Here is a 50,512-nt window from a genome sequence, read left to right on the forward strand (position 1 = left end):
GCGAGGAAGAGAAAGCGCCGCCAAACTCTTGACTCCCCGGCCCACGCGGGGCGAACAGGTCAACAGCACCAATAGCCCCGCTGTACGAACCAGCATACATGTACGCGTTCAGGCCCAGCGTGCCTATCGCCGTATCACCAGCCTTGTTCACGGCGTTGGCGGCGCTTCGGAGGGCGGCTTGGTCTGCCAATGTGAGCAGGTTGCGACCAAAGGTCGTGGTCGCGAGTGCCGCGATTGCGGTTAGATCACTGTCGGCAGGCTGATAGTCCCCGGCTGGCTGATAGTCCCCGGCTGGCTGCGCGCCCAACGTAATCAACATCGCTGGCGCATTGGCATCGTCGAGCAGGGCCCTTGCCGCCGCAGTCACCTTATAGCGGAACGCGGAATTCTCCCCATTAAGCCCAACGCCCCAATCACCGTCCGTGCCGTCCAAGGCATTTAAGGCGAGCAGAAGCTTCGCACCAATTGCCTCCGCAGAGCCAGCGCCCGTGAGCTTGACCAGCTTGTCCCCACCCGTGCCGTCGAGCCCGGCCAGAGCTGGCAAAATGCCGACACCATAAAGGCGGATCAGATCCTCAATTGCTGCAAGATAGCCAACGTCATAGGGCGTCCGCTGGATCTCATAGGCCGCGGCTGTCTGGTTCAATCCCGTAACGGCATAGGCCAGTGTCAGGCTGGTATTGCTGTTCACCGACGCAATACGCACGCCGCTGCCCCGGTGCGTGCCATAAAGGTCTCCCTTGCGCACCGCACCCAGCCAGGCCGTCCCCTGCCCTGTTACGGCAGTTCCTGCGACCGTCGCGGTTCCTGTGTTGTAGTGGCTCTGGTCGATATCGATGGCCATATTGTCTCCGTTCGACAGGCAAGAAAAAACCCGCTCAAGGCGGGTTGCTTAGGATGGGGTGCGGGGGGCTGGCTCGGGCAAGTCCACGGTCGCCGCGTCACCTGGCGAACATCGGTCAAATGCCTGCCCGTTTTTGCTCAACGCGTATGCGATATCCTCCGCCTGCTGCGCGCTCGATCGCTCGAGATCAGCGATCCTTGCAGTCGCCTCATCAAGCTCGTGCCTCAGCGCCTTGGCCTGCCCCTCCCAGAATTGCGCCGAGGTGGCGTAGTGCTGAGCCGCGGAAATGGGGGAGATTTGGATCATCGCGAAGCCTTGTACCGTCCAGGGTGGATTTCAAATTCGCAGGCGTAAACTGACGTGTAGTCGACGGGGTAGACCGCGCAGGAGCCAGCCGAGTTAGACGCCCAAGGCGCTCGGCGGTTGAGGTTGATATCGCCACCTAGAGACTGCATCAGGACTGCGGGTATCCCATAGCGGCCAGGGCTGTTTGAATATTGGTTGCCCCACGTCGGGGTGGAACTCGTGAACCATCCATACTGGTTGCCAGCGCTCTCGCCCCATCCAAACTTTTGACCGCCATTCGTCACGGACTGGAACCGCCGCAGATAAACAGAAGTCCCCCGCAGCACGATGTCGAAGTGCCGAGCCAGTGGCGGGAAGTATTCGCAGGGACATGAGCCTCCAGGAAGCCCGACCCAGTCGCCCTCTTTGAACATGACCAGCGGTGGAGACTGCTGCATGAATACTGGCGGCACCACTGTCCTTGTCATCTTGGCGCGGACGTCGACATAGTCGGTTCCAGCTGGGACGGTGCCTATCAGTTCTTCCGGCAGATTTCGCAGTATCGGACCAGAGAGAGCCCAGTTGTTGGCTGGATAGATTTCCGGGCTGGTGTTGACCTCATCTGGCCCCCACTCTTGCGGCATGAGCGCCGACCAGCTTTCGCAGTATGGGCCAGCGCTGCCGTAGGTGCGCTGCAGGTATGCCGGACTACTGAGCAGGTTCGGGAATGAGACGTTCCGCGAAATGGATAGCTTGGAGCTATCAGGCAGCAACTGGATGGACGGCCGATCGCTGTCAAACGAGATGTCATCATTTTTGATGACCTGGATACGGCCATTGTCGGCATAGAAGGCATCGACCATTACACACCTGCTGTTACGTTGATGAAGCTCGGCGTGGGCAGCGAACCGGTGAACGTCCCTAGGTCAACCGCTGCACCGTTCGGCGGGATGGCGCGGAACGCTCCGTTTCTGACGGCAGCCGTTCTATCTTTCGCCTGCGCGAACAAAACGTCGCCAGCACCAGTAGCCCGAAGGTGGGGATGCTCAGCCAAGAAGCTGCCCTGCCCAAAGACAGCCTTGCCCGGCTCGACTTCAAACATTGGCAGCGAGGGCGACGGCGCATTGTTCCGGAATGCCAGCACTTGATAGCTGCGAACTGCTGCCGGCAGATCGATTGCCGATGACGTCGCAAACTCGCGCAGCCTGATCTGCGTCGCGGTTGCATAGGCGCACACTAGACGCACGCCACCCCCGCTCGCCTGCACAGGCATGCCATGGGGGATCATCTTCCCGTCATAGGCCACGAAGAAGCGCGGGACATAGCCAAGGTTATGCTGGAGCAGCAGATGGTCGAAGACTTGCGACTGCCCGTAGTAGAGCTGCGAAAGGTAGGCATCGCTGCCTACCGTCACCGTACGCCCAGCCACGGCCACATGCGAGATTGCAGTGTTTCCATGGACAACGACCCCGTAGTAACCAAAGTCAGAATGGAAATAGATACTGTTGATCCAGGTTATGGGATCGAGAACGGGCCTGTTGGCGGGGGAGTTTGGGTTGTCGGCATCCCCCCCGCCCGGAGCTTCCTCAAAAATCGCACAGCGATACTCGTCGGCATAAAGGCGAACGCTCATGTCGTGATCGCGATGCGTTTGGCGTTGAGGTTGATGACCATCTTCCCATCAGGGCTTTGCAGCACCCCCGCAGTAATCGTCTGCACCCGAGTGGCGCGCATCGTTAGAACGCCGCCTTCGAACACGAAGGGGTTTTCAAGCGACGTGCCGTTGGTGAAGCCGATCTGGTCAGCGACCATCAGGATGCGTGATTTGCCGTCCGTCATTGCGTCGAGGTACATCGCGGCACTATTCGGTGCCGCGCCACCACTAGCCGCGACGCTTAGGGCTACGCGGGCACTGGCCCCTTCGGGAGTGGCTGCAGTGAAGATGCGGAATAGGCCCTCGGCGGATTGCCCGGCAACGCTTGATGTCAGCGAAAGGATCGAGTTCCCGATAGCCTCCAGACCTGTTGTGGGATGATGCACCTCAGCCGACAGCAAGTTGACGATTTCTGTGGTGGCCGGAAGGCCGGACACCGGGTCGAAGACCTCTGCCCGTAGTTCCTCTATGCGCGCGACGATGGCCGAGTTCGGCCCTGTGGCCGTTAGGATTTCCTCGCGGAACAGCGCGCGGTTATTGGCGGTCTCCGACGACGTCTCCCGGCGAATGATCTGCCGGTCGTTGAAGTCACCTACCGCGCCCTGTACGTTGAGCAGGATGGCTTTGCGCTTCTCCTCAATGGTCTCGCGCGTGTTGTGGCGAGCCCAGTCTTCGAGTTCAGCGACCTTGTCGCCGATCTCATTGGCCAGATCGTCCAGCTCTACGTCGAGTGCGTTGAGCTTAACGTCTGGGATAATGACCTCAAGCCATCCCGAAGCAAGCGTCCGCCGCCCAGAGTTCGTGACGTACTGGATCTGGACCTCGAAGACCTCACCCTGCAAAAGGCTGTCGAGCACTCGCGCCGAGCCGGTGAGGAGTTCCGGGCGCGGGATAAGCCCCACCCACCGGTTTGTGGTTTCGCCTTTAAGCCGGTGCGATATCCGAACGAAGTCGACATCGACTGCAACGGAGGTGCTTGACCAAAAAGCGTCATAGCCTGGACGACGCGGGCGCCCCTGGCTGTCGTTGCCGATAGCTGGAGCCACAGAAAACCCCACCACGGCTTGCGGTGCAGGACGGTTTGTCACCACAGGCGCAAAGGATAGCGGCCGCTGGTCAGTCGTTGGGTTCCAGTTGTGGTCAGCTGGGTCGATCTCGTGCAGACCGAAGACGACGTTGCCCCAAATGTCGCGGGTCCGAACCGTGATCAGGAACAGCTTGTTGACGTAGCCGAAGCGCTCCGACGTCCACGCTCCCACCATGAGGGGGCGGTATTGCCCAAATTCTGGAGGCAAAGCAGCAACGTGCGTCTTGAAGCGCCTGCTTTCCTCCACGATGGCCTTGAGCAAGCGCTGGGCCTGTGTGCCAGAGAAGGTGGTATCGAACGCAAAGCCGTCAGGCTGTGGTCTGCCATCATCTTCGGCTTCGAGGTCCGCGCGAATGTACGGGGCGGTCTCCTTGTCTTCCCAAGCCTGTGTGGGCTCGCGATAGGTCGCCGTGGCGCCATTGATGATGTCATCAAGGTTGGGAAACGGGATTGCGCCAAGCCGCTCCGTGGCCAACACGTCCGCATCGGAGAACGCGAAGTCAGCTACGGTAGGAACGCCGACCAGAATGTATTTCGTGCCATCGGCAGCGGGGCAATACCGGGCGTTGGCACCAACCAGCAGTTCGCGGATCACGTCAGCTGGGCGTTCGTTCAAGTTGATCTTGCGGCCGGCCCGGAAGCGCTTTTCTGTGCCGCCACTCACCAGCGAGACATTCTCGTTACAAGCGTTGATGGCCGCAGCCCACACCGCATAGGGCAGCTGCGCGGCAGTGGACGATCCGCCCCAGATCTTCTTGCCAAGCGTGGTGGCTGGCGAGCCATCCGGCTTTGGCGGATTGTAGTAGATGCCGCGTTCGATGTTGTAGATCATGACGGCGTTGTTGTCGGAGAACGCCCACGTGGATGGGTTCTCCCAGCGCTGTGGGCCAGAGCCGCCTGCGGTGCTGTCCTTGGTAATATCGTAGAGTTTGATGCCCTGAAACTCGCCTACGAATGACGGGAAGCCCGTCCAGAGCTTCTCGTCCCAAAGCGACGTTGTGATGAGCAACGGCAGGCCGCGACCGACCATATCCCCGGTCCAAGGCCGGTCGGGATCGGCGCCAAACTTGCTGGTCAGATAAGCATCGGATCCGATCTGGCTCCCGTTGAGAAACTTCCACCAGAGACGGCGCTGGCCACCATCGTCCTTGAGAGTGACGGGGTTACCCTGTTCAACAGCACCTGCCGTCGTGAGCGGAACGCGCGTTGCGTTGACGAACAGACCAACCATATCGTTGATGGCCAGATCGCCGAACGAGTAGACGTCGACGCTATAGGCATTGGGGACGCCATTAGCCTCACCCCAGCTGTTGCCATATTCGAACTTGCCGGGCTCGCCGACCGTGCCCATCAAGAAATACTGAGGGACCTTGCCACCAACCTGGGCAGAGCCCCGCGTGCCTGTTGCCTTCTGCTGCTTCTGCGCAGTTGCCTGCTGGAACAGGGACGACGCGAGCGACAGAACAATGCCGACGACAAACTGAATGATGAAGTTCATTTGCGGCCGCCTCGCGTCTGCTTGTCGGCACTGCCTTTGGCCTGACCCCACCAGCGATCGATCTGCGCAGCGGTGTCACCATAACGACGGATGCGGTCTCCCTCACGCAACCGTTGCTGCTCGTCGGATTCCATCGCGGGATTGGTGCGCGTGTTGTCGATCACGGCGTTGATGGCATCGAGCGATAGACCGCCCTGCCCGCCTGCTGCTGCGTCGTCCACGGCAGCGCCATCGACGCGGCCGGCGAACAGCAGATGCGGCGTAGCTGCGAGGTACCAAGATGCTGGATCAAAGATCGCCCGGTGCAGCTCGACGCGCGCCACGCGCACGTTGTTGCCAAACACCGTGTCCATGGGCGAGCCGACCGACTTGTCGATGTGGTCAAGGCCAAACGTTACCGAGCGCGCCTCCATACCAATGGCGTCAACAACCTGCGGCACCTCGAGCAGTGTGCCGCCACCGACCGCATTGCGGCTCACGGGAGACGTCGCGCCTGCAGGAATGACGTTGACGGCGATGCTGTCTTCGCCGGTCCAATAGACGAAGGACGCAGCCACGCCGGCATTTGTCTTGCCGTTGACCGTTAGAATGTCGCGCAGCACCAAGGCCCCGCTCTGGAGAGCGGCTATCGTTGCGGGATCGTACATGGGAGGTCCTAGCGGCTGTAGGTCTGTTCGGCGCTGAACTTAATCGAGGTGTGCAGCGCACCAGAGGTCGAAGGAAAGGCCGATCCCGGCTCAACGCGGAACTTGCCGCAAGGTTTGGAGACGATCACGTTTGGCGTCCCACTGATCGACGCAGGGAGCGGGGGCCAGATTTCGGTCGCGGCCACGGCGCCCGTGACGGGGTTGGCGGTTCGAGCCTCTACGAGCTGCCCGAGATAGTAGCGGCTCGTATCCCAGATGATTCCGAAATACGTCCCGAGCGGTAGGACATAACCGGGTCGAAAGCCTGTGAACGCGACGTGCAAGCGGTCGGTGACGACGCCAAGCTTTGGCGTGTAGCCGGCAATCCGCGCACCATCTGGGTCGGAGGAAGGGAACGGCAGCTTGTGGTTGAACAAGAGTGCGGTCTTGAGCCCACCTGCCCGCGAGTTGATGAGGGACATGAGCCCTTCTGCCTCGGCGTGAAGCGATGGGCCCGTGGTGACGCTCGCCTTCCAGAGCGACGGCGCCCGATCTGCATATCGCGTTTCTCCGCTTGCTGTGGCCGACCGCTGCTGTTGCCAGCCTTGGACGAAAGACACGTCGGTCACATTGAGCAGGTCGGCAAACGATGCGACGGGAAGGATTGACGGGAGGGCCATTAGGTGGTCCTCCGCAGGTTGTTCTTGTTGTAGGCGGCCAGTGCATCAGGCAACTGACGACGCAGCTCCTTGGTCACTCCACGGGCAAACGCTGCGCCGTCCTCTTCCGTCGCGCCGGGCATCACCTGCATATGGTTGGTGATGTGGATGACCGGCCCGTTGTCGTTGCTCTGGTTCTGGTTCGCGGCCATAGCAATAGACTGCTGATGCGGGATGACCTGAGAGCCGCGTGGCAGGTTCACCAATTCGGGCCCGCGCTCACCTACCCAGGCCATACCGCCGGGGGCGAAGTTGGTGCCGGTGGCAAAGCCAGGGAAGAAGCCGCCGGGCTTGAAGGCGATTGGGATATTCCACATACCCCCGACCATGCCGCCGCCGAGCCCGCCCATGAGACCACCGAAGACCATGTCCCAGATGCCATTTAGAGCCATATCCATGGCCTTCTGGGCGATCTTGTCGAGGGCGTTGACAGCAGCATTGCCAAGGCTTTCCCAGAGACCGTTGCCTTCCATGATCCCGGATCGAATATCGCCAAAGAAACCTTTGAACACGTCCTTGCCGAAGTTGTAGATCTCAGTCAGACGGCGCGTCGCTTCTTCAGCAGCAGCCATAGCGGCAGCGAGGCCGGAGATTTCCGCGCGCTGCGCAGGGCCGAGCTTGATGTTGTCGTTCGCCGCTTTGTTGAGCATGTCTTGCTCGTAGCGCATACGGCTCGCGGCCTCTTCCGTCATTCCCAAGGCGCGGGCTTCTAGTTCCTGGCTGGCGATGAACTCGCGGGAGCCGCGCACGAGATCAGCATATGCCTTGGCGGCCTTTTCAGCCCCCTTGTCAGGAGTTGATGGGAGTGTGAGGCTTCCCGGCTTGCCGAGCGTGCCAGAGAGTTCCCCAAACGACGGCATAGAGCCAATGTCGCTGCCGGTCGACATATCCCCGACCATGCGAGCGAAAGCGTCTCGGGCCGCAGCTGTAGCCGCGTCCGCCGCACCTTTCACAGCCAGGGCGCTTGCCTCTTGGCGCTTTAGAGAAGCGTCGAAGTTCGCTTGCAAATCGCCAGCACCGAGGAAATCAAGCACGCCGCCGGAGTGCTCGCGCAGGAAGCGCATCATGTCTGCAAAGCCGGCTTGAATTTTCTGCCATGCAAGCAAAAAACTGGCGGTTATGTTCAGCGCAGTTGCAGCTAACGACTGATACATAAACTCCCCACCAGCGACGAGGCGTTGCCATGTGTCGAGCCCAGACTTCTTGATCCGAGCGAATGCCTCGCTCACGCTGTTCGCCCCGTCGACAACCTTGAAAAGCTGATAGACCAGCTCACCCGCAATAACGACGAGCGCGCCAATGCCTGTACTGATCATTGCAGCGCGCAGAAGGCGAAGGCCTGCAGTGAGCGAGGCAACTGCGCCATGGGCAGCAACAAAGCTGAACACCCACTGGCCAGCCATAAACGCTGCATAGGACGCGGAGTACGACAGTATCCGTTCTATGGATATGGCGCCGGTGTTCATGGCGTCGGCCAGCCACAAGATCGCTTCAGCAACACGGGATGATCCGTCACGGGCTTGGTCGAACTTGCCAACCATGGCCATTATGCCATTCCCTAGCTGGCCAAACGCGTCCCCGATCGTTGCGGGCATGCTATCCGCCTCGGCGCGGAGCAGTTCCAGCTGGGACGTGATCCCGATGATATCTTTGCTCGTGATCTTGCCGGCAGCGCCCAAGGCGCGTAGCTCGAGCGTTGACACACCCATACTCGCGGCGAGAGCACTTGCTACTCGGTCGCCCGAGGCCAGCACCGTGTTGAGGTTTTCGCCACTCAGCTTGCCCAAGGCCATAGCCTTGCCAAGGGCATTCATCACACTCGCCGCGCGGTCTCCCTTGCTGCCACTGACTACCAGCGCATTGTTGATCGCTTCGACGTAGTTGAGCGTCTGGCCCGTACTGGCGCCCATCTCGCGCATCGCCGTCGCGTTGAGCAGGAAGCTCTCGGCGGTGAGGTCGAGCGAAGAATATGTGCGGCGAGCCATCTCTGATAGGCGCTGCATAGTTGCGGCGCCCATCCCAATCGAACCTGTCGCAATCTCAACTCGACTGGAGAGGTCCGTCCAGCGGTTCGTATAGTCGATGAGCTTAGACACGCTGAATGCCGCAGCTAACCCTGCGAAAGCCTTCGCAAGTAGTCCGGCCGATTTTTCGGTGCGACCAGCCTGAGCTTCTAGATCCTGAAGGCGATCCTTTGCGACAACAACCCCGTCCGAGCGGATTGCTAGACCAAGTTCTGCAATATCCATAGTTGCTCCTCTTGGGGGCGTGAGTTAGCGTCCCGCCAACATCTGTGAGGGGGAAGCAAATGAAGTTCGTTCGCGCGATTTTTCGGGTTCTGGTTGGACTGGTGTTCGGGGTAGTCAGCGGGGTAGCGCTGGCGCCGGCGTTTGCCGCATTCTCCGACAGCAGTGGGAGCAGCGCCTGGGTTATTTTCGTGGTTGTGATCGGCGGCGCGCTGCTCGGCTTTTTTGCTCCGACGCTGCGCCGTGCATTTGGGCGCGGCTTCTTGCTGGCCGGAGTGAGCGTTTTTGCACTGCCACTTTCCGTAATGCTGCTTTCTGGCCGCGTCGGGAGTGACATGATTGCAACCACAGATGCCAGTAGTCAGGCAGCTACCGCCGCAGGGGCTGGAATTGCTGGCGTTATGATGACTGGGGTTGCTGGGTTCGTCGGTTTCTTCTTCGGAGCAATCCTGATCATCATCGGCCTTGTTCTCGCACTTGGCGGTCGCCGAGAGGTTTACGTAGTTCAGCGATAGGCCGGTACAGTGTCGCAATAGCCGCTGAATCTTGCGCAAAGCCCTGACTGGACACAATTCCTAAGCTTCGCCACACTGCCCTTTGGGGGAGTTCATGGCGAAGCGTAAATCATCACTTGGTGGCTGGCTTATTGTTGGCCTGCTGGTCTTTGGAATTGCCCAGTGCATGAAGACGCCCACGCCATCGAATACAACGACTGCGGCCCGACCAACCGCACCGGCTGTCGTGGCGGCCCCTACTCCCAAATCACCCGTTCCGAAGGCCACCACACCAGCCAGCAATGAGCCTTCGACCTCGGCTCCCATCGAAATCCGTTACGTCTCAGCGTCGACCCTGAACATACGCGCAGAACCGTCGACCAACGCAGCGATAGTGAGCAAAATATCCAACGGCGAGCGGGTCACCGTCCTAGATAGGGCAAGCGGCTGGGTTCTGGTTCAGTCTTCCGCTGGTTACGGATGGATAAGCGAACGATACACGTCCTCGACCCGCCCAGCTCAGATTTACACTCCGCCCGCAACGTTGGTTCAGGCTCCCCCAAAGTCTTCTGGGCTTTCATGTTCACCGAGAAGAACTTGTTCCCAGATCGGAAGTTGTAGCGCCGCGAGGTGGTATCTCGCCAACTGTTCCTGGGGCGGGCGGCTTGATCGAGACAAAGATGGGCGCCCCTGCGAGGCGATGTGTTGAAGGTCAGGCCTGACCAGCGTGTTCAGCCTGCCTTCAGGTTCAAGCTGCCAGAAATGCGCATCAAACGAACACCCATGAGGAGATCGCGCATGGACCGCCGTCACTTTTTGTTGGGGCTAGCAGTGGTTGCAGCCTCCCCCGCCACAGCCTTTGCTCAGAGCACCTCAATCCCATCTTCGAATGAGATCATGCGCCAGTTGGACGCCGCTCCTTCCTTGGAAGTGGCTCCCGCAAATCGCGTCACCATTCAGGACTTCCGCAAGCGTCCCGACCTCCGCTGGGCGGCCCCATCGATCGATATTCAGGCCATCAACTTTGAGTTTGGTTCCGCCTCGATCCCGCGCTCTGAGTACCGCAAGGTTTTCGAGATCGCTGACGCCCTGAGCGATGTTTTGCAGCGCCGCCGCCGCGCCTTGTTCCTTATTGAGGGGCACACCGATGCTGTAGGCTCTCGTTCCTCGAACCAACTGCTTTCGGAGCGCCGTGCCGCGTCCCTGAAACGCGTCTTGGTGAACGAGTTCGGCATCCCTTCCCGCGTCCTCGAGACCGTTGGCTACGGAAAAGACTACCTTCTGATCAACACGTCCCGAGAAGACTGGCGTAACCGCCGAGTAACTCTCCGCAGGATTGACGACTTCGTTCGGTAACCACAACTTGCCCCGGCCTTGGTCGGGGCCCTACTCTATCTAAACACGGCGTCGAAAAGTTCAGGAGTCAGTGGTCGACCTTCTACCTGACCGTCGTGCCGTCGCGCTGACTTCAGCCATTCGTCATCCATCACCCGGACACAGCGCATCAGAGTGGCGAATTCATCGCCGCCGTCGACCCCTTGCCGTGCGGCCCATTGGTTGATGGCGGAGAATGGAATTGGCCCCTCGCTCATTGCAACCTGACGATCCGAACATAGTGCCCAGAACGCCGATAGAAGCTCGTCAGCGCCCGGTAATAACTCCGGGGGCCAGCTGACGGGGCGTTCGTCCGCACCCGCCACCCATGCGCGATAGACTGCGCCGTGCGCTATTTCCCACGCAACGGCGCTTCGTAGTTTCCCTCAAGCTGTTCCTGGGTATCTGCATTGCCCTTGTCCACGATCTGAGCCGCATAGACCACCGCATCCGCGAAGAACGCGAAGTCGGGGTCGGTGAGCCACGTCTTCGCCAGATCGGCGTCAAACGGAACTGGCTTGCCGCCGTCAGTAAGGCCCTGCCAGTCGAGCAACACCGCCTCGTGCAGCACCTCGCCAAAGACCACAAGGCCAACTTCAGCGGTCAGCGAGCCATCTCGCTCGCGCTGATCGCGTGGAACCTTACGCTCCCTACGGCTACGCACGGCCACCACGACCGGGCTGGACAGGCCGCGAACCCGGAGCCGGACATCACCAAGACCGGGAATGTCGCCAACCCACTGACCAGCTGCAATTGCGGCGCTGTCGCGCTTGAGGCCGCTGATTTCCATTATACACCACCTACCGGACCGCCGGTGGCCGCTGCTGGCACACGGACGGTGTTCTTGAACTTCACGAAATCGACGGTCATCAGGCCCATAGTATTGGCCTCACCGCCCTGCTCTGCCGGCTCCTTCACATAGGCTGCGAACAGCCGGACGGTGCCGTGCGCGGCAGAGCCGACCGGAGCATCAGGGAACTCAACGAGGAACGCGCGAAGGCGCTTGTCACCAGCAGCTGCGTAAAGCGCGATCTGGCCCGGATCTGCGGGAACCACGCCGAAGGTGTTCGACATGACACCGGGGTTCTTTGTGCCCATCTGCACGTCATCGTATTCTTCGTTGATGTAAGGGGTTGTGATCGTTGCCTGATCGCCGCCGAGGGAGCCCATCGTCTGCCACTTGCCGATGCCGCCCCAATCCTCATCAGTGATTGCGGGGAAGTCGGCAGCGGTCAGCAGCCCAGTCACGGGCGGCACCAGCACATCGGCGTGCATATAGATCTTCCGGCCAGCGACCGGGAACGACTGGGACATTGTGGTCTCCATGAAAAAGGCCCGCCGAAGCGAGCCGTTGCGAATGATGATGGGTGGCCAAATGGCCTGTGCGGCGGAAGGCTAGACTCTTCCCGGGGGCTCTGATCCAAATTGGAGTGGGCCGGGGGAGTATCGTATGCCTGAGAGATTTCCAGACAGCATTCTGTCCTTCGAAATAAACCTTAGTGATGCGGGCCATGATCGACCGGTTCTATCCGCAGAGGCCGGACGTCTCTTCGCTAAATGGGCGAATGTAGAGTACACCCTTAGCACCATGGCGTCCGTGCTCCTTGGCGACACCGCCGCTCTTGCGATCCTAGACAGTATCCGGGCGCGAAATAGCCAGACGGACGCGATAAAGGCCGCAGCTCAGGAGAAAATCGAGCACGAGGAAACGCGTGCTCTTTTGAACCCTCTGTTCAAGCTCATCGAGCGCGCTGCTCGCCCAAGAAACATGCTTGCTCATTGCATGTGGGGAACAATCCCTCAGCTGCCCGACGCGTTACTGCTATGCGACCCAAAAGCAATGCTGAAGGCATCCAGACTGCTGCTGCAAACAGAGGGCACACGATCTACAACGGCGCCGTCCTCAATCAAAACAGAATTCGAGCACGAGCTTACCGGCTCGGACGCGGTTCCGTTGGCAGTGACTAAGCTGGTGCGGGAGAATACCGAGGTCTGGCGCCAAGCGGATTTCCACCTCCCCAGGAAGCTGTTGGATAGGTCGATAATCGGACTCACCCAACTCACCATTGCTATTTCATCGGACCCGCATTCTGCCGGAGCCGCTCAAGCACGCTCTCAGCTGAAAGCACACCTCGCAGAGACCGAACTGCTTCGATGATTTGGGCGGGCGAATATAGCTCGATGCGAGATGAACTCCGCCGGCCGCTCAACACGAAACCCGCTCGATTGCCAATTTGGTCGTAAAACTTCACATCCATAGGAGAGACCTTCCCGCCCCGCTTCATTTACCGGGCTACCCGAAACAGTCGAAGGAAACGCTGATCGGCGTCATCCAGTACGCCCCATCGGCAAAGCCTTGGGCGATGTCTGGGGCTTTCGAGATGCGGACAGTCACGTCATGGGCCGACAGCTTGAGATCCATAGGGAAGTGCTCGGCAATGCGGCCCGCCTGCCCCAACGTCTGCTCATTGGTCCAAGATCCCGCGTTCGGCACATAGAGCGAGAGCTGAAGAATGCCGGGGCGACGGTGAGCGCCGTTGTTGATGAACAGCCGCTGCGCCTGGTTCGGCAGGTGTCGAACCTCGATGTACGGCGATGGCTTTCCGCCTATCGTTGGCTTGGTGAACGCCACCTTGGGATAGGCAATCGAACTCTGCGGCATGATGGCGGCCGGCAGTGTTTCAACTCGGGCTTTCAGCGCCGCCCAGATATCGGCTTCGACGGGAACGCTCATTGCTTGCTCAGCTCCCGACCTACGGCTTCGACAATGGGCTTCCAGCGTTGCACGGTGAGGCGGACCATTCCGCCCGGTGCCTGCTGTGACGATCCATATTCGAGGGCCTGCGCATACGGCAGGTTGTTGACGAGGAAGATCGTTTGCCCCGCCTTGAGCCCCAATGCCTCGGCCTGGGCCTTGGCGAGTGTGGCCGTCCCGGCCTTATCGTCAATTTCCAGCGTCCCAGATGGCGCCGAGCCGATAGCCACCTGCCAATTACCCCGGAACCGGCCCGTATCAACGGGGCTCATCATGATCACCTCGGCAAAGACGTCGAGCGCAATCTTGCGGATGGCAGTTTCGATCTTAGCTTCGGTCTTGCGGGTGAATGCGGAAACCTGATCAGCGAAGCCCATTCACACCTCCCTAAGACCCAGCCGGTAGCCTTCCCCACCGGAGGAAACATGCTGACAACTTAACAAACGATCGAGGCCGCGTCGAAGGCGATATTCGGTAAACCGCTGGTCACGAACGTCTACCGCTCGATCATCACTGAAGCGATTGTTGCCGCTGTGCTCCCGGATTGGGATTGGACCTCTGCTGACTATGCGGCATGCGATTTCATCCACCCCGGCGGTCTTCGGCTTGAGGTCAAGCAATCCGCGTTGAAGCAGTCGTGGGTCAGCAAGAGCCCTCCCAAACCATCATGGGACATCAAGCCACGAACCGGGGTCTGGGAAAACGGGACGGACTGGATAGCTCGACCTGGAAGGAATGCCGACATCTATGTTCTGGCGCTGCATCACGTTGAGGATGACAGCGCTGATCACCGAGACCCATCTCAGTGGATATTTTACGTCATCGCCGCGTCGGCCCTACCCAACACGCAGAGGCTTTCACGTGGCCCCGCCGAGAAGTTGTGCTCGCCGGTTCCTGTTACTGGATTAAGAGCGGCAGTCGAAGCCCTGCGCTTAGCGCATCAACGTGTACCAACGGCGTCGTAGAGAACGACCCGACCTGCGGGCGCTAGGGCGTTGCAACGCACGAGCGAATAAATGGTGCCACCGACATAAGACGCGCCAGCGAAAGCACCGTCGATCAGAACCAGATCGGTAGTTGTTGGCTTGAGCGCGGCTGCATCAGGAGAGATGAGCAATTGCTTGTCGTCGGCCTTGATCAGCGTGCCGTCCATGTCCCGGCCCACGTTCTGCAGGTCGATTGGCAGCACGGCCACGATGATCGGGTAATCCACTTCAACCTGAGTGCCTGGGGTGAACTCGTCGGGCCCCGGAACTTCGGTAAAGCGCCGGATCGCGCCAATCTGGCCGAACTCTTGGAGCAGCTCAGCGGCATCTCTTGCTGCCTCTGTGTAGTCGAATTTCTCAATGGCCATGTCAGACCCTCAGCAGCGGCGCTGAGCCGTAGGAGCCTGCCTTGGCACCGATCAATCCAGCCAGCAGTTTGCCGATGGCGTCGATGACGGGCTGGACCGATGCGGCACTGGTCGCCTCGGCGTACTGAAGCTCCTTCTCCAGCGGCCCTACCTTCTTCTTTTCGCGGGTGACGGCACGAGCGGCGACGAAATCAGGCGCCAAACTGCCAGGGGACACGAGCTCGCGTCGGGCCGCTTCGATGATGGCGAACTTCACCAGATCCGGCGCGTCGTTATTGTCCCAAACCGTCAGCCAACGGCCATTGTAGGTCTGGGCGATGAAATCCTGCCCACGACGCAGGCCGCCAACCTTCACGGCTTCATCACCGGTCCAGTCGGACCACAAGCGAGCTTCAGCGTATGCGTCAGCCTCGCTAGGGATGACAGCTGGATCGGTGAAGGACAGCATCAAGACCACGCCGTTAAATTATTGACGAACCAGCTCTTGGTCAGCTCGCAGACCGCGATATTTCCAAGATCACCGAGGTGGTCGCCCCAGCCAAACACCATTGGCCAGTCATTGTTCTGGGGCACAATGAAGAGGGCCGATGTCGCCAGGACTTCGCCGCGCTCGATCATTTCAGCCATTTGCCGCAACTGGCCGGGGATATCGGCAACGGCTGGCCCAGAGAATAGCGGAGTGACGTTGTCGGCCATTATGCGCGGCTCGCGCGGTCATCGACCGTTGCCTGAATGATGGATCGAGCCTTGTCGGCGGGACTGCCTTCGCTGCCAGCATTGACTGGCTCGCCCGCAAGCTTTCCGGCCAGCTCGACCAACTCGTCGTCGGTCATGGCTTCCCAAGCTTCGGGGATGGGTGTTGGCGTACCATCCGCTCCGCCGTCATACGCCTTCAGCGCGGCGATGATTTCGTCCTTGGTGCCGGGCAGAGCATCGCTAAGGATCTTCTTGGCAGCCGACTTGAAGGCCATGAAGTTGCCACCGGCTAAAGCGAGCGCGTCAGCAGCGGCGCCTGGAATTTCGTTGGGCTTCGCGGTCTTCACTGGACTTTTCGTCGGAGTTTTTGCGCCCTCAGACGCCGAGCCATCCAAGATCGTCTCGCCCTCAGGCGCGAAGGCGGCATCTACGATCTGATATCCCTCGCTGTTCAGCTTGCGCTTGAGTTCGGGCAATACCGGGTGGCGAACGAAGGCGGTCTTATCCAAGACGAGCTTTTTCATGACAAATTCCTTTCTGGCCTTGGTGATGGAGGCGAGCGAACCCGCCTCCACTTCCAAAACCAGTGCTAGGCCTGGCCGATAGCCAGCACGCCAGCAGTGTGCTTGGTGGAGCTCGCAACCTTGTCCCAGTTCGAGCCCGTCGCCAGCTCGGCGTCGGTGGGCGACTTGCCGCCGTTGGCTTCGTCCCAGGTGTAACCCTTGAGGCCCAGACCGAAGGTGTAATCGATCTGCAGCGTGGTCTCGATGCGCTCCTTGCCGTTGCTCGTCTCAATGTTCGAGATGATGTCGCGGCTGTCGTGAACCACAGCGGCATTGGCAGCCAGCGAGAGCACGCGGCGCTTGGCCGGAGTGGCAGGATCAGCCACAGCAGCGCTGTAGAGCGCCGGAGCATCGGTAACGACAACGGTACGGCCGAGAATGTCCACGACACGGACGTTGCCCGCCTGAAACAGCGTGGCGGTATTCCCGAGGTTTTGGCCGATGAAGCCGTGATAGCTCACGCCATCCATGACCTGCGCCACCAGCATGGGCGAGTGATCGCCGAATAGCGCGTGGCTGTCATTGACCGCCGTGTAGTCGACTTTCTTGGTGGCCGAGACATCGACCGTCGTTGCAGCGCCCTGGTTGGCGATTGCTGCCACCAGTGCCGCGATAGACGTGTTGAGCTGATCCTGCAGCAGCGCCTCGGCAAAGTTGCGCGATGCGACCTCGACGCCCTCGGCAGTCGGCTTGTTGAGCCAGGTCATCTGGGAAGGTTCAAAACGAACCGGGCCGAAGCCGCCAGCGACCTTCACGGTCGAGTGCTTGAGCTGAGTCAGATCAGTCGGGGTGGCCGCGTTATTGGCGGCATAGCGGTCAACGCGACGACGGGCCGAATGAATGGCGGCATAGAACGACTCCTGAAGGAAATCGCCTTCGAAGCCTTCCGTGGTCAGGCGGATTGCTCCGCCGGAAGCGCCGTTGAACTTGTCGACGAGCTGCGCCAGCGTCTCGATAGTCGCTGGCATGATGTACTTGTTGAAGACCTGCATTTGAGAAAGGGACATGGCTGAACCTCAATGTTCATGATTGTGGGAGTGGGGTGCCGTCAGACCGGCTGATTGGCGCATCGCGCCTGGCCGCACCCCATCGAGGGCAGCCAAAGAAAAGAGCCGGCTACTGAGCCAGCTCTGGGAATTTGCTTGCGATAGCCTTGGTGCGTTCGCCCTTGTCGCCGCCGAAGTTGCCAGACGGCAGTTTGGCACCTCGGCCACTGCCATTGTTTCCTTCGGCTGCGGGACCCGATGGCTTGGCAAGGAATGCCCTGCCCTTCGACTGCGCCCAGTCTTTCACGAAGTCGGGGACGGCGATCTCACCAAGATCAGTCTCGACAATAGCCTTTCGGTTGCCGTCGTCGGTGCGCTGAACCTTCACTGATGGCTTGAGGTACGCGAGCGCACCATCAAGCAGTTCGGGATCCACGCCGACCGCAAGGAGGGAGTCTTTTAGGCCCGCTTCCGCAACCGTGCGATCGATGTATCCGTCACGTTCGGCAATGGCCTGGTCGCGTGCCGAAAGCTCGTCGCCATGTTTCTTGGTGAGGTTGGCAATACGGGTTTCGTAAAGCGCCTTCTGAGACTGGATATGCTCGTCAGCGATCTTCTTCTTGTTGGGGTCGTCTGGGTCGCCCGCGGAGGCCTTCAGAGCCAAGTACTCGTCCGCATCGAACCCTTCCGGGATTTCGGCAATTCGAGCCTCGAGCTCTGCCGCCCTGGCCTTGTACTCGTCGCGCTTCTTGACGTTCTCACGATTGGCGGTGATGACACCGCGAACCTTAGGGTGAGAGTCGATGTCCTCAATCGAGAGCACGAACACGTCGCCCTGCTCTTCATAGAGGCCCTTGTGTTCCGCCGGGATGTCATCGCCGGACGTATAGACGGATTTCAAAGCCATCGGCTTTCCTTTCGGTGGAGCCCGACTCGCGGGCACAAAAAAGCCGCCCGGAGGCGGCAGAACGCAAACCGCTGCAATGCGGCCTGTGAATTTCAGGATGCGGAGAGAACAAATCCCAACCGATACCTACACACTCGTTGGACTAGGCGTGGCTGCCGTTGTGGTGCTGTGGTTGGTGTTCTCAGTGCTCAAAAAGGTCTTTGGCCTAGTGCTGCTCGCGGCCATCCTCGGCGCGGGCTTTATGCTGTGGCACAATCCTGAAATGTTGCACTGGGCAATGAGCCTAGTGGACGGGCGGCGGTAAAAAGCCCGGCTCGGAATGCCGAGCGGGCTGGAAATCTTGCGTCTCATGCGTGATGTTGTTGGCTAGATCGCAAGAGGGACCAAATTGGCAAAAGCGCAACAAGCCACAATTCAACCCGCCAACCTAAATAATGGTCAGGCCACTGAGGCAATTTCAAAACTAGAAAAGCGACTTAACGAGCTGAGTGACCTCGATCTCGACTCACTCGACAATCAAACGGGCAGCGATGTTCTTGCTAGTTTGGCTACCAAAATCAATTCAACGCTCAGGCAGGTTTTCGGCCCGAACACCTATGAATTCAGAGATCTCAATGTAGACAGCTTTGAGCCGCGGGTGTGGATCATGGGTTCAGACACGGACATATCAATTCGGGGAAATCTGGCAGAGATCCGCTCGAATGTGAACTCGTCTAAAGCTGCGCTCACTACCGCTATCGAATTGCTTAAAGAACAGGTCGGAGACACCGGCACCCCGGGCACGGGAAGAACGATAAAGGCCTATGAGGGCCTGTCCCTTCATCCTGAGATCGAGCGAGCCTCCTCAAGGCTATACCTCGACGGTCATTATGCGAACGCTGTCGAGGCATCCGTCAAGGCGTTGAATGGCTTGGTGCGACTTAGAAGCGAACTAGAATTCGATGGCTCAACTTTGATGGAGAGAGCGTTCAACCCATCCAATCCGACCTTGAAATTCAACTATCTCTTGGACCAGTCGGACAAGGATGAGCAAAAAGGCTTCATGATGATGTTCAGCGGCGCCGTCGCTGGACTTCGGAACCCGCGGGCCCACGGCTTCATTGAGGACGATCCAGAGCGCGCACTTGAATTCATCGCGTTTGTAAGCCTTCTTGCCAAACTTCTAGATGGGGCGGCCCGCAACCCATAAGCCTCGCAACTGTATCTGGCGCTATGCAATAGGCACAAACCCAAGCCTTGGTCCCGCCGATCTTTTTGACGGCGGGACTATGCGGTAGTAATGTCCCGTAACTGCTCAAGATTCAGTTCTCGCCCGTTCTGATCGAGCAGATCGCGATAGCTGATCTTTCCATCCCGCCACAAGTCCGCCCTGCCCTTGCCGAGCGCGTTGTCCTGTTCGACTCTGCTGCGCTTGGCCAGCCAATCTTCGAACTTCGAATCGCCCGCCACCTGCCCATCAATTGAAACCCGCGTGGCCAGGGACAGATCATCGATATCAAAGCCCATCTCGCGCCAGCTTTTGGTTTCGGGGCGCGAGGTGGAACGGCATCCCCAATGCAGGTTTCCTGGCCCCGGCCCCCACGGCACATCATGGCCGATGGGCTGGTGATCAAGCGTATAGCGAAGCCCATCCCGCACCTGGCACTGAACACTCGTTCGATTGTCCAAGGTGCTCGTCCAGACGATGGCATTCAGAATGTCAGCATTGGCTTGATAGGTTGCCTCGCGCGCGTCGTTGGCCACGGCCATCGTTGCGGACCGCACTAGGCTATCTGCGTGGCGTTTGCTGATGTCCATGAAGCCAGTAATCAGCTCGCCGTTGCGCGTGCCGCCCCTGATACGCTGGATCAATTGCTGGCTCGTTTCGCCCAGAGCCATACCCATTCGCATCTGATCGGTGAAGCGCTGCAGAGTGTCACCAGCCTGTCGGCTCCACCACTCCGCAACAGGCGCGCCGTGCACCAAGACACTGCCGACCAATGACACCAACTGTTGCCGCGTGAAATTGGCCGTAGCGAGGTGAAAGCCCACACCTTTGTTGATCGCGCCTGCAACAAAGGCGCCTTCGATCTCAGCAAGCTCTCGAAGCTCGCCAATCATCTCTGTGCTCGTGCGGCGGTAGGAGGCACGAATTGTTTCCTTCACCTGCTCCAGCAGCGTTTCTAGGCGCTTCTGGCGGTATGCGGCGCGCACGGGCTCTGTTGGGTCGATAGCAGCCAGTTGGGCAACAATATCGCGCTCCAGCTTAGCCAGGAACGTCCGAACCTTGCGCCGCTGCCCTGCCTCAACGCGAAGTAGATCGACCGCATGGCCAGTGAACAGGTCCGCGATGATGTCGTTGGCCTTGGCTCCACCGGAGCGCTCTGCAATGTCCGTGGGCGGGCGACGGATGGCCATTGCTATTGTACCCCATCGCTAGAAAGGTGCCGCCAAGTGCGCATCGTGACAATCATTGTGATGTTGCTTGGCGCCACACCAAACTCCAATCCCAACGCCACTCGGGATTCGCCAGCGGCAGATCGGCGCCGAATTTCAAGCACCTGGCCAGAGCGCAGTTTGGACGATGGGTGTGCATCGCCTTTGAGCCTTGGATAATCCGTGCGACCTCGTTCGGCCATATCTCTCATGTTATCGGCATGCGTTCCCAGCAACAAATGGGCAGGGTTGCAGCATGGAGGATTGTCACAGGTGTGTCGCACCTCAAGGCTTCGGTCGAATTCTCCATTTGCCAGCAAGAACGCAATGCGCTGTGCATGGTGCGTCTTTCCCTCATAGCCGAAGCAGCCGTAACCGTCCGGAAAACTAGATGCGGTCCATGGCCAGCATTCGTCCTCCCCTCGAACATCGACCTTCGACCAAAAGCGGTCGTGTACGGGCCTCATTTCTGTGCCGCGCTTCAGCTCTCCCCGGCAGGCGTTTGAGCAGCAAGCTATCGTAACTCCATTTGCTGCTGCTTGCCGGGCACGTCCTAGCGAGACATAGAACTCGGCCCCGCACTGCTTGCAGTTCTGATAGGTGCCAAGGCGTTTCTGACCCGCCTTGGCTACGGTTTCGCTCGTCAGGGCACGCTTTGCGCTCATGCCGCTTTCTGGCCCTGGTCGAAAATCTTCGCCAGCCTCGCCAAGCCCTTCGGCGTAATCCGAACCTGCGTTGCGCTCTTTTCAGTTCCATTGGGGCGCGGAACCAACGTCACTTTGTGCTCCAGATAGCCCGCTGCGATCTTGTCCTGATAGCCGATGTCCCCGGAAGTGCCGACGCGGCGATAGGTCCACGAGTTGCTGCGCAGGTAGCGGAACAAATGCTGCGGCGGGATTTGCAGAGTCTTTGCCGCATCGGTAACGCATAGGCTACCGTCCGAATGTTCGATGCGGTCGAGGGCTTCCTTGGAGGGCACAAGCTCGTTGACCTGTTCCTGCAATTCGATGGCCTTTTCACTGTAGGACAGCAGCAGGCCTCGAAGCGCACCGGGATCGTTCATGTCGATCATTGGCCCGGTCTGGGCCTGACGACGGATTTCGGCCTCCATGGCGTTGAAGGCCTCGATGTAGCGCAGTTTCCACTTGAGGGCCTTGGTACCGGTGAACCCCATAGCGAGCAGCGAGAAGCCGTCTCGGTTCATACGGAAGTGGCGATGTTGCTGATTGCCAGTGTCCGCTCGGGTATAGACCCCCTGCTCAAAATTGAGCAGGGCCAGCGACGGCTCAGCAGCAACAAGATTGTCAATGTCGCGCAGAACATTGCGATGCTCCTTGTCAAAGAAGGCTGCAACGTCACGGCTATCAGCAAAGGCCTCGCCTTCACGGACATTCACGATTGGCAGGCGAGAGGCGTTAAAATCGGAAGACATAGATAACCCTCCTTGGGGTTTCAGCACTCCGGCCCGCCAAGCCCGGAATGCACAGGGGTTCGCATTTACGAACGCCGGAGTGCTGAAACTCGGGTTCGCATTCATCCCCATTGGCGGCGGGGAAACTGGTGATGTTCAGAAAAGCGGGCGCGAACGCCCGATTGGTCAGGCGGCTTTTGCCGTTGGCGGTACAATCAGCCCGCGTCCGCTTTCGACTTCGGCCACAAGGGCCGCTACGCACACGAGCAAGATTTCGGCGCGCTTCGCAACGTTACGGCAAGCGAACTCCATGGTCTCGTGGTCATGCGTTGTGGCGATCATTCGCCCGCGATCATCTGGGCCAATGAACATTTCCTCGTGCTTGTCCTGAGTGAGTTGGGCCATTCGCAGGAGGTCATGAGCCTCCAGCTCTAGATTGGTCAGCTTGGACACCAAGTCGCTCATGCCGCCTTCCTCCCCTGCTCTGCATTCACCAGCAGCAGGCTGTAAGCAGCATCCACCTTCTCGTTTAGAATTGCAGAGTGAATAGAGACCTCAGAGGCCAGCCAGCAAATCTGTTCGACCTCTGAAGCAGACAGCAGAAGTTTGACGTAGCCGCGCCCAGCGTCTTCTTTGCCGTCCTTCTCGGAGAAGCGACCTTCCAGCTTGCCACAGAGCAGCGCCGACAGATGCCGCACTACATCCATCTTGGCGAGAATTTCATCCTGCCCTTCAAAAAGGCTCATGATTTCGCCCGCCGTCATGCCACGAACTCCAACTCAGCCTCGGCGCCGCCATCGAACACCGGGCTATCTGGTGTTGGGATCGTGAAGGCAAAGCCCTGGTCGCGCTCAGCATCGCGGAAAATGCTGCGCACTACAGGATCGGTGAAAAGTTCAGAAAGCGGCGTGAATGCCATGAAATCGCTATCGCCCGCGCCAGAGGCGGACGGTATAATGATGGTAGCCATGCGATGATCCTCTACGATCTCGGTTGGTAGGCCCTGCCCGATGCGTCAACATCGTGTGGGGCCGCTTGTTATGTAACGCCACTCACGTTACACTAGGCCAAACTCATGTCAAGCCAGTGGCGTTACATTTTATGACCGAGCAGCGAAAAAAGACCGCAACCCTAAATCTGCGCATCGCGCCGGAACTTAAAGAGACCGCCGAAAAAGCAGCATCCGACGATCACCGCTCGCTCACTTCTCTGGTGGAGAAGCTTCTAACCGACCATCTCAGGGATAAGGGTTATTTGCCCAATTAGACTGCTTGGGTTTCAACCGCACAACGGAAAAATCCAATCCAAGCGCATCTCTAAAGGCCCTCGCCACTCGCTCCTGCGAAGCATGAAATCGGTCTGCCGTCTTCACTTCCACAAATCGAAGCTCCGTTTCACTGACAGCAACAATATCCGGCCATCCGGCCCTATAGGCATATGGATCGGAGGCAAAAATGTCGAATATGCTGAGCAGCGTGGATCTGTGATGAGCCGCGAGTAGCAGGGCCAGATTGCGAGGCACGGCTTCCGGCCCAAGGTCGTGAACTGACATTATTGCATCGAAGTGCGAAGCAAACTCAGGCTCTTGGCATCGTGCCATAGAGCGCCGAATTTCAGTCGCTCGCCCCTCAAATGTTTTGCACATCCCCTCAAAATACCACCGTCGCATCCATGAATGATCGGCTTCGTAGTTCGTCAAAAACCAATCAAACGTGAGCGCCTTCATCGGCATTAAGAGCGCCGTCCCCTCACAATGCGCGACTTCAAACCCTGCCCGCCGAATTGATGCCGCAACCAGTGGCTCTGGCCGCCGGTACGAAGCGCCTCCCTCATCATACCACCGGCGGGAAGCCTTATCGTATCGGGCGTCCATCTCTGTCAGTGGGATAGCAAGTTCTTCGCATTGCAAACGCAAGCTTAACCGCTCGAACGCCGAGCGCGCCACTTTTGGCGGCATTCCGAATCTCCCGCAAAACGGGAGTGTCTGGCCTTATGCGGCGTTGCGCAAATCGGCCCAGCTTTTAGGTACTAAGCCTCGTCCGTCGTCTTGGTGATATCAAGCGCCTCACCCGTCAGGTGCTGATCCTCCATTTCTGTGTCCAGCATGGCGGCATAGTCCTCATAGGATGTATCCTCGCCAATCAACTGGCCTTGCTTGAGCCTGTCGAACATGGTGCGGCGCGGATAGGCTTTTGCCTGCCAACCGGCCACGATGGCAGTAATGTCTTGCGCTGAGAGGTCGTGTGCGAAGAAATCCAGATTGGGCTTCACGGAGACCGCATCAGGGTTTTCACCCATCCACACAGCAACATTCTTCAAAGCCCGCTCCAGCCCTGCGGCTGAGGTCATGGCAATAGTCTTAAGCGTCGAGGTCTGATTGCCCAAACGAAGCCGGATGGCCTCGCCTGATTCCGCGGTGCGCTTGTTCTCGGTCAGCAGCTGCGCGCCAAACATTGTCGCGTCTGCCTTGGCGTTGTCGATTGCCTTTTCCTGGGCCTGAATGCCTGCCCCGGTGAATTCCACCATGCCGGCCGAGCCGCCTTCTGGGATCACCCAGATATTTGCGGCGCCGATGGTGCTCGGCGCCTGGTTCTGTTCATCGAACACGCCAACGACGTAGGGCGTGGGCTCGCTCGTCATGTAGAGCGAGGTCTGGTAGTTCGCGTCCATCCGGTAGATCCGGCGGGCGATCTTTGCGAGGCCATAGAGTGGCACGTCGTCCGGCGCCGGGGTCAGGTCGCTCACACCGAAGAACACGAATGGCAAGAAGTCGATTGGCTTGCGCTTACGGTCGACGGCTTCAACCGGCTCGCCAGCCTCCCAGCCCGAAGCGCCCTTCACCCAAACTCGCGCGGCGTATCGCCCCTCCAGCACGAAGCATTCTCGGTATTGAACCGTCTGCTCCCATTCGCCGGTCTCGGGATTGCGGGTGAGACCACTCTCATCGAGCACGAGGAAATCCGGTCGCTGGTCTTCGTCTGTGTCCCAGCTTGTGATGCTCTCCGCGACATAGCCAGCCAGATACGGCGCGCCATCGGGTCCAATGCCCGGCAGGACGCCATAGCGGCCCACCAGCATGATTTCGGTGGCGATGCGGCGGTGCAGTGCCTCAAGCGTCAGGCCGTCGCGTGTGGCCCGTTCGCGCAATGGCTCCAGTGCCGAAGGCAGCTCAATCTCAGCCGAGCTATCGAGCATCGTGCCCACAGCGCCGCGAACGGTCAGCGCCAGAAGGTCGGGAAACTCGGCAAGCTCCTTGTAGAACTCATAGGCCGCAGCGCGGGTCGCTGGGTCCGAGATTGCCCGAGTGCCAGGCTTCATCGGTAGATAGGTTTCTCCTTTGGCCTTTATGTCGTCCTCTCCCGAGAACGCATCGCGCATCAAGGTCCACGCTGCTTCAAACTCTTTGTAGGCGGGATGCTTCGCCGTGATATCGAATGCCATCAGACAAGACCCCGGATTTCTCTCTGCCCCGAGATGCCGCGAGCGCGGATCGGGAACTTGTAGGCGATAAAATATCCCGCCGCGTCGATGACGTGATCCAGCCCGCCCGACTTATCGGGCTCGCCGTTCTTGTCGTAGGCCTGCTTTTCGAGCGCTTCGACCAGTGTTGGGCAGGTATCGGTGTTGATGCCAACCCCGTCAGCTTTGAGCAGGCCGTTGACCGCTAGCACACGATCTTTAACCGCCGGGTTGGATGGGTTCACGCAAACCCGGAACCCAGCCTGCTTCAGCAAGGCAATATCGCTGTCACTAGCCTTGTTGGATTTCCGGTTCTGCCCCGAGGCGTCGGGATAGACGAAGATCGGATGACCGGCGTGCCGCTCTTTCAGCAGCGTGATCGTTGCCGGGGTGTCCAGCATGTCGGTGTATTCCTGCGCCGCATATGGCTTGCCATCGCGCAGCACGAAGATGACCGCCGCCATATGCTGAACGTTGAAGTCCATACCGACATGCAACGTCTCGCCCGGCTGAATCGTGGCCGCTGTGTGGTGCCGCTTGCGATCGAACTCGGTGTAAACGGAGCCGCTGGTTAGATTGACGAACTCGCCATCCAGGTACGCCGCCAGCAGGTTCGTGGAATAGCTGTCGCGCAAGCTTTCGATATAGCCAGCAGGCAGGTTCTTCGAGTTGCTGTAGGTTGAGGCCTTGATGATCCGGTAGCCGTTGGCCGGCGACTTCTGCCATCGCTCGTAGACGAACCGAAAGCCTTCAGGTGTGGTCGCTACTGCAACCGTGTTGAGGGATCCATCCGGCTTCTTTTGCCGATTGCGGCCGATGATCTTGTTCCAGGCGCCCCGCGCCTTTTCGAGAGGCAGCGTGTCCAGCTCGTCAACGATGCTGTCTGCGACCTCATAGCCGATGATGCGCTCTGGCGAATCCATCGTGCGGAAGATGATCTGCCCGAAAGCGCCGAGGTCAATAACCTTGGCGTTCTTGTTGACCCTGAAGGGGATCAGCATGTCGTCCAGCGTTTCCGCGAACCGCGGGAAGCCGATGGTACTGACCAGATCATAGGTCGGTAGGTAGTAGGCGATGTTCTGACCGGGATACTGCAGCTTGAGAGCCAGAGCCCGCGCGATGGCCGCATGGGTCTTGCCACTACCGAATCCGCCGACGAAAGCCGGAAACTGATCCTTTGCCGATGCGAACTGGAGTTGCGGCCGACTAAGCGGGATCTTCATCGAGAACGAAGGTGATGGACGGCGGCATTAGTGGCGCCCCGTCTTTCCCGCTGTGTTCCAGCGATTGAGGCGGCTTGCCATAGGCCCGATCAAGGATCGCCGTGGCCGCTGAAACTCGCGCCGCTGCCGGGGCGTCTTTGTCGGCATGAACGGCCGCGAGCGTATCGAGCGCGGCTTGCGCATGATCCTTTGCCATGTCGGACAGTTCGCGCTTTGCCGCTGATACCTTGCCCGGCTTTCTGCCCGCACCGGGGCGCGCACCGCCACGTGGAGCCATGATTGAATTCCTTGAATGTATTTCGAAATGTCCGGATTGTTTCGCATGGACCCGATTCGGAGGGTATTACGTGGCCCAGACTTCGTCGTTTACGCACCTACAAGCCGGTGGCTATGGCCCAGGCGCGAAGCTCCTGGACATAGGGAGGTGCCCGCACTGCTCCGTTGCGAGCCCCAACCTGAACTTAGTCTGGGCAGATAAGTGGCATCAACACGGTTCTGGTTGGGCTGCGTACCGCTGCACCAGTTGCACCAGTGTTGTTGCGACCAAACTGCAGTGGGACGGCAACACTACCATGCAAGTCCTTAGACTTTTCCCAGATGCCAAAGCCGCTCACGAAGATATCCCCGATCAAGCCAGGACTTTTCTTCAACAGGCGTTTGAGACATTACACGCGCCAGATGCTGCCGCCGTGATGGCAGGAAGTGCGGTTGATGCAATGCTAAAGGCAAAGGGGCTGCTCGAAGGAAGTCTGTACCACCGGATCGACGCAGCACTTGCCGCCAACCTGCTGACGCAAGGGATGGCAGATTGGGCTCACTCGGTACGATTAGGGTCGAACCGGCCACGTCATGCAGACGCGGAGAGGCCCCACGTTTCGCCTGAGGAAGCAAAGCAGTCAGTTGAATTTGCTGAAGCGCTAGGAACTTTCCTATTCGTACTAACTGCGAAGATTCAACGCGGGATTGAAGCGTCGGCAGCGGCAGAAGCGGAATAACCGACACCCCCCTGGCTGTTATGCCAAGGGCTGGGGAATGGGGTGGCGAGGCGGGGTCAGCTATCGCCACCTTTTAGGAACCTTTTCTATCTTAACGCCCCGACACTTGCCGAACCGGTAGAATTTTCTGCATTTCAGTTTGCCCACCAAATTTGCGCCACTTAGTTTGATCGCGAGGGGGAGCAATGAAGATAGTCGAAACACAAGATCTTTGGGTCGTGAGCCAAAGCCGACGCCTAACGATACCGCAGGTGAAAGGTGCAGCATCCGAGGTATGCCCGCAGATCGATGCTGACCTCAAAAGGTCAGGAATAGCTGCGAATGACCCTTGGATCTTTGTCTCGTACAATCTTCCGAAGAACGGCAAGACGTTCTTTAATTGGCGGTGCTGCCGCCCGATTCCAACGCCTTCTGCATACGATGGTCCGTTCGACCTACTGCATCTAGAGCCCATCATAGCGGCGACACACATGCACCTTGGACCTATGCGCACGCTATTTTCACAGGGCTACGCGCCCCTTGTTAAGGCGATAGATGAATCTCGCCATGAGTTCTCGGGAGAAAGCCGAGAACTCTATCACCATTACGATGGGCCCAAGGCGGGCTATCACAAAATCGAAATCCAGTTCGGGCTGGCGTACTAAGGGTCGCCAGGCCCGCCGGCGCAGGACCCGGAACGGTCACTTCTTGAGGCATAACGATAGACGAGGTCGGTGGGGTCAGGCGCGACCGCTGCGTGGTCCTGAGTCCCACCTAACCGCCTGGCGACCGCTAATGATTTCTCATTGTCGGGCGCAAAGTAACTGACAAGCGTTGAGAGGCCATGCTCGTTCAACGCCCAGTCGCGTAGCGCTACAGCTGCCTCAGTAGCATAGCCGTGCCCCTCGAAGCCGTCGAACAGGTACCATCCAAGCTCGGGCTCGGTGAAAAGTGGACCGCCATTGACGCTCACCATGCCAATGACGGCACCCGTTGCTCGTGAAACGATCACTAGTGCCCCGTAGCCGAACATCGTCCAGGAGCCGACGCAATGGCAGAACATGCCCCAAGTTTCGCGATCCGTTAGCGGACCACCCATGGGGATGGCACGGGGCGATTGCATGATGGCGGCATAACCACCGTAGTCGTCATATGTCGGCCTGCGCAGGATGAGGCGAGGCGTGTTGAGAGCAAAATCTTCAGATTGGGTTGTTCGCATAGTCAAACGGAGCACCGGCGCCAGAAAAAACAGAGTGAACGGATCTGGCTAGCAGAAGCATGGGCAACCTCACCCTCCCGCTAACACGATCGACACTATAGGCATCAAGTTCCGGATGAGAAACCTTCTCGGCCTAGGGCCCTAATCAGCTCAGAACTGTGCTGATTGAACTGATGCATTTTCCGCATGAGTTGAAACGGGTTCGAGCGGGCGATCATTGGCTACGGGACCGGGAATTGTTCGCCGCGCTCGATGGGGTTGAGCCATAATGAAAGCCTGACACTAATGTCGAGGCAGATAAACAGCGAATAGTGTCTCAAACCTTCTTTAACAACTTAAAAGAAATCCTTGATACCCGAACAAATAGCGACACGGTACAAGTTGAAATCAGCACCCAAACCACATTGTAAATCCAAGGAGTTCCAGAATTACTCACCACAAAAAATCCAATAATTGAGTAACATAGCAGTGTTACACCAATAATTGTGGCTTCGTGGACATATCTGAGCAGGTCTTCCTGATACCCCGCACTCCGTATTGTTTGAAAAATGGGCGACCCCGACACGCTGAGGATGATTGCATTCATCGTCGCGAGAAATCCAACAAACACCGCGGCGGCCGTGCCGGTGGCAGCTAACAGGCTGCTAGGGTCCCCAGGGAATTTTGCGCCCCCAACGAACTGCCATGCCAACGTCGCAACGATTGCGATGCCATACGGCAGGTAGCGCTCCACACTGAGACTATTCATGGGGCGACGGGCAGTGCGCCGGTCGTCAGCCATCCGTCCAATATTCTTTCCATTGCTCCCCACCTGTCCGTTCTTGTGTACCGACGTCCCCGTCCCGTGGTCACCAGAGCTTCCGACGACAGACGCTCCTGAACCAGATCTACTGCCTCCAGTCTTGTACCTTCATCCTGTTTGCCTTTGACGTACCCGCCCTGAACCATGGCCCCTAAACCATGGAGATCATCTATTATTTGCATAGCGCCAGAGCGCCCAAGCTGCCCACCGGCCTCCCTAGAAGCTCTCATCGAGATTTTGATGGTATCTATCCCCGATGGCAAGGGTGCGTCCAAGATGTCAGAAAGGCTGCGCCCCATGGCCCGATCTGATGCACGGGCGCCGGGTACACTAACCTCAAATTCCAGCTCTTTGATAATCCCAAACCGAGCCAAGCGACTGTATGCATCCGGCTTCAGCACCGCACCGAATGAAAAGCCCGCACGATCTATAGTAGCCTCCCCGGGAAGGGCTTGTCGTACCCCGCCTAAACTAAGATCGGCTGCAATCAGATACTGGGCAACTCGTGCAACGCGAGGCCCAGCATGATTATATTGAAGCGCTAGATAGCCGGAAGGAGGGTGATAGACAAAACCGGTATCTTCACCAAATGCCTCCCCATCCTCGAGTTCGATTTCCGTCAATGGTCCATTAGCGGACATTTTACCTGGGCCGTGCCCCACACGAGCCGCTGCAAAATCCGCAAAAACGAAAGCCCCGTCTGACGTTGTGTGTTCGAGTCTGAGACCCACCGAACTTGCGTCGAATACCCTTTGCTCCAAAGGACGCAGGTTCAATTCTGCGAGCATTTGCTCAAGCGAGCGTGGGCCGCGTTGAACAACGCGATAGGCGTAAACCTTCAAAATCTTCCCCCTTTTTTTGGGGGACAATAGATTTGTTCTAGTATTTTCGCCAGCCCGCGGATTCGTCCCATTCTATAGGGGGGAAAAACAACAAAGAGAGAGAGATCGAGCTCCCTTAGCCTGCAAACAACTGGCGTCCTGACGAGCTTGGGCAAGGTCTCGCCGCCCCCCCCAACAATGCATGCCCCTATTGGGGGAATTGGCCTGCTTGCCGAGGATGTGCGCTGTATGCACGCCCTTGGGAAACAGGCCGAGCGCCGTAGCGCCCGACCATTTTAACGTGTCAGCCCAGATGTCGGCCCGGGTCGAAGTGCAGGCGTGGGCCAGCAAAGTCGAGCGCAATCAAAAGGCGGCTGCGGGAAGGACCAGCGGCTTCGTCCTCGTCGCCGCCGGTAATCTGCGCATAGAACGCAGCATCAACGGCGATGACAGCGCAGGTCAGATCGGCAGTGGCCAGGGCGTGATCAAGGCTGGCAGGCTGGGTGAACTCGAGAGCACAGATGTCCGGCGCCGGATCGGCCATGGCCACTGGCGCCATGGCCAGCGAACAGAGCGCGATCAGAGCAGCACCAATGAACGCAGTGATGCGCATGGGCAGTCCTTTCGATGTTGGAATTTAGTGCACAAAAAAGCCCGCTCGTGGCGGGCCTGAATTTCGCGCGATATGCGCTAGCATATCGATTAGTGCCTGCTTCGTGCCCCGCTGTCAAGCAGCCCGCTTCATAGACAACTGGAAGTGGACTGCCAAATCATCGAGCGCCGCAAACAGCTCATCCTTGGCCCTGCCCCGAGCGCGCGCGCCCATTCCGCGATGCGTCAGACTTTGGTCATGGCAGACAACGCGCTCCACAAGCGCAGAGCGAAGCATGCCCAGGCATCGCACCGCTTGCTTGTAGGCTTCGAGCGCGTCGGCTGTACGTCCGGCCAGCGGGTCGCCGGACGGCCCCGACGTGTCCACCTTCACCGCCGCATAGTCGACAGCCCTTGCCCCGCCGATTTGCGCTCGTTCATATGTGTTGCGATACTTCGCGGCCGCCATGATCTGCATTTCACTGGCGCCCTTGAGCCTCGCCAGACCACCGATCAGCTCCGCCATGTTCATCTGGACATAAACCTTGCCGACATTCGGACCCGATTTGACCTGCCGCTGGTGAAAATACTCGGCATCCGACATGGACGGATCCTGCACCAACCGATGCTCAACTATTCGCCTTCCCATCTGTCTGCCCCTTCTGGTCTATCTGTATTAGTCGGTGGTGGTGGTTAGGCGAGGAGGGATGAAGTCAGGGCCGACGAACTCAACCAACCGCTGGTGGTCGCCTGACCAAGACATTGCCTCCCCATTCTTCAGGCGGTGTTGCACCAGTTGGTAAAGTCTCAGCGCCGAGCGCATCACGGCGGTCTTGCTCATCCCAAACTCTTCGGCAAAACCCTCAAGTACAGCCATCTCAGCGTTGGTCAGATTGAGGGTCATGGTCTTGTCGCTCACCCTTCCCTATCCTTCTTGGCTGGGGAGTGGGGAGCCGGCTGCCACTCTTTGAGCCGCCGTCGGAAATCCTTGTCATCCTTGGATTCCGCGACGATCCGCCGGTATTCATCGATTGGGATTTCCTGCCAGCTCCCCTTCATTTTCTTGAGGCTCCTGTGGTCTGCGCCTTGATTTGCCTGCCACTTTTCAGGCGCGGGCCGAACGGGCTTCCGTACTTCAGCCCCGCGTGTGGGATTTTGCTGGTCAGGGTCTTTTCACTCATCTCGTGTTCCTTTCCTGCTCCTGCTGGCGGTCGTTTGCGACGAATTCTTGGTAGGCTGTGAGGGTCAGAATGATGCCATCGGCTATATCGACGGCGGCTTGTGTCTCTGGCTTGGTCTTGAGGAGTTCCCTGCCCTTGTCCCGGTGGCGCTCCATGTAGGAAATCTGGGAGGAGAGAGGGACGATCATGCGGCTGCCCCGAATAGGTCGAGCTGGTCAGGAACGAGGCCTCCAATCGCCAACTGCATTTCCATCGGCTGTTTGGAAAGCCAGCGTTCCCAGCTAATGCCGGCGTGGTCGAAACATACGCCCAAGGCCCAATCCCTGTGTCCCGCGGCTTTGGCGCTTCGGCGACCCGCCTCGCACGCCGCACAGGCCTGATAGACGCCATACTCGTTGCAGATCGGGCTCATGCCGCATGCTCCCCAAGAGCAGCCTGAGCCTTCTCAAGCTCGGCGGGCGTGACGGTGGTGGTTCCCTTGGTGCCGAAATAGATCGGCTTACCGCGCAGCTTCTCGATGAACGGGATGAGCGGATCGCCATCGCGCAGAACCGGCAGACTTACGGCTGGGTTTGCCGCTGCGGACGCATCGAACGAGCGCCAAGCGCCTTCGCCAATCCACTTGTCGAGCGGCGGGGCAAACCGAAGGCTGTCCGACATCGATCGGTTGCGCTTGGCCTGCTCCGCTGTCCACCACACGCCGAAGGCAAGGGCTTTGGAATGAAGGGCCTGCTGGTCGGCTGGCGACAGTCGGCGCCAGGCGCGTTCGGCCTTGGCCTGGTTGTAGGTCGGGGAGCGCGGCATTGCTGCTTCGACCTGATCGAACAAATCGCCCGCCTCGCCCCCTTGGGGGTTAGGGGGGGCTTTCTTTCTATCTGTTTCTAGATATGTATCTGTCTCTTGGGCCGTCACATCGGCGTCACGTGACGGTCGCGTTACGTCACTGTCACGCTGATTGTCACGGTCATCCGGTGAAACCGCAGCGTTAGCTGACTTTCGCTCGCGGTAACGGCGCTGTCTTTCGGCGGCGCTGTCACTCGAATACTGGCGGTCGCTCCACCGGACCACCACCCCGTTAGACAGGCGACCGAGGCTTTCCAGGCAAGCGAGTATGCCGACCAGATCAGCGTCATCGCACCGGAGAAAGTAAGCGGCTTCTCCGGCGTCGAATTCATATCGTCCATTGTCATTGATCTCCGATGCGCTTTCGAGAATGGCGCCCCAAACCCACACGACGCGCTCAACGGGCTGCTTGGCCTTTACGGCTACAGACACGAGCTTTTCGTCGCGCATCATGCCAGCGTAGTGGCGGAACCAGCGGCTCATATGCTGTGCCCTTCCAAATCAAAGCCCATAAACTCGGCAGCAGTCAGCGCTCCCTTGCTCCTATTGCAGGACGCGCAAGCGACCAGAAGATTGCGCAGTTCATGCTTGCCGCCTCTCGACCACGGCATGTCGTGATCGATGTCGAACGGGCCTTCGGTGCGTCCGCAATATCGGCACTTTTCCCCGTCGCGTGCTCTGACCTGTCGCTTTAATTCCATAGGAATTGCTGGGCGGAACTGCGTAGTTGCCTTGCTGGTAGCGCGCTTGGCGCCCGCCCGACCCAGCAGATCAAGGATCACATCGCGGCTTTCGGCCCACTCTTCCTTCGAAAGGCGGGACATGCGCTGGATGAGCTTTTCGTCGGACGGCAGGCATCCTTCCCGCCAGTACGACATGATCAGGAGCATGTACGCGCCGTGCTCTGCAGCGGTAAGGTGCCCGGTGTCAGCAAGGTAGTTCTCAATATGAAGTGGCATCCATGCGCGGTTGCTGCTCATTGGAAATACCCCATGCGCTCGGCGTGCTTACGAATGCTGTGCAGCACTGTTGTGTGGTCGCGGCCGCCCATGCGCCTACCAATTCCGCCCAAGGTCAGAAGCGTTTCTTTGCTCATGCGGTACATCGCCTCCTGACGGGCCAGAACGAGTGGCGGCGACCGTCTGGCGCTCAGCATCTCGACCGGCGTCAGGCTGTGCTTCGACGCGACCTGATGGATAATCTCTTGGGCATGGCCCGGCTCTGGCTGGTCGGGGCGCTCCACGGACATGATGTCCAGCACATCGCGAACCCGCTGCTGGCTTTCCTGAGTGACCGGCACCATCGGCAGCGGCGGCTCTGGTTTCTTGAACAGCGGATGGCCCGGCAGGATGCGAACGGCAATCACCTGTCGTGGTGTTCTGCAGGAGAAGCTGGCCGCAGCGCGTAGGCGCGATCGAACAGCCGCATAGTGCTGGCGCTGACCGGCGAGCGATGAAAGGTCGGGCGTGGTGATGAGCATATTCATGCCGCCACCCGCCACACGATGATCTGCGTGCCAGTGTCCTCGATGCCAGACACGGAGCCAGATGCGCGGACCTGATTGGCCACGCTCTCTTTGACGCTGGCGCCGGTCAGCCGCATGTTCCAGCGGGCGCGGCCATCGCTGATGGGCGTGCGCACCAAGGCATCACGCATGTACTCAAGGGCGTAGAGAACGTCTTTGACGGTGAGATCCTTAGCCATTGGCGGCCGCCTTTGGCTTCTTTGGTGCCATTCCCTTCTTAGCCTCGTAGCCAGCCGCCCTGAGGGCGACCTTGGCGTCATCGAAGCCGTGGGCAGGGATTGAGCAGAAAGGCACGCAGTCGCGCGTCATTGTGACAATCCCGAGGATGCCAGCGACCGCATCAACCTCGGGGCCGGTCAGCTCCAGATAGTCGCCTGTCGGGATGAACTGCACATGCTTGCGCATGTTGCTTGGGGTGTAGTCTGGGAAGCGGATACCGAACTCGCGGCACCGGCCTTCGAGTGTGCTACGGGAACGTGCAAGCATGCGGCGGTCTGCGCACTGCTCAAGCGTCAAACCCTTCTCGGAAAGGCGGCGCAACAGGTCAGCGGTCAGCCCCTGGAATGATCCGACTCGCGGACCATTGGCGATGTCGTTGACGACGCCGGCGAACATGTCGAGCGTTTGAGGGTTCATGCGCGAATTCCCTTCAGTTCCTTGGCCTTGTTGACCCCGGCCACGAGAGCGGCAGTTGTCCGGGCCTTCTGGTTTCTGGCGTAGATGTGCTCCTCGGTGTCGCCCTTGCGATGCACCGGAGAGGTGACCTTCTGGAGAACAGTTTCGGAGACAGCCACGGCCCTACTCCTGCGCTGGCAGGCCGTTGAGCCCGCCTTCGTAGAGACGCATGGTCGCTTCGATGTCCTCGATGTGCATGTTCAAGCCGGCCTCGACGGCCTCCGCTTGTCGGCGCAGCAGATCGCGGCGGGAAATGAGGTCGAACCGCTCGCTCTCCAGCTCCTTGAGGGCGAGGTCGATGCGGTCACGATGGGAGGCAAGGCGCTGCACTATGGGCGCGGACTGCTTGGATGCCTCGGCAATAGCGGCTTCGCTGGCCTCGATTTCGTCAGGTACGACTTTCAGAGATGCGGCCTTACGGTTGGTCATTCGTCGTCTCCCTATGGGTTAGTGTCCCCAGTCTCTCGACTGGTCTGCTGTTTCGTCGGCGTCGGTGAAGCCGCCTACTTTCGCTCCCGGGTGGAGCGGCGCTCTTTTCGTCGCCACTTCCGCCAGGATGCCTGTAAGGCGATCCACCAGATCCTGATCATGAGCATCCGCGCCCGATGCCTCCTCGATTTCGAGAGTGTGTAGGAGCCGCGCAGCCACCTTTGCGCAGCGGTCTAGGTATGCGGCCTTGACGCGAGCGTAGAGGCTCACATCGCAAGTCTTCGCTTTGGCCTTGTGGAGATGGGTGAGTTGCGAGACCGTCAGCCCGTAGTCGCGCGATAGCTTTCGCATCGCGGCTTCCTTGGTGCCGGAACTCATCGTTTCCAGCTTGACCATTTCCCGCACATATTCTGTTGCAGTCGTGGCGCTCACTTTGGGCACCTCATTACCGAAATTTGGTAACGCCATCCCTTTTCACTCCGTACATGATGACCAGGACGAGGCGAACATTTGGAAAGGCGATTGGTTTGTTGGAAGAGATCGGACAGAGCGAACTTGTGAAGCGGCTCATCCGAGACGGACTGCGCGGCAAAGGGGCGGGAACCCCTGAGCAGCGCGTGAATGAAAAGGCCGGGAGCGCGAACGATGGCGCTCACCGGCAAGGGACGCAGGGAGAGAGGGAGGAGAAGCCGCTCCATGCGGACGAACCCAGCCCGGCGCGTCAGAACCGGCCTGCCTTGCGCGTAGTCAACGGCAAGTGCGAGCCGACACGTCCCCAAAGCGAGCGTCTGCCCCCGCTCGGTGTCGGTTCCCATTTGACGTTGATCATCGGCGGCAAGCTTTGAGCCCGCCACCAATCCAGCCCGATATGCCGTGGAAGCGCCTGACAAAGCGCGGGCACCGATGGGCGATGAAGCAAAAGCCAGGGCCATCAGAACGGCCCCCAGCTCAAGATGATCCCGACCACAGCGCAGCCGGAGACACACAATGCGAGCGCACTGGTCACATGACGGACTGTGGAAGGGAGTGAGAGGCGGGTCATTCGACGGCCCTGCCCTCTGCTTCGGCCAAATACAGCTCCAGCATCGCCTCTTGTTCGAGGCGTTCAGCGATAGGGATTTTGCGCAGGCGAACGGCGCGCTTCATGATCTTGGTGTCATAGCCACCGGACTTCGCCTCGGCGTAAATCTGCTTGATGTCCTCGCCGATGGCCGCTTTCTCTTCTTCCATCCGCTCGACGCGTTCGAAGAATGCGCGCAGTTGTCCGTTCCCCTCGGCCATGGGCTATTCCTCCGATTTGAATTTGTGAGTGGTGTTTACATTGCCGCTGCGCGCACGAATGGCGGCGGCGATAAACGCGCCGAGAGCGGGCTCAGAAACATATTTGCCGCGATCCGTAGCCAGGGCCGCGCACCCTTCTCGCTCAGCAGCAGTTGCTCGTTCCTCTCCGCGCTTTTCTGCGGAGAGAATGGCGCGGGCTATGGCTTCGACAGCGCCAAGCGCATTCGGTGCGCTTTCGTAAAACGCGCGCTCAGCAGCGTCCCAAGCGTCCTGCGGGATATCCTCTGGCTTGCTCATTGGATCACCATGTCTGGCTGGGGAATGGAGAGGACCTTGCGGATTACGCAGCCAGCAGCAGCCTTGTGCTTGCGGCGGCAGGCGCGGGCTTGGTCAGCACGGCCTACCCATGCCTCTGCGCGCTGGGCGGTCATCATCGTGGCCGACCAATGCAGATACAGCCCGTCACGCTTGAGGTGGACCTTTGGAGCCTTCCCCGCATGATTGGCCAAGGCTTCGGATTTGATGCTGCGAACGGCTTGGGCCGCACCAAACAGGACGGTCATGCAGCAGCTCCCTCTTTCGAAGGAGTTCGAGCGCGCAGCTTATCAAGGGCCAAGGAAACCAGCCCCCGCGTCGGCGGGCCCTTTTTCTCCCAAAGCGCAACAGCGCTTTGCTTCACGCCAAAGCGGCTGCCAAATTTCTCTTGGCTTTCACCAAGGTCGTTGCGGAGAACAATGATGTCGTGTTTTGTGAGCATGGTCACATTTTATGACTTACTCATAACTCAACGTCAATGAGTTTCTCATAATGTTTTCTGGCAAACTCATAACCATGAGTGACCTAGCCGACAGATTGATGAAGGCCCGCAAACACGCAGGCTTCGATAGTGTGCAGCAAGCTGTTGATGCGTGCGGGTTCAAGTACCCGACATACGCTGGTCATGAGAACGGATCGTCGGGCTTCCGCGCGCCCACCGGGGCGATCTACGCAAAGCGCTACAAGGTCAGCTTCGACTGGTTGATGAATGGTCGCGGCCCAATGATCCCGGAGGGTGAGCGCCAGGTTCGCCTGTCCGGGTACGTGGGCGCCGGCCAAGAAGTTTACCAGTTTGACGACGGCAACGCAGGTTGGGTTGAGGCGCCGCCAGACGCAACCGATGCCACACATGCGGTAGAAGTCCAGGGCAACTCCATGCTCCCGCTCTATGAGACAGGCACCGTCCTTTACTATTCGAAGCTGCTCGCCCCCGAGAACATGACCGGCAAACGCTGCATCGTGAAACTCGAAGACGAGCGGATTCTGGTAAAGACGCTGCGGCGGGGCTCGCAGGCAGGACTATGGACTCTGGTCAGCCTAAACGCCGATGACATCGAGGACGTGGCGATTCAGTGGGCGGCTCCGATCGATTGGATCAAGCCCAGATGACCTCTGCCCGCGCACCAAAGCCAGCCCGAGAGTTGCGCCCGGCGCAACGCAGAGTTGATCATCTCGCGGGAACCATTCAGCCGTTCATCCCTTGTTAAGCCGTAGTGCATAGGCTACATATGACCTCGCCAGACGAAGAGATCGAAGTTTACAGAACCGACGTTTTTGACGTTTGGCTGGGAGGACTACGCGACCACAAAGCGGTTGCAAAGATCACGACGCGGATTGACCGGCTTCAGCTTGGAAATCCCGGAGATACTGAGCCTGTAGGCGAAGGTGTTTCCGAGATGCGGATAGACTATGGCCCAGGGTACCGGGTGTATTTCATCCAAAGAGGCAAGTTGGTCGTGATCCTGCTTTGTGGTGGCGATAAGTCCTCTCAAAAAGGCGACATAAAGAGCGCCAAGGCGTTAGCCGCAGAGATAAAGGACGCGTCAAATGGTTAATCTGCAGAAGTACGATAGTGCTGCCTACCTCAAGAACGACGAGGCTATTCTCATCTACCTTCAGGAAGCCATCGACAGCAATGATCCGAAAATGGTCTCCCATGCACTTGGTGTAGTCGCTCGAGCGCGTGGTATGTCACAGATCGCCCGCGAAGCTGGCGTTTCCCGCGAAAGCCTTTATCGCACCCTAAGCGATGAGGGGAATCCCGAATTCGGCACAGTCATGAAAATCGTGCGCGCGCTGGGAATGAAGCTGGCGGTAGCCCCGGCCAATAATGACAATAGTTGCCACGCGATGGCGTAGCGAGAAGAGCTGAGACCCACCGGGCCCGCCCTAGCCGGCGGGCTTTTTGTTGGCAAAAATACCGAGTTGCGCCGAGCCGCCCGAAAAGACACCATGAGCCGTCGCGAGGGGCCTGGGTGTATATGATCCCCCCAAGGCCTCAGCGCACCGAGGCTCTTCGCGACACCCTCCAAGTCTCAGCCTTCGCTGCTCCGGCGACTCTTTTCGTTGGAACCGATATCAACGAACGGCGTTTCACCGAACGGTGACCGACATCACCACAGGAGGTCTACCTGACGAGTGGTAGGCTTGTTGCAGCCCTAACTGCCCCGCTTAGGCGGGGCTTTTCTTTGGCTAATTCACCGCTGCGCCTACCCCCTCGTACAACTGAAGCGTGCTCACGAGATCCTGGATCACTTCAGGGGCGACAGGGTCGCAAATGTAGACGTGCTCGGGATCATCATTAATCCCATCACCCACCACCCCCATCATTGGAATGACGCGGAATTCGTCATTGTGGGCGAACTCGCGTAGCGGGTACCTCTCGAACTTGTAGCCCGGATATTCGCGGCCCAGCGCCGCCATCAGTAGGTCACGATCTTCGGGCGAGGCTGAGAATAGACGCCGAGGAAAGATCACCACAAACTCGCTGACTTCACGCATTTCGTTCTCCATTTGTTCTAATCATGAAGCATGGCACGGGCTGCCCTGTCGAGTCGGAAATCATTATGTCCAACACCCGCAATTATGATTTTCTCATAATTTTGCTTGCCAATGTATTATGAGTTTGTCATAACTCAGGCATCGAAACGGCTACGGCCTAGATGGAGGCAGCAATGACAAAGGCCCAATTCAGCAAGAATTCCGATCAGGCAGAGAAAGCCGCCAAGCGTTTCGAGACGATCGTCCCGAAGGCAAACCGCAAGGGCTATGCCCGGATCAATCTGGTGATGGACCTGACCGCCGCTGACGGCGTGAACGGGAACGCTGCTCTGGATTGGGACCGGCTGCTCGACGCCGACGACTTCAACTTCATGCACGATCTGGGCGGCATCTCGCGCCACATCGACCGCGCCACGGGCCGCATCGGTGGCCACTTCCTCCCCCGCTTCACCCTCAAGCAGGCCGCCTGACCGCAGCCATGCCCGCATAGGAGGCTACCGTGACCAAACCCGCAGCTACCTACACCCACTGGTTCATCTTCGACGGCGTCGGCGCGGTCGATGGAGAGATGTTCACCGACTACCAGAGACTGCTTATGGCTGTCGGCTGGCAGGACGCGGCTGACTACGTGGTGTGCGCCTTCGATCTCGGCCTTCCCGGCCAGCTCGGCAACTGGACCCACAAGGGCGAAACCCAGCTTGTCGATGTGACCAAGGAAGTCGCTGCTGACTGGTGGGAAAGCCGCTGGAACGACAGCTTCGAAAAGGTGCGGGCTGGCCAAGCTGACTTCTGCTTCCTCGCTCAGCATCACCGCAAAGAGCTGGACGCATTCATTGCCGATCACTTCGCCGTCGAGAACGCGGCAGATGCTTGGCGCGATGAACGCGTGGCTGCGGAGTGATGGCCATGGCAACCGTTCGCGAAAACCTGATCGCTGCACGAGCGCTGATCGATACGCCTGAGAAGTGGCGACACGGCTCTGAGCTTGCCACAACCCGGCGCCGGACCATCTTGTCCGCTCTCGACGAGGTTACAAGCGACCAAGCGACTTTCGAAGCGCTGACAGCGCAATCGCCACGCGGCGGCTTGGTGTTTTTCAACAAAGCCCCCGGCACCACCCACTCCGACATCATGGCCCTATTCGACCGGGCCATAGGTGCACAGGGCGATCCAGCATGACCACCACCCCCGTTGGCTCCGGCCGCACCCTGTTCCCCATCATCACCGATTTTCGCGCTCTCTGGCCTGTCTTGGCTCCGGCGCAACAGAAACCAGCAAAGGAAGTAGCCAGATGAGCGACTGCCGCACTTGCAAGCACAACACCTACGCTGGGAGCCCGGCGATCACTGCTTGGGTCGATTGCTCACACCCCATCACCATCGCAAAGACGCCAAAGCCTGAAGCTGGAGATCCAGCGTGGGTCAACTTCATGACTGCTGATCGGCCTACTTCGGAAATGGTGAAACTCATGAACGGCCCCAACTGCGCGGCTTGGGAGAAATCAAATGCTTGAGAAGAATGCAGCTTGGGAAGGCGGGAAATGCGGCGTTCCTATGTGGATGGGCGGCAGTCCAGCAGGGCACTGTGACAACGCAGCGTTTGGTCCACAGTACCCACGTGAAGTCATGGCCGACCACAACCCGCGCTATATCCTTGACCGCCCGCCGCATTGCCCTCCCGGCCCATGTTGCCCGATGCACGGCGGACCTGCCGAAGGCCAGCCCATCGTATTCCAGGACGGCTACACCGAGAAGGGCCGCCCAATGTACTGCGCCGTCATGCCGGGGTTCATCAACCTTCAGGAGAGCCCTGCCGGTTTCAGCGGCGACGGTCGAACAGCGATAGCCAATCTTCGCGCAGCCATCGCCAAAGCCGAGGGCCGCTCATGACCCCGCAAAACCCCATTCCCCTCACCTTCTCCGAGCAGGTGAACGAAGGGCTGTGGCTGCTGCTGACCTTTGTGGTGTCAGCGCCGGTCATCTTCACAATCGGCGATTGGTGGGCGCTATGAGCGCGGCGGAAACCGAATACACGCTCCGCCGTCAGACCGAAGCCGCCAAGTCGCTGCTCTCTGGGCTGCGTGCAGATGGCGAGGATGATGCCGAGCTGGTCGCTGATGCCATCGAGGGCGAAACCGATTTGCTGGAAGCCATCAGCGAGGCGCTTGCCGCCAACGATGATGACGAAGCGTTGGTGATCGGCCTCAAGGCCAAAGAGGGCCAGTTTGAGGCCCGTCGCAACGCCATCCAGAAGCGCATTGAGCGCCGCACGGCCCTGATTGAGCAGGCGATGGTTGCCACTGAGCAAACCACGTTCCGCCTGCCTACGGCTACGCTGACGCTTGCCAAGCGCGCTCCCGGCGTCGTCATCGCAAACGAAGCGGACATTCCGGCCCGCTTCTGGATCGCGCAGGAGCGCCCTGCCCCAAAACTAGACAAAGCGGCGCTCAAGGAAGCGCTGAAAGCCAAAGAGGCGGTGCCAGGCGCATCGCTCGACAATGGCTCAGTGTCGCTCACAGTTCGGAGGAAATAGCCATGAACGCTATCACCGCATTTGACCTTTCGCCGCGCCAGATCACCCTCGTTCAGCACACCGTCGCCAAGGATTGCAACGCGGACGAATTCAACCTCTTCATGGAAGCGGCTCGATCTTACGGGCTCGATCCATTCCGCAAACAAATCCTGCCCCTGGTGTTCGGTAAGAACGCGAAGGACCAGTCCAAGCGCCGCATGTCCATTGTGGTCAGCCGCGACGGCCTGCGCGTCATTGCCCAGCGCTGCAAGAACTACCGCCCCGCGTCCGAGAAGGCCGAGTGGGAGACCGACCCCGATCTCGTCGGCCCGTTGAACCCAAAGGGCCTGATCTCCTGCACCGTTTACCTCTGGCAGCAGGACAGTCGCGGTGAATGGTTCAAGGTCAAGGGCGAAGCCGAGTGGGACGAGTTCGCGCCCGTCACCGACGAATGGGGCGAGAACGAGCAAGGGCAGCGCAAGCCGACCGGCCGCAAGACAATCGATGCCTCCGGCAACTGGGTGAAGATGCCCAAGGTCATGCTCGAAAAGTGCGCCGAGGCCCAAGCCCTGCGCGCGGGTTGGCCCGATGCATTCGGCGGCGTCTATGTCGAGGAAGAGCTAGACCGCGCCAAGGTGATCGACGCCACGGCGACCGAGATTGTCGCGCAGGAAGCCGAGGAACAGCGCATGCGCCGGATCGGCGCCGCCGATGCCATCACCATCACGTGGGGCAATGGCTGGGCGCTCGAAAACGTGCCGCTCGGTGAGTTCGCCGACCGCTGCCTCGATTTCATCACCAACACGCCAAAGCCCGACGTGGCCCTTTGGGCTCAGGCCAACCGCGTCGGTCTCCAGCAATTTTGGGCGAAGCAGCCGGGTGACAGCCTTGCGATCAAGCAGGCCATCGAAGCCAAGGCCAAAGAGCCCGATCCAAAACCAGAGCCCGCGAAAGAGACGCAGGCCGCTTAATCCCCATGCAAGGGAGGCGGGGTCGAGCCTAACAAGCGCCCGCCGAAATTCGATGACCAAAGCAGCACTAGACGCCAAGGCCGCACTCGTCACGCAGATCCAGACCGTATTGCGGGCGGCGCGTGATGATCGCAACGGCGCAAAGCTCCGCGAGGGCAATGTTCTGATGCTGTCGGATGCGTTCATGCGGCTGCCGCTGGAGAGCCAGGCTGACTTGCAAGCGCTCTACCGAGAGGCGTTTCGAGCTGTGTCGGGGGCATTCGCATGAGCCGCGCAACCGTCATCCTCAACGGCAAAGCCGACCGTGAAAAGGTCTGCCGCTGGGCCATGGGCGTTCCTGCCGGCACTCGCGTCGAGTTCAAGGAGGTTAAGCGCACCCTGCCCCAGAACGATCGCATGTGGGCCATGCTCACCGATCTATCCCAGCAGGCAACCCTTGGCGGCAAGCAGTTCGCGCCCGATCAGTGGAAGGTCATCTTCCTTCACGCGCTCGGTCAGGAAATCCAGCTTCTCCCAAGCCTGGATGGCCGCACCTTCGTGCCATGGGGCCAGTCGTCATCCGATCTGACCAAGGACGAAATGACGGGGCTGATCGAGCTGATGTTCAAGTTCGGCGCCGAGCATGGCGTTCAGTTCCAAGATGATCGGGTGGCAGCATAATGGCCCGTTCAGTCCCCGAATGGATCGGCAAGACCGACGACGCCAAGGTGCCACCCCGCGTGCGCCTCAGCATCTTCGAGCGCGAAGGCGGCAAGTGCTGGATCAGTGGCCGCAAGATCCGCCCCGGTGAGCCTTGGGACTTGGACCACAAGATCGCCCTCATCAACGGCGGGGAGCATCGGGAAAGCAACCTGTTCCCGGCCCTGCGCGACAAGCACCGCGAAAAGACCCGCGAGGACGTCGCTGAGAAGGCTCAGGTCGCCGCCGTCCGCAAGAAGCACCTTGGTATTCGCAAGCCGTCTCAAATGCGCTCAGCGGGCTTCCCTGCCCGTCCCAAGCAAAACACCGCAACCGCCCCGCTCAAGAAGCGTGTGGGCTATTTCGAGGACGCCCAATGACCTCTGATCGAGTATCTGACGAACGGCCCGAGGGGCACTACTGGACGCGCTGGGGCAGCAACCCGAATTGGGACGTCATGTTCTGGCGTGAAGGCTATTTCTGGGACCAGCAGGATTGTGGCTACCTTCCCGAGAATTTCGGCGAGATTGGCCCCCAAGTGCTCCCACCAGGCGATCTCCGCTCCCCTGTGACGGGAAGCGATGAGATGGTGGAGCGGGTATATCAAGCGGCGCTCAATAGCTCGCATAGCATCAGCCATGAGAAGGTCATCCTCTTTTATGAAGCGGCCAAGCCGGGGAAGAACGCTCTGAACCAGCTCCATCTTCGCCTCACCGCCGCCCTCGTTCCTGCTGAACAGGAGGGGCATCAGCGGCGCGTTGCGGCGTGGATGCAGGAGTGCTTTGGGGCCGAAATCACGGCCGACAAGGTGGAGCGTGTGGACCGCTTCATTGAGGAAGCCCTTGAGCTTGCCCAGGCAACCGGATGGACGGCTGACCGCGCACATGCCTTGGTGGATTACGTGTTCGGTCGGCCTGTTGGCGAGATTGGGCAGGAAGTCGGCGGCGTGATGGTCACACTCGCCGCCCTTTGCAACGTGTTCGACATAGACATGAACGCCGAGGCCAAGCCCGAAGTTGATCGCATCACTCAGCCTGAAATCGTGCTGAAAATCAGAGCCAAGCAAGCAGCGAAGCCAACAGGGTCGGCTCTGCCTATCGCCCCCACCCCAGGCGGGGATAACCGGGTCGTGGCTTGGTGCCCAGACGTTTGCCCGCTCACGCAGCGCCCGTTCTTCATGTGGATCGACGGCGAGCCGACATACGGCGGACCATTCGACAGCTACACCATCCCAACGCGCGATGCCGAGGGCGAGTTTTCCTGCCGACGCTATGACCATGACGAAGGCGGCTGGAAGGATTGGAGCGAAGGTCTGTCGATCAAGGTCGTGGACGAAAGCGACTGGCTAGGCCTTGAGGATCGCGCCGAAACCGCCGAAGCCAGTCTTGCCGCCGACCGTGAGGCATTGAAGCCGTTCGCTTCCTATATCGAAGTGCGGGATAAAAACGATCCCGACATGCCCGACGACTTGGTGGTCTCCGCTTACGTTGCCGAGTTTCGCGGCTCAGCCGTTCGGATCACGCTTGGAGATTTCCGCCGCGTCCGCGCCGCCCTTGCTGGGAGTAACGGGGAATGAGACCGTTTTTCAGCTACTACGGCGCGAAGTGGACGGGAGCCAAGCACTATGGCCCGCCTCGGCACGATCTCGTAATTGAGCCATTTGCTGGGTCTGCCAGCTACGCGACCCGATGGAATTGCAGGCGGGTCAAACTCTACGATGTCTCGCCGGACATTTGCGATCTGTGGTCTTGGCTGATCGGGTGCAGCGCCGAAGACATTGCCAACATACCAGATGCCTTTGAGGACTACTCTGAGGTGCTTGCTCTCCCGCGCGGACCCCAGCTACTTGTGCGGTTCTGGATCTCGAAGGGGCGCGCCGAGCCATCAAGGACGATTTCGCCGTGGTACTTTCAGTGGCGCAGTTCGTCCGATTGTCGCGTTTGGGGCCCCGCCGTCAAGCGTCGGATCATCGAGCAAAAACCGCTGATCGAGCATTGGACGATTGACCGCAAAGCGTGGTGGGAGATCGAAGTAGAGACTGCCCACTGGCACATCGACCCGCCGTACAACAACGACGCAGGCCGTCGCTACCCACACTCGTCTCTTAGCTTCTCTTCATTGGCGTCGTGGTGCCGGGGTCTGCCTGGTCCGGTCGATGTTTGCGAGAACGTCGGAGCCGACTGGCTCCCATTCGAGCCGCTCTACGACGTCGTGACCTCCCGCGGGCGTCGAAGCGGCGCTGTCTCCAAAGAAGCCGTGTGGAGGAATGCAGCATGACTAGCCCCATGACTGAAACAGCCAAGCTAGAGGCGCTGATCACAGACATTCGCGAGCTGATCCGGGCCGCGTGGACGCTCTGTGACAACACTGGCAACGAGAACCCGCCCGAAGTGGATCAGGGCGATTGGAACAAGCTATCGGCAGCGCTTGACAAGCTCGACCAGTTGCCAGAAGTGCCGGACCTTGTTGCTGGCCCGGCAACCAAGGCCGAGTATGTGCTCACCCGCGCCCTCTCTGTCTCCCGTCCAGTAGTGGAGGGGCTGGAGGATGTGAAGGCCGCACTGATTGAGCGTGTGAAGAAGGACGGCCCTCTCGTGGCTTGGGAGATTGAAGAAGTTCTCTCCTCGCTCTCCCCACCAACGGGAGGGGTTTCAATCGATCAGCTGCAGGCCGCGCACATCGAGCGCCAGGAAGAATGGTGTCCTGATCAGAAGCCCGACCTGTCGTTTCGCGGCAACGAGATGGGCGGGGAATGCGGCGAGGCCCAGAACGTCATCAAGAAGCTGGAGCGTGAGCGTCACGGCTGGCGCGGATCGCGGGACACCGTGGAGCACCTAGGCCAAGAACTGGCCGATGTCGTCCACACCGCTGTCCTCTGCGCGATCACGGCGGGCATAGAGCTGGGGCCGTATGTCGTCGCCAAGTTCAATGAGACCAGCGAGAAAAACGGCCTCTCGACGTTTCTCCCCTCACCCCCGGAGGCAGAATAATGGCGAAGCTGACGAAGGCGCAGGTGAAAGCTCTAACTGAACTGCGAGACGACACCCGATTTGGGTTCAGGAACGCCAACCTTGGCAACAGGACCGCCGTGGCTTTAGAAAAAATCGGCCTTGTAGAGTGGCGTTCGGGCCGATTTTTCGGTGGTCGTTACTACATCACCCCTGCCGGTCGCTCTGCCCTCACCAAGGAGAAGCAGGATGGGTAAGGCATCGGACACCTGCATAACGCAGAAGTACCTGCGCCGCTGGCCGACCAGCAAGCGCGCCCGTTCCTGGGCTGGACGAATGGTTCATATTCGAACGGAGAACGGCGTCTGGCGCACTGGCGGATCGGGCTACACCTATCCCCACACGCCTGAGGCTTGGGTTCTGCCATTTGAGGAAGCGCAGCGACAGGTCAACCACTGCGGGCCGGAGAAACAGGCCTCATTCATCCTCGCCAAGGAGCTCACCCCATGAGAACGAACTGGAAGCACGCCCTCGCCGTCCTCACCACCCTGCTCCTAGCCACGCCCGTCTTGGCGCAGCCACTCCAGCTCTGCGGCAATCAGCGGAACACGCCAACCAAGACCTGCGTCGTGGATGGCGACACGCTCTGGCTGCAAGGCGAGAAGATCAGGCTCAAGAGCTTCGACACGCCGGAGACCCAAGGCAGCCAGTGCGGCGGAAAGGCCGAGGTCGCGCTTGGCAACCGTGCCGCTGCGCGCCTGCTTGACCTGCTGAACAACAACAGGTGGACCATCGAGCGCTTCGGCAAGGATCGCTACCGGCGGACGCTGGCCACTATCCGGATCAATGGTGCCGATGTGGGCGACATCCTGATCAGCGAGCGCCTGGCGCGCCGCTGGCCCAATGGTGATGAATGGTGGTGCCGATGAACCACGATTCTGGGATTAGATATTGGGCTCGGGAGGTGCGGGGATGAAGCTTGCAACCTCGTCATTGCCGGATTGGCCGGCAGCGATGAACCAGCAGATGGCCGCAGCTTACTGCGGCATATCTGTCGACACCTTCGTTTCCGCCTGCCCCGTCACGCCGGTGGTCATCACCAAGTCGAACGCAGGAAAACGGTACCTCCGGGTCCGGCTGGACGAATGGCTGGTCTCTCTAGACAATCCCGCCCCAGCGAAACGCCAGGGAATGGGAGCACACAGGCTTGCCAACCGTGAAGCTCAAAGGGCTTAATATCCGCAAGAACCGGGTGGGGAAGTGGTATGTGTCCCTGCGCGCCACTGGTGTGCAGCTGGGCAGTGCTCCCGATCGCCGAGCGCTTGATGCGCTTATGGCCTCCCCTGCCTTTCTGGCCGAGTACTCACGTGCGAGTAAGAGCGGCGTGAGGCTTTCCTATGCAACTGGCTCGCTCGGCGCGCTGATCGCTTGGTACAAAACGAAGACTCGATACACGTCCCTCGCTGATCGCACGAAGGCCGACTACGCCAAGGCCGAAAAGTTCCTCGATGGGTCGCTGGACTATGCTGTCAGCGCCATCGAAAAAGCCGATGTCGTCGAGCTACGTGACCAAGCGGCGAACGAACACAACGACAAGTTTTCCGACCACGTGCTGGCGTTCATGTCCGCTGTGTTCAGCGAAGCGTGTGAGCGTGGTGAGATGAAGGACAATCCCGTTCTTGGCGTGCGGCGGCTCTACAAGGCCAATGCGGGCGCCAACAGACGTTGGAGCGATCCTGAATGGCGCGCAGCTTTAGCGGCGGCCCCTGCTCACCTGCGGGCCGTTCTGTCGATCGCGAAGCATTGCGGGCTGCGGGGGCAGGATATTGCAGTGCTCACCTGGGACAATTATCGCGATGATGTGGAAATGGAGAAGGTGCTGGCTTTCATTCCACGCAAGAATGGTGACCGGGTTGGGGAGATCACGATCGGAGTGCCAGCGGCATTGCGGAGCCTGCTCGACGCAATGAAGGCGGGTGACGGGATTGTGCAACCAGCGGGCAACAGTCCGATATGCCGCAACAGCCTTGGCAAAAAGTATCCGAGCGAAAATGCGATGCGCAAAGCATGGCAAGATTTTAAGGCGTCCGAATCGTTCAAGTCGGCACTACCGAACTCCGGTGATCTCACCCTGCACGGCCTGCGCGTGACCTTCAGCAGCGAGTTGAGAGAACAAGGGTTCACCGACCGAGAGGTTGCGGATATGCTCGGCGACCTGTCGGAGGGTATGGGAAAGCGCTACTCGCGTGGCGCAGAAATGCGCAAAACCAGCGTTCGCGTGTTCAAGCGAAGGGCCGAATAACGCTGGCTGGGAACGCTTCAAGAACCAATTTTGCACACACGCATCGGTTGTGTGTGCAACTCCAGCTTGACAGTTTGGGGCAAACGCCAGAAAAGGCGGACGTGAGGCCACGTGGCGGAGTGGTGACGCAGCGGATTGCAAATCCGCGTACTCCGGTTCAATTCCGGACGTGGCCTCCAACATGTTTTCCCGACATTGATATCATTGAGAAATATGGGCCGTTTTGTCCCACTTCTCACCACCTCCAAAAGGTGGGACATTTTCGTTCCTGAAATGATCGTTGCCGACCAGCTTTAGAGCCGTCGTTGCTCTCATCGGGTACGCTCCAATTCTCCACTGAAAACAGAAAAAACCCGGCCTTTCGACCGGGGCCTTCGATGTGCGTTGGCGGACTAGGCGGCGTGTTGGATTTGAGCGGAGATCATTGCGACCAGTTCCGATAGCGGGCTCGAGGAGACGAGTGGCTTGAGCGTTGCGAGCTTGGCCATCACCCAAATCCATTTCTTCCGGCCGGTGGCGAGAGTTTTGTTGTAGTCTTTCGATGTTCGGGGGGAACAGAACACTGAGCAAGCGGTTTCGGCCAGCTCGCGGCAATTTTTCTCGGTCCGGCGGCATCATTCCATGGCGACCCCCACCCCCTCGCACTCAGACTTCGATCTCCACACGATTTATCAGAACCTGCCCATAGCCCTGTGCCTCGTTGGAAGAGAGGGGCAACTGCTGGTGGTTAACTCCATCCACGCAAAACTGGCGGGCCGAGAAGCTGAGGAACTGATTGGGGCAAGGGTTGCAGACCTCCACCCACAAGGGGGGCTTAATGTTATCCGAGACTTTGAGGCGTTCGATCACGGCCGGACCGTTCCTGACCACGAGCTAGAGATACGGGGACGGCTCTATCTCGTCTCAACTTCCCCCGTACTAAACGCTAGTGGCGAGGTCATGGCGATCTCCGTGGCACATATCGATATCACGGAGAAAAAAGCCGCTCAGTTGGAGACCTACCGGATCAATCGCGCGCTGGAGGAGCTGTCGATCCGAGACCACCTCACAGGCGCATTTAACCGCAGGGAGTTTGATCGCCTTATCAAGCAGTTTTCAAAGGGCACGCGTAACGATCAGGACTTTTCCTTGATCATGTTCGATGTGGATCTCTTCAAGAGTTTCAATGACTTGTACGGTCATCAAGCCGGAGATGATTGCCTGCGCTCTGTGGCGAAAGCAGTCAAACGGTCTTTACGCCAAGCTGAATCCGCCCTTTGCAGATACGGCGGCGAAGAGTTTGCGATTTTGATCAAGCACCCAGACCCAAAGGTCGCCCTCAAGATTGCTCAGCGCATCACCCGCGCTG

At 59.2% G+C, this 50,512-nt stretch carries 79 protein-coding genes and 1 tRNA gene (2 of these 80 only partly in view); 31 read left to right on the top strand and 49 right to left on the bottom strand.

Annotation, left to right across the window (positions count from 1 at the left end):
• From WH87_RS18800 to WH87_RS18810, 7 genes are all read right to left on the bottom strand, one after another.
• A protein-coding gene (locus WH87_RS18800) for an autotransporter outer membrane beta-barrel domain-containing protein (protein WP_052726311.1) crosses the window boundary here: on the bottom strand, window positions 1-844 show its 5' portion. The gene continues 566 nt to the left of window position 1, outside the view; the window shows 844 of its 1,410 coding nt (coding positions 1-844); its start codon is at window positions 842-844; its stop codon lies beyond the left edge, outside the window.
• 302 nt (window positions 845-1,146) lie between these two features.
• Window positions 1,147-1,992 (bottom strand): hypothetical protein, encoded by an 846-nt coding sequence (locus WH87_RS04685; RefSeq protein WP_046138276.1) that lies wholly within the window; start codon window positions 1,990-1,992, stop codon window positions 1,147-1,149.
• Window positions 1,992-2,762 carry a hypothetical protein gene (locus WH87_RS18805; RefSeq protein ID WP_052726310.1) on the bottom strand — a complete coding sequence of 257 codons (771 nt, stop codon included), beginning with the start codon at window positions 2,760-2,762 and terminating at the stop codon, window positions 1,992-1,994. Before WH87_RS18805 ends, WH87_RS04685 begins: the two co-directional genes overlap by 1 nt.
• On the bottom strand, window positions 2,759-5,368 hold the full coding sequence (locus tag WH87_RS04700) for a phage tail protein (RefSeq protein WP_046138273.1): 2,610 nt from the start codon (window positions 5,366-5,368) through the stop codon (window positions 2,759-2,761). Before WH87_RS04700 ends, WH87_RS18805 begins: the two co-directional genes overlap by 4 nt.
• On the bottom strand, window positions 5,365-6,015 hold the full coding sequence (locus WH87_RS04705) for a hypothetical protein (protein ID WP_046138272.1): 651 nt from the start codon (window positions 6,013-6,015) through the stop codon (window positions 5,365-5,367). The genes WH87_RS04700 and WH87_RS04705 overlap by 4 nt, the downstream gene beginning before the upstream one ends.
• Before the next feature lie 8 nt (window positions 6,016-6,023).
• Window positions 6,024-6,674, bottom strand: coding sequence for a hypothetical protein (locus WH87_RS04710; protein ID WP_046138271.1), 651 nt, complete (start codon window positions 6,672-6,674; stop codon window positions 6,024-6,026).
• On the bottom strand, window positions 6,674-8,962 hold the full coding sequence (locus tag WH87_RS18810; RefSeq protein ID WP_082092495.1) for a tape measure protein: 2,289 nt from the start codon (window positions 8,960-8,962) through the stop codon (window positions 6,674-6,676). The genes WH87_RS04710 and WH87_RS18810 overlap by 1 nt, the downstream gene beginning before the upstream one ends.
• A gap of 59 nt (window positions 8,963-9,021) precedes the next feature.
• On the opposite strand from WH87_RS18810, the gene WH87_RS04720 reads away from it, so the two are divergent.
• The 3 genes from WH87_RS04720 (at window position 9,022) to WH87_RS04725 (ending at window position 10,809) form a co-directional block, all read left to right on the top strand.
• The gene (locus WH87_RS04720; protein WP_046138270.1) at window positions 9,022-9,474 is read left to right on the top strand and encodes a hypothetical protein; all 453 of its coding nucleotides are present in this window, start codon (window positions 9,022-9,024) and stop codon (window positions 9,472-9,474) included.
• A 166-nt stretch (window positions 9,475-9,640) separates the two neighbouring features.
• A complete protein-coding gene (locus tag WH87_RS20380) occupies window positions 9,641-10,162 on the top strand; it encodes an SH3 domain-containing protein (protein ID WP_407060027.1) in 522 nt (173 codons plus the stop codon).
• 89 nt (window positions 10,163-10,251) lie between these two features.
• Window positions 10,252-10,809 carry an OmpA family protein gene (locus WH87_RS04725; protein ID WP_046138269.1) on the top strand — a complete coding sequence of 186 codons (558 nt, stop codon included), beginning with the start codon at window positions 10,252-10,254 and terminating at the stop codon, window positions 10,807-10,809.
• Window positions 10,810-10,844: 35 nt separating this feature from the next.
• Here the strand turns inward: WH87_RS04725 and WH87_RS20470 are convergent, their stop codons facing one another.
• From WH87_RS20470 to WH87_RS18815, 3 genes are read right to left on the bottom strand one after another with little or no spacing between them, the layout of a single operon-like run.
• Window positions 10,845-11,153: a phage tail assembly chaperone gene (locus WH87_RS20470; protein WP_455350783.1), complete on the bottom strand. Its 309-nt coding sequence runs from the start codon at window positions 11,151-11,153 to the stop codon at window positions 10,845-10,847.
• Window positions 11,154-11,179: 26 nt separating this feature from the next.
• A complete protein-coding gene (locus WH87_RS04735) occupies window positions 11,180-11,617 on the bottom strand; it encodes a hypothetical protein (protein WP_046138268.1) in 438 nt (145 codons plus the stop codon).
• On the bottom strand, window positions 11,617-12,141 hold the full coding sequence (locus WH87_RS18815; protein ID WP_156458075.1) for a hypothetical protein: 525 nt from the start codon (window positions 12,139-12,141) through the stop codon (window positions 11,617-11,619). The genes WH87_RS04735 and WH87_RS18815 overlap by 1 nt, the downstream gene beginning before the upstream one ends.
• 136 nt (window positions 12,142-12,277) lie before the next feature.
• Here WH87_RS18815 and WH87_RS04745 point away from each other — a divergent pair, with 136 nt between their 5' ends.
• On the top strand, window positions 12,278-12,985 hold the full coding sequence (locus WH87_RS04745; protein WP_046138267.1) for a hypothetical protein: 708 nt from the start codon (window positions 12,278-12,280) through the stop codon (window positions 12,983-12,985).
• Between the two features lie 135 nt (window positions 12,986-13,120).
• On the opposite strand, the gene WH87_RS04750 is transcribed toward WH87_RS04745, so the two are convergent.
• The 8 genes from WH87_RS04750 to WH87_RS04785 form a co-directional block, all read right to left on the bottom strand.
• On the bottom strand, window positions 13,121-13,561 hold the full coding sequence (locus WH87_RS04750; RefSeq protein WP_046138266.1) for a phage tail terminator-like protein: 441 nt from the start codon (window positions 13,559-13,561) through the stop codon (window positions 13,121-13,123).
• Complete coding sequence (locus tag WH87_RS04755) at window positions 13,558-13,959, bottom strand: HK97 gp10 family phage protein (RefSeq protein WP_046138265.1); 402 nt, start codon at window positions 13,957-13,959, stop codon at window positions 13,558-13,560. The genes WH87_RS04750 and WH87_RS04755 overlap by 4 nt, the downstream gene beginning before the upstream one ends.
• 563 nt (window positions 13,960-14,522) lie before the next feature.
• The gene (locus WH87_RS04760; protein ID WP_046138264.1) at window positions 14,523-14,936 is read right to left on the bottom strand and encodes a hypothetical protein; all 414 of its coding nucleotides are present in this window, start codon (window positions 14,934-14,936) and stop codon (window positions 14,523-14,525) included.
• A gap of 1 nt (window position 14,937) precedes the next feature.
• Entirely contained in the window at window positions 14,938-15,384 is a 447-nt protein-coding gene (locus WH87_RS18820; RefSeq protein WP_052726306.1) for a hypothetical protein, read from the bottom strand.
• Entirely contained in the window at window positions 15,384-15,632 is a 249-nt protein-coding gene (locus tag WH87_RS04770) for a hypothetical protein (protein WP_046138263.1), read from the bottom strand. The genes WH87_RS18820 and WH87_RS04770 overlap by 1 nt, the downstream gene beginning before the upstream one ends.
• Window positions 15,632-16,156 (bottom strand): hypothetical protein, encoded by a 525-nt coding sequence (locus tag WH87_RS04775; RefSeq protein WP_156458077.1) that lies wholly within the window; start codon window positions 16,154-16,156, stop codon window positions 15,632-15,634. The genes WH87_RS04770 and WH87_RS04775 overlap by 1 nt, the downstream gene beginning before the upstream one ends.
• 65 nt (window positions 16,157-16,221) lie before the next feature.
• On the bottom strand, window positions 16,222-17,202 hold the full coding sequence (locus WH87_RS04780; protein ID WP_046138261.1) for a major capsid protein: 981 nt from the start codon (window positions 17,200-17,202) through the stop codon (window positions 16,222-16,224).
• Between the two features lie 109 nt (window positions 17,203-17,311).
• Window positions 17,312-18,088, bottom strand: a complete 777-nt coding sequence (locus tag WH87_RS04785) for a hypothetical protein (protein WP_046138260.1) — start codon at window positions 18,086-18,088, stop codon at window positions 17,312-17,314.
• A gap of 97 nt (window positions 18,089-18,185) precedes the next feature.
• On the opposite strand from WH87_RS04785, the gene WH87_RS04790 reads away from it, so the two are divergent.
• Both WH87_RS04790 and WH87_RS18825 read left to right on the top strand, forming a co-directional pair.
• Window positions 18,186-18,392 (top strand): hypothetical protein, encoded by a 207-nt coding sequence (locus WH87_RS04790; protein ID WP_046138259.1) that lies wholly within the window; start codon window positions 18,186-18,188, stop codon window positions 18,390-18,392.
• A gap of 84 nt (window positions 18,393-18,476) precedes the next feature.
• Window positions 18,477-19,277, top strand: coding sequence for a TIGR02391 family protein (locus tag WH87_RS18825; protein ID WP_052726305.1), 801 nt, complete (start codon window positions 18,477-18,479; stop codon window positions 19,275-19,277).
• A 77-nt stretch (window positions 19,278-19,354) separates the two neighbouring features.
• Here WH87_RS18825 and WH87_RS04800 read toward each other — a convergent pair whose 3' ends face one another.
• From WH87_RS04800 to WH87_RS04845, 10 genes are all read right to left on the bottom strand, one after another.
• Entirely contained in the window at window positions 19,355-20,485 is a 1,131-nt protein-coding gene (locus WH87_RS04800) for a phage minor head protein (protein ID WP_046138258.1), read from the bottom strand.
• Between the two features lie 2 nt (window positions 20,486-20,487).
• Complete coding sequence (locus tag WH87_RS20385; protein ID WP_082092497.1) at window positions 20,488-21,168, bottom strand: HNH endonuclease signature motif containing protein; 681 nt, start codon at window positions 21,166-21,168, stop codon at window positions 20,488-20,490.
• Complete coding sequence (locus WH87_RS04810; RefSeq protein WP_046138257.1) at window positions 21,165-21,935, bottom strand: Rha family transcriptional regulator; 771 nt, start codon at window positions 21,933-21,935, stop codon at window positions 21,165-21,167. Before WH87_RS04810 ends, WH87_RS20385 begins: the two co-directional genes overlap by 4 nt.
• Window positions 21,936-22,100: 165 nt before the next feature.
• Window positions 22,101-22,379, bottom strand: coding sequence for a hypothetical protein (locus WH87_RS04815; RefSeq protein ID WP_046138256.1), 279 nt, complete (start codon window positions 22,377-22,379; stop codon window positions 22,101-22,103).
• Complete coding sequence (locus WH87_RS04820) at window positions 22,376-22,678, bottom strand: hypothetical protein (RefSeq protein ID WP_046138255.1); 303 nt, start codon at window positions 22,676-22,678, stop codon at window positions 22,376-22,378. Before WH87_RS04820 ends, WH87_RS04815 begins: the two co-directional genes overlap by 4 nt.
• Window positions 22,675-22,884 (bottom strand): hypothetical protein, encoded by a 210-nt coding sequence (locus tag WH87_RS04825; RefSeq protein ID WP_046138254.1) that lies wholly within the window; start codon window positions 22,882-22,884, stop codon window positions 22,675-22,677. Before WH87_RS04825 ends, WH87_RS04820 begins: the two co-directional genes overlap by 4 nt.
• Before the next feature lie 267 nt (window positions 22,885-23,151).
• The gene (locus WH87_RS19530) at window positions 23,152-23,871 is read right to left on the bottom strand and encodes a VRR-NUC domain-containing protein (RefSeq protein ID WP_046138253.1); all 720 of its coding nucleotides are present in this window, start codon (window positions 23,869-23,871) and stop codon (window positions 23,152-23,154) included.
• 71 nt (window positions 23,872-23,942) lie between these two features.
• Window positions 23,943-25,355, bottom strand: coding sequence for a DUF4055 domain-containing protein (locus WH87_RS04835; protein WP_046138252.1), 1,413 nt, complete (start codon window positions 25,353-25,355; stop codon window positions 23,943-23,945).
• Window positions 25,355-26,596: a terminase large subunit domain-containing protein gene (locus WH87_RS04840; RefSeq protein WP_046138251.1), complete on the bottom strand. Its 1,242-nt coding sequence runs from the start codon at window positions 26,594-26,596 to the stop codon at window positions 25,355-25,357. The genes WH87_RS04835 and WH87_RS04840 overlap by 1 nt, the downstream gene beginning before the upstream one ends.
• A complete protein-coding gene (locus WH87_RS04845) occupies window positions 26,580-26,873 on the bottom strand; it encodes a hypothetical protein (protein ID WP_046138250.1) in 294 nt (97 codons plus the stop codon). The genes WH87_RS04840 and WH87_RS04845 overlap by 17 nt, the downstream gene beginning before the upstream one ends.
• Window positions 26,874-27,168: 295 nt before the next feature.
• Between WH87_RS04845 and WH87_RS19750 the strand changes: the two genes are divergently transcribed.
• Window positions 27,169-27,591 (top strand): DUF4145 domain-containing protein, encoded by a 423-nt coding sequence (locus WH87_RS19750; protein WP_197410723.1) that lies wholly within the window; start codon window positions 27,169-27,171, stop codon window positions 27,589-27,591.
• A 640-nt stretch (window positions 27,592-28,231) separates the two neighbouring features.
• Here WH87_RS19750 and WH87_RS04860 read toward each other — a convergent pair.
• The 16 genes from WH87_RS04860 to WH87_RS04930 form a co-directional block, all read right to left on the bottom strand.
• Complete coding sequence (locus tag WH87_RS04860; protein WP_046138248.1) at window positions 28,232-28,789, bottom strand: GNAT family N-acetyltransferase; 558 nt, start codon at window positions 28,787-28,789, stop codon at window positions 28,232-28,234.
• Window positions 28,790-29,105: 316 nt separating this feature from the next.
• Window positions 29,106-29,570, bottom strand: a complete 465-nt coding sequence (locus tag WH87_RS04865) for a hypothetical protein (protein WP_046138247.1) — start codon at window positions 29,568-29,570, stop codon at window positions 29,106-29,108.
• Window positions 29,534-30,433 (bottom strand): DUF6731 family protein, encoded by a 900-nt coding sequence (locus tag WH87_RS04870; RefSeq protein WP_156458079.1) that lies wholly within the window; start codon window positions 30,431-30,433, stop codon window positions 29,534-29,536. Before WH87_RS04870 ends, WH87_RS04865 begins: the two co-directional genes overlap by 37 nt.
• 283 nt (window positions 30,434-30,716) lie before the next feature.
• A complete protein-coding gene (locus WH87_RS04875; protein ID WP_046138245.1) occupies window positions 30,717-31,025 on the bottom strand; it encodes a hypothetical protein in 309 nt (102 codons plus the stop codon).
• A gap of 114 nt (window positions 31,026-31,139) precedes the next feature.
• Window positions 31,140-31,607, bottom strand: a complete 468-nt coding sequence (locus tag WH87_RS04880; RefSeq protein WP_046138244.1) for a DUF6456 domain-containing protein — start codon at window positions 31,605-31,607, stop codon at window positions 31,140-31,142.
• Window positions 31,608-31,679: 72 nt separating this feature from the next.
• Entirely contained in the window at window positions 31,680-31,922 is a 243-nt protein-coding gene (locus tag WH87_RS19965) for a hypothetical protein (RefSeq protein WP_245622303.1), read from the bottom strand.
• A 136-nt stretch (window positions 31,923-32,058) separates the two neighbouring features.
• A complete protein-coding gene (locus tag WH87_RS20165; RefSeq protein ID WP_281175165.1) occupies window positions 32,059-32,184 on the bottom strand; it encodes a hypothetical protein in 126 nt (41 codons plus the stop codon).
• On the bottom strand, window positions 32,181-32,372 hold the full coding sequence (locus WH87_RS04890; RefSeq protein ID WP_046138243.1) for a hypothetical protein: 192 nt from the start codon (window positions 32,370-32,372) through the stop codon (window positions 32,181-32,183). The genes WH87_RS20165 and WH87_RS04890 overlap by 4 nt, the downstream gene beginning before the upstream one ends.
• A gap of 220 nt (window positions 32,373-32,592) precedes the next feature.
• Window positions 32,593-33,510 (bottom strand): hypothetical protein, encoded by a 918-nt coding sequence (locus tag WH87_RS04900; protein ID WP_046138241.1) that lies wholly within the window; start codon window positions 33,508-33,510, stop codon window positions 32,593-32,595.
• Complete coding sequence (locus WH87_RS18835) at window positions 33,507-34,007, bottom strand: YdaU family protein (protein ID WP_052726303.1); 501 nt, start codon at window positions 34,005-34,007, stop codon at window positions 33,507-33,509. The genes WH87_RS04900 and WH87_RS18835 overlap by 4 nt, the downstream gene beginning before the upstream one ends.
• The gene (locus WH87_RS04910; protein ID WP_046138240.1) at window positions 34,004-34,513 is read right to left on the bottom strand and encodes a helix-turn-helix domain-containing protein; all 510 of its coding nucleotides are present in this window, start codon (window positions 34,511-34,513) and stop codon (window positions 34,004-34,006) included. The genes WH87_RS18835 and WH87_RS04910 overlap by 4 nt, the downstream gene beginning before the upstream one ends.
• The gene (locus WH87_RS04915) at window positions 34,510-34,731 is read right to left on the bottom strand and encodes a hypothetical protein (protein ID WP_046138239.1); all 222 of its coding nucleotides are present in this window, start codon (window positions 34,729-34,731) and stop codon (window positions 34,510-34,512) included. The genes WH87_RS04910 and WH87_RS04915 overlap by 4 nt, the downstream gene beginning before the upstream one ends.
• On the bottom strand, window positions 34,724-35,188 hold the full coding sequence (locus WH87_RS04920) for a hypothetical protein (protein WP_046138238.1): 465 nt from the start codon (window positions 35,186-35,188) through the stop codon (window positions 34,724-34,726). Before WH87_RS04920 ends, WH87_RS04915 begins: the two co-directional genes overlap by 8 nt.
• Window positions 35,185-35,346: a hypothetical protein gene (locus WH87_RS19540; protein ID WP_156458081.1), complete on the bottom strand. Its 162-nt coding sequence runs from the start codon at window positions 35,344-35,346 to the stop codon at window positions 35,185-35,187. Before WH87_RS19540 ends, WH87_RS04920 begins: the two co-directional genes overlap by 4 nt.
• 4 nt (window positions 35,347-35,350) lie before the next feature.
• Window positions 35,351-35,656 (bottom strand): hypothetical protein, encoded by a 306-nt coding sequence (locus tag WH87_RS04925; protein WP_046138237.1) that lies wholly within the window; start codon window positions 35,654-35,656, stop codon window positions 35,351-35,353.
• An 18-nt stretch (window positions 35,657-35,674) separates the two neighbouring features.
• Complete coding sequence (locus WH87_RS04930) at window positions 35,675-36,124, bottom strand: hypothetical protein (RefSeq protein ID WP_156458083.1); 450 nt, start codon at window positions 36,122-36,124, stop codon at window positions 35,675-35,677.
• Window positions 36,125-36,183: 59 nt separating this feature from the next.
• Here WH87_RS04930 and WH87_RS04935 point away from each other — a divergent pair, with 59 nt between their 5' ends.
• Complete coding sequence (locus WH87_RS04935; protein WP_156458085.1) at window positions 36,184-36,501, top strand: hypothetical protein; 318 nt, start codon at window positions 36,184-36,186, stop codon at window positions 36,499-36,501.
• 193 nt (window positions 36,502-36,694) lie between these two features.
• Here WH87_RS04935 and WH87_RS04940 read toward each other — a convergent pair whose 3' ends face one another.
• The 4 genes from WH87_RS04940 to WH87_RS04955 are packed head-to-tail and all read right to left on the bottom strand — an operon-like array spanning window position 36,695 to window position 37,700.
• Window positions 36,695-36,937 carry a DUF2312 domain-containing protein gene (locus tag WH87_RS04940; RefSeq protein WP_046138234.1) on the bottom strand — a complete coding sequence of 81 codons (243 nt, stop codon included), beginning with the start codon at window positions 36,935-36,937 and terminating at the stop codon, window positions 36,695-36,697.
• Window positions 36,938-36,940: 3 nt separating this feature from the next.
• Entirely contained in the window at window positions 36,941-37,234 is a 294-nt protein-coding gene (locus WH87_RS04945; RefSeq protein WP_046138233.1) for a hypothetical protein, read from the bottom strand.
• On the bottom strand, window positions 37,231-37,500 hold the full coding sequence (locus tag WH87_RS04950) for a hypothetical protein (protein ID WP_046138232.1): 270 nt from the start codon (window positions 37,498-37,500) through the stop codon (window positions 37,231-37,233). Before WH87_RS04950 ends, WH87_RS04945 begins: the two co-directional genes overlap by 4 nt.
• Window positions 37,497-37,700: a helix-turn-helix domain-containing protein gene (locus tag WH87_RS04955; protein ID WP_156458087.1), complete on the bottom strand. Its 204-nt coding sequence runs from the start codon at window positions 37,698-37,700 to the stop codon at window positions 37,497-37,499. Before WH87_RS04955 ends, WH87_RS04950 begins: the two co-directional genes overlap by 4 nt.
• Before the next feature lie 44 nt (window positions 37,701-37,744).
• Here WH87_RS04955 and WH87_RS18840 point away from each other — a divergent pair, with 44 nt between their 5' ends.
• The 3 genes from WH87_RS18840 (at window position 37,745) to WH87_RS04970 (ending at window position 39,112) form a co-directional block, all read left to right on the top strand.
• Window positions 37,745-38,362, top strand: a complete 618-nt coding sequence (locus WH87_RS18840) for a S24 family peptidase (RefSeq protein ID WP_052726302.1) — start codon at window positions 37,745-37,747, stop codon at window positions 38,360-38,362.
• Window positions 38,363-38,481: 119 nt separating this feature from the next.
• Window positions 38,482-38,808, top strand: a complete 327-nt coding sequence (locus tag WH87_RS04965) for a type II toxin-antitoxin system RelE/ParE family toxin (RefSeq protein WP_046138230.1) — start codon at window positions 38,482-38,484, stop codon at window positions 38,806-38,808.
• Entirely contained in the window at window positions 38,801-39,112 is a 312-nt protein-coding gene (locus WH87_RS04970) for an addiction module antidote protein (protein WP_046138229.1), read from the top strand. The genes WH87_RS04965 and WH87_RS04970 overlap by 8 nt, the downstream gene beginning before the upstream one ends.
• A 333-nt stretch (window positions 39,113-39,445) precedes the next feature.
• Here WH87_RS04970 and WH87_RS04975 read toward each other — a convergent pair whose 3' ends face one another.
• Window positions 39,446-39,754: a hypothetical protein gene (locus WH87_RS04975; protein WP_156458089.1), complete on the bottom strand. Its 309-nt coding sequence runs from the start codon at window positions 39,752-39,754 to the stop codon at window positions 39,446-39,448.
• 173 nt (window positions 39,755-39,927) lie between these two features.
• On the opposite strand from WH87_RS04975, the gene WH87_RS04980 reads away from it, so the two are divergent.
• From WH87_RS04980 to WH87_RS05070, 20 genes are all read left to right on the top strand, one after another.
• Window positions 39,928-40,224, top strand: a complete 297-nt coding sequence (locus tag WH87_RS04980) for a DUF6874 family protein (protein ID WP_046138629.1) — start codon at window positions 39,928-39,930, stop codon at window positions 40,222-40,224.
• Window positions 40,225-40,253: 29 nt separating this feature from the next.
• The gene (locus tag WH87_RS04985; protein ID WP_046138227.1) at window positions 40,254-40,655 is read left to right on the top strand and encodes a hypothetical protein; all 402 of its coding nucleotides are present in this window, start codon (window positions 40,254-40,256) and stop codon (window positions 40,653-40,655) included.
• A gap of 5 nt (window positions 40,656-40,660) precedes the next feature.
• A complete protein-coding gene (locus tag WH87_RS04990) occupies window positions 40,661-40,933 on the top strand; it encodes a DUF6197 family protein (protein ID WP_156458092.1) in 273 nt (90 codons plus the stop codon).
• 326 nt (window positions 40,934-41,259) lie between these two features.
• Window positions 41,260-41,643 (top strand): hypothetical protein, encoded by a 384-nt coding sequence (locus tag WH87_RS19545; RefSeq protein ID WP_156458094.1) that lies wholly within the window; start codon window positions 41,260-41,262, stop codon window positions 41,641-41,643.
• The gene (locus WH87_RS20170; RefSeq protein ID WP_281175166.1) at window positions 41,640-41,765 is read left to right on the top strand and encodes a hypothetical protein; all 126 of its coding nucleotides are present in this window, start codon (window positions 41,640-41,642) and stop codon (window positions 41,763-41,765) included. Before WH87_RS19545 ends, WH87_RS20170 begins: the two co-directional genes overlap by 4 nt.
• A complete protein-coding gene (locus tag WH87_RS05000; RefSeq protein ID WP_046138224.1) occupies window positions 41,762-42,286 on the top strand; it encodes a siphovirus Gp157 family protein in 525 nt (174 codons plus the stop codon). Before WH87_RS20170 ends, WH87_RS05000 begins: the two co-directional genes overlap by 4 nt.
• 2 nt (window positions 42,287-42,288) lie before the next feature.
• Entirely contained in the window at window positions 42,289-43,236 is a 948-nt protein-coding gene (gene bet / locus WH87_RS05005; RefSeq protein WP_046138223.1) for a phage recombination protein Bet, read from the top strand.
• A gap of 52 nt (window positions 43,237-43,288) precedes the next feature.
• Window positions 43,289-43,504 (top strand): hypothetical protein, encoded by a 216-nt coding sequence (locus WH87_RS05010; protein ID WP_046138222.1) that lies wholly within the window; start codon window positions 43,289-43,291, stop codon window positions 43,502-43,504.
• Window positions 43,501-43,896: a recombination protein NinB gene (locus tag WH87_RS05015; protein WP_046138221.1), complete on the top strand. Its 396-nt coding sequence runs from the start codon at window positions 43,501-43,503 to the stop codon at window positions 43,894-43,896. The genes WH87_RS05010 and WH87_RS05015 overlap by 4 nt, the downstream gene beginning before the upstream one ends.
• Window positions 43,896-44,294 carry an HNH endonuclease gene (locus WH87_RS05020; RefSeq protein WP_046138220.1) on the top strand — a complete coding sequence of 133 codons (399 nt, stop codon included), beginning with the start codon at window positions 43,896-43,898 and terminating at the stop codon, window positions 44,292-44,294. Before WH87_RS05015 ends, WH87_RS05020 begins: the two co-directional genes overlap by 1 nt.
• Window positions 44,291-45,490: a hypothetical protein gene (locus WH87_RS19755; RefSeq protein WP_197410724.1), complete on the top strand. Its 1,200-nt coding sequence runs from the start codon at window positions 44,291-44,293 to the stop codon at window positions 45,488-45,490. Before WH87_RS05020 ends, WH87_RS19755 begins: the two co-directional genes overlap by 4 nt.
• Complete coding sequence (locus WH87_RS18845; RefSeq protein ID WP_052726300.1) at window positions 45,487-46,191, top strand: hypothetical protein; 705 nt, start codon at window positions 45,487-45,489, stop codon at window positions 46,189-46,191. The genes WH87_RS19755 and WH87_RS18845 overlap by 4 nt, the downstream gene beginning before the upstream one ends.
• 8 nt (window positions 46,192-46,199) lie before the next feature.
• Window positions 46,200-46,904 carry a MazG-like family protein gene (locus WH87_RS18850; protein WP_156458096.1) on the top strand — a complete coding sequence of 235 codons (705 nt, stop codon included), beginning with the start codon at window positions 46,200-46,202 and terminating at the stop codon, window positions 46,902-46,904.
• A complete protein-coding gene (locus tag WH87_RS05045) occupies window positions 46,904-47,119 on the top strand; it encodes a hypothetical protein (protein ID WP_046138219.1) in 216 nt (71 codons plus the stop codon). The genes WH87_RS18850 and WH87_RS05045 overlap by 1 nt, the downstream gene beginning before the upstream one ends.
• Window positions 47,112-47,372: a hypothetical protein gene (locus WH87_RS19550; RefSeq protein ID WP_156458098.1), complete on the top strand. Its 261-nt coding sequence runs from the start codon at window positions 47,112-47,114 to the stop codon at window positions 47,370-47,372. The genes WH87_RS05045 and WH87_RS19550 overlap by 8 nt, the downstream gene beginning before the upstream one ends.
• On the top strand, window positions 47,369-47,791 hold the full coding sequence (locus WH87_RS05050; RefSeq protein ID WP_052726298.1) for a thermonuclease family protein: 423 nt from the start codon (window positions 47,369-47,371) through the stop codon (window positions 47,789-47,791). The genes WH87_RS19550 and WH87_RS05050 overlap by 4 nt, the downstream gene beginning before the upstream one ends.
• Before the next feature lie 43 nt (window positions 47,792-47,834).
• Window positions 47,835-48,098: a hypothetical protein gene (locus WH87_RS05055; RefSeq protein ID WP_046138218.1), complete on the top strand. Its 264-nt coding sequence runs from the start codon at window positions 47,835-47,837 to the stop codon at window positions 48,096-48,098.
• On the top strand, window positions 48,079-49,164 hold the full coding sequence (locus WH87_RS05060) for a tyrosine-type recombinase/integrase (RefSeq protein ID WP_245622316.1): 1,086 nt from the start codon (window positions 48,079-48,081) through the stop codon (window positions 49,162-49,164). The genes WH87_RS05055 and WH87_RS05060 overlap by 20 nt, the downstream gene beginning before the upstream one ends.
• A gap of 105 nt (window positions 49,165-49,269) precedes the next feature.
• Window positions 49,270-49,343, top strand: a tRNA-Cys gene (locus tag WH87_RS05065).
• Between the two features lie 442 nt (window positions 49,344-49,785).
• Window positions 49,786-50,512 carry the 5' portion of a GGDEF domain-containing protein gene (locus WH87_RS05070; protein ID WP_052726297.1) on the top strand. It continues 197 nt past the right edge of the window, so 727 of the gene's 924 nt are visible here — the first part of the coding sequence; its start codon is at window positions 49,786-49,788; its stop codon lies beyond the right edge, outside the window.

The sequence above is a fragment of the Devosia epidermidihirudinis genome, from assembly GCF_000971295.1.
Classification (GTDB): Bacteria; Pseudomonadota; Alphaproteobacteria; order Rhizobiales; family Devosiaceae; genus Devosia; species Devosia epidermidihirudinis.

Excerpts from the sequence above, each read along its gene's own strand:
- WH87_RS04705 (WP_046138272.1), bottom strand. The coding sequence starts at position 6,015 with ATGTACGATCCCGCAACGATAGCCGCTCTCCAGAGCGGGGCCTTGGTG.
- WH87_RS04710 (WP_046138271.1), bottom strand. The coding sequence starts at position 6,674 with ATGGCCCTCCCGTCAATCCTTCCCGTCGCATCGTTTGCCGACCTGCTC.
- WH87_RS04890 (WP_046138243.1), bottom strand. The coding sequence starts at position 32,372 with ATGATCGTCCCTCTCTCCTCCCAGATTTCCTACATGGAGCGCCACCGG.
- WH87_RS04980 (WP_046138629.1), top strand. The coding sequence starts at position 39,928 with ATGACAAAGGCCCAATTCAGCAAGAATTCCGATCAGGCAGAGAAAGCC.
- WH87_RS04845 (WP_046138250.1), bottom strand. The coding sequence starts at position 26,873 with ATGGCTCCACGTGGCGGTGCGCGCCCCGGTGCGGGCAGAAAGCCGGGC.
- WH87_RS04775 (WP_156458077.1), bottom strand. The coding sequence starts at position 16,156 with ATGAAAAAGCTCGTCTTGGATAAGACCGCCTTCGTTCGCCACCCGGTA.
- WH87_RS05020 (WP_046138220.1), top strand. The coding sequence starts at position 43,896 with ATGGCCCGTTCAGTCCCCGAATGGATCGGCAAGACCGACGACGCCAAG.
- WH87_RS19550 (WP_156458098.1), top strand. The coding sequence starts at position 47,112 with ATGGGTAAGGCATCGGACACCTGCATAACGCAGAAGTACCTGCGCCGC.
- WH87_RS18845 (WP_052726300.1), top strand. The coding sequence starts at position 45,487 with ATGAGACCGTTTTTCAGCTACTACGGCGCGAAGTGGACGGGAGCCAAG.
- WH87_RS05050 (WP_052726298.1), top strand. The coding sequence starts at position 47,369 with ATGAGAACGAACTGGAAGCACGCCCTCGCCGTCCTCACCACCCTGCTC.
- WH87_RS04840 (WP_046138251.1), bottom strand. The coding sequence starts at position 26,596 with ATGAAGATCCCGCTTAGTCGGCCGCAACTCCAGTTCGCATCGGCAAAG.
- WH87_RS04910 (WP_046138240.1), bottom strand. The coding sequence starts at position 34,513 with ATGAATATGCTCATCACCACGCCCGACCTTTCATCGCTCGCCGGTCAG.
- WH87_RS04700 (WP_046138273.1), bottom strand. The coding sequence starts at position 5,368 with ATGAACTTCATCATTCAGTTTGTCGTCGGCATTGTTCTGTCGCTCGCG.
- WH87_RS04970 (WP_046138229.1), top strand. The coding sequence starts at position 38,801 with ATGGTTAATCTGCAGAAGTACGATAGTGCTGCCTACCTCAAGAACGAC.
- WH87_RS04835 (WP_046138252.1), bottom strand. The coding sequence starts at position 25,355 with ATGGCATTCGATATCACGGCGAAGCATCCCGCCTACAAAGAGTTTGAA.
- WH87_RS20380 (WP_407060027.1), top strand. The coding sequence starts at position 9,641 with ATGAAGACGCCCACGCCATCGAATACAACGACTGCGGCCCGACCAACC.
- WH87_RS04745 (WP_046138267.1), top strand. The coding sequence starts at position 12,278 with ATGCCTGAGAGATTTCCAGACAGCATTCTGTCCTTCGAAATAAACCTT.
- WH87_RS04945 (WP_046138233.1), bottom strand. The coding sequence starts at position 37,234 with ATGAGCAAGCCAGAGGATATCCCGCAGGACGCTTGGGACGCTGCTGAG.
- WH87_RS04720 (WP_046138270.1), top strand. The coding sequence starts at position 9,022 with ATGAAGTTCGTTCGCGCGATTTTTCGGGTTCTGGTTGGACTGGTGTTC.
- WH87_RS18820 (WP_052726306.1), bottom strand. The coding sequence starts at position 15,384 with ATGCTGTCCTTCACCGATCCAGCTGTCATCCCTAGCGAGGCTGACGCA.
- WH87_RS04785 (WP_046138260.1), bottom strand. The coding sequence starts at position 18,088 with ATGGCTTTGAAATCCGTCTATACGTCCGGCGATGACATCCCGGCGGAA.
- WH87_RS18850 (WP_156458096.1), top strand. The coding sequence starts at position 46,200 with ATGACTGAAACAGCCAAGCTAGAGGCGCTGATCACAGACATTCGCGAG.
- WH87_RS05000 (WP_046138224.1), top strand. The coding sequence starts at position 41,762 with ATGAGCGCGGCGGAAACCGAATACACGCTCCGCCGTCAGACCGAAGCC.
- WH87_RS04760 (WP_046138264.1), bottom strand. The coding sequence starts at position 14,936 with ATGGCCATTGAGAAATTCGACTACACAGAGGCAGCAAGAGATGCCGCT.
- WH87_RS04930 (WP_156458083.1), bottom strand. The coding sequence starts at position 36,124 with ATGGCGTTACCAAATTTCGGTAATGAGGTGCCCAAAGTGAGCGCCACG.
- WH87_RS18810 (WP_082092495.1), bottom strand. The coding sequence starts at position 8,962 with ATGGATATTGCAGAACTTGGTCTAGCAATCCGCTCGGACGGGGTTGTT.
- WH87_RS04820 (WP_046138255.1), bottom strand. The coding sequence starts at position 22,678 with ATGACGGCGGGCGAAATCATGAGCCTTTTTGAAGGGCAGGATGAAATT.
- WH87_RS18815 (WP_156458075.1), bottom strand. The coding sequence starts at position 12,141 with ATGTCCCAGTCGTTCCCGGTCGCTGGCCGGAAGATCTATATGCACGCC.
- WH87_RS19545 (WP_156458094.1), top strand. The coding sequence starts at position 41,260 with ATGCTTGAGAAGAATGCAGCTTGGGAAGGCGGGAAATGCGGCGTTCCT.
- WH87_RS04900 (WP_046138241.1), bottom strand. The coding sequence starts at position 33,510 with ATGAGCCGCTGGTTCCGCCACTACGCTGGCATGATGCGCGACGAAAAG.
- WH87_RS04725 (WP_046138269.1), top strand. The coding sequence starts at position 10,252 with ATGGACCGCCGTCACTTTTTGTTGGGGCTAGCAGTGGTTGCAGCCTCC.
- WH87_RS04800 (WP_046138258.1), bottom strand. The coding sequence starts at position 20,485 with ATGGCCATCCGTCGCCCGCCCACGGACATTGCAGAGCGCTCCGGTGGA.
- WH87_RS04750 (WP_046138266.1), bottom strand. The coding sequence starts at position 13,561 with ATGAGCGTTCCCGTCGAAGCCGATATCTGGGCGGCGCTGAAAGCCCGA.
- WH87_RS04815 (WP_046138256.1), bottom strand. The coding sequence starts at position 22,379 with ATGAGCGACTTGGTGTCCAAGCTGACCAATCTAGAGCTGGAGGCTCAT.
- WH87_RS04755 (WP_046138265.1), bottom strand. The coding sequence starts at position 13,959 with ATGGGCTTCGCTGATCAGGTTTCCGCATTCACCCGCAAGACCGAAGCT.
- WH87_RS05055 (WP_046138218.1), top strand. The coding sequence starts at position 47,835 with ATGAAGCTTGCAACCTCGTCATTGCCGGATTGGCCGGCAGCGATGAAC.
- WH87_RS19530 (WP_046138253.1), bottom strand. The coding sequence starts at position 23,871 with ATGCCGCCAAAAGTGGCGCGCTCGGCGTTCGAGCGGTTAAGCTTGCGT.
- WH87_RS04880 (WP_046138244.1), bottom strand. The coding sequence starts at position 31,607 with ATGTCGGATGCCGAGTATTTTCACCAGCGGCAGGTCAAATCGGGTCCG.
- WH87_RS18840 (WP_052726302.1), top strand. The coding sequence starts at position 37,745 with ATGTTTTCTGGCAAACTCATAACCATGAGTGACCTAGCCGACAGATTG.
- WH87_RS04975 (WP_156458089.1), bottom strand. The coding sequence starts at position 39,754 with ATGCGTGAAGTCAGCGAGTTTGTGGTGATCTTTCCTCGGCGTCTATTC.
- WH87_RS04780 (WP_046138261.1), bottom strand. The coding sequence starts at position 17,202 with ATGTCCCTTTCTCAAATGCAGGTCTTCAACAAGTACATCATGCCAGCG.
- WH87_RS04920 (WP_046138238.1), bottom strand. The coding sequence starts at position 35,188 with ATGAACCCTCAAACGCTCGACATGTTCGCCGGCGTCGTCAACGACATC.
- WH87_RS04990 (WP_156458092.1), top strand. The coding sequence starts at position 40,661 with ATGGCAACCGTTCGCGAAAACCTGATCGCTGCACGAGCGCTGATCGAT.
- WH87_RS04790 (WP_046138259.1), top strand. The coding sequence starts at position 18,186 with ATGCGGAGAGAACAAATCCCAACCGATACCTACACACTCGTTGGACTA.
- WH87_RS20385 (WP_082092497.1), bottom strand. The coding sequence starts at position 21,168 with ATGAGCGCAAAGCGTGCCCTGACGAGCGAAACCGTAGCCAAGGCGGGT.
- WH87_RS05045 (WP_046138219.1), top strand. The coding sequence starts at position 46,904 with ATGGCGAAGCTGACGAAGGCGCAGGTGAAAGCTCTAACTGAACTGCGA.
- WH87_RS20170 (WP_281175166.1), top strand. The coding sequence starts at position 41,640 with ATGACCCCGCAAAACCCCATTCCCCTCACCTTCTCCGAGCAGGTGAAC.
- WH87_RS20165 (WP_281175165.1), bottom strand. The coding sequence starts at position 32,184 with ATGAGTGAAAAGACCCTGACCAGCAAAATCCCACACGCGGGGCTGAAG.
- WH87_RS04875 (WP_046138245.1), bottom strand. The coding sequence starts at position 31,025 with ATGCGCATCACTGCGTTCATTGGTGCTGCTCTGATCGCGCTCTGTTCG.
- WH87_RS04915 (WP_046138239.1), bottom strand. The coding sequence starts at position 34,731 with ATGGCTAAGGATCTCACCGTCAAAGACGTTCTCTACGCCCTTGAGTAC.
- WH87_RS19750 (WP_197410723.1), top strand. The coding sequence starts at position 27,169 with ATGCAAGTCCTTAGACTTTTCCCAGATGCCAAAGCCGCTCACGAAGAT.
- WH87_RS04925 (WP_046138237.1), bottom strand. The coding sequence starts at position 35,656 with ATGACCAACCGTAAGGCCGCATCTCTGAAAGTCGTACCTGACGAAATC.
- WH87_RS04825 (WP_046138254.1), bottom strand. The coding sequence starts at position 22,884 with ATGGCTACCATCATTATACCGTCCGCCTCTGGCGCGGGCGATAGCGAT.
- WH87_RS04685 (WP_046138276.1), bottom strand. The coding sequence starts at position 1,992 with ATGGTCGATGCCTTCTATGCCGACAATGGCCGTATCCAGGTCATCAAA.
- WH87_RS04950 (WP_046138232.1), bottom strand. The coding sequence starts at position 37,500 with ATGACCGTCCTGTTTGGTGCGGCCCAAGCCGTTCGCAGCATCAAATCC.
- WH87_RS04940 (WP_046138234.1), bottom strand. The coding sequence starts at position 36,937 with ATGGCCGAGGGGAACGGACAACTGCGCGCATTCTTCGAACGCGTCGAG.
- WH87_RS19755 (WP_197410724.1), top strand. The coding sequence starts at position 44,291 with ATGACCTCTGATCGAGTATCTGACGAACGGCCCGAGGGGCACTACTGG.
- WH87_RS18805 (WP_052726310.1), bottom strand. The coding sequence starts at position 2,762 with ATGAGCGTTCGCCTTTATGCCGACGAGTATCGCTGTGCGATTTTTGAG.
- WH87_RS04735 (WP_046138268.1), bottom strand. The coding sequence starts at position 11,617 with ATGGAAATCAGCGGCCTCAAGCGCGACAGCGCCGCAATTGCAGCTGGT.
- WH87_RS04810 (WP_046138257.1), bottom strand. The coding sequence starts at position 21,935 with ATGTCTTCCGATTTTAACGCCTCTCGCCTGCCAATCGTGAATGTCCGT.
- WH87_RS18835 (WP_052726303.1), bottom strand. The coding sequence starts at position 34,007 with ATGAGCAGCAACCGCGCATGGATGCCACTTCATATTGAGAACTACCTT.
- WH87_RS04770 (WP_046138263.1), bottom strand. The coding sequence starts at position 15,632 with ATGGCCGACAACGTCACTCCGCTATTCTCTGGGCCAGCCGTTGCCGAT.
- WH87_RS04965 (WP_046138230.1), top strand. The coding sequence starts at position 38,482 with ATGACCTCGCCAGACGAAGAGATCGAAGTTTACAGAACCGACGTTTTT.
- WH87_RS05010 (WP_046138222.1), top strand. The coding sequence starts at position 43,289 with ATGACCAAAGCAGCACTAGACGCCAAGGCCGCACTCGTCACGCAGATC.
- bet (WP_046138223.1), top strand. The coding sequence starts at position 42,289 with ATGAACGCTATCACCGCATTTGACCTTTCGCCGCGCCAGATCACCCTC.
- WH87_RS05015 (WP_046138221.1), top strand. The coding sequence starts at position 43,501 with ATGAGCCGCGCAACCGTCATCCTCAACGGCAAAGCCGACCGTGAAAAG.
- WH87_RS04865 (WP_046138247.1), bottom strand. The coding sequence starts at position 29,570 with ATGGCTGACGACCGGCGCACTGCCCGTCGCCCCATGAATAGTCTCAGT.
- WH87_RS04860 (WP_046138248.1), bottom strand. The coding sequence starts at position 28,789 with ATGCGAACAACCCAATCTGAAGATTTTGCTCTCAACACGCCTCGCCTC.